54 protein-coding genes and 1 pseudogene (1 of these 55 cut by a window edge) are annotated in these 56,628 nt (G+C 67.5%); 14 read left to right on the top strand and 41 right to left on the bottom strand.

Annotated elements, in window-relative coordinates; translation table 11 throughout:
* From AC1DVU_RS12585 to glpX, 8 genes are all read right to left on the bottom strand, one after another.
* Positions 1–400, bottom strand: partial view of a maleylpyruvate isomerase N-terminal domain-containing protein gene (locus AC1DVU_RS12585; protein WP_476922781.1) — the 5' portion only. It extends 242 nt beyond the left edge of the window; the window shows 400 of its 642 coding nt (coding positions 1–400); its start codon is at positions 398–400; the stop codon falls past the left edge of the window.
* A gap of 10 nt (positions 401–410) precedes the next feature.
* Positions 411–1,049: a polyamine aminopropyltransferase gene (locus AC1DVU_RS12580; RefSeq protein ID WP_476922780.1), complete on the bottom strand. Its 639-nt coding sequence runs from the start codon at positions 1,047–1,049 to the stop codon at positions 411–413.
* Between the two features lie 17 nt (positions 1,050–1,066).
* The gene (locus AC1DVU_RS12575) at positions 1,067–2,110 is read right to left on the bottom strand and encodes a sulfate/molybdate ABC transporter ATP-binding protein (RefSeq protein WP_476922779.1); all 1,044 of its coding nucleotides are present in this window, start codon (positions 2,108–2,110) and stop codon (positions 1,067–1,069) included.
* The gene (locus AC1DVU_RS12570; protein ID WP_476922778.1) at positions 2,107–2,898 is read right to left on the bottom strand and encodes an ABC transporter permease; all 792 of its coding nucleotides are present in this window, start codon (positions 2,896–2,898) and stop codon (positions 2,107–2,109) included. The genes AC1DVU_RS12575 and AC1DVU_RS12570 overlap by 4 nt, the downstream gene beginning before the upstream one ends.
* A gap of 1 nt (position 2,899) precedes the next feature.
* Positions 2,900–3,643, bottom strand: a complete 744-nt coding sequence (gene modA, locus AC1DVU_RS12565) for a molybdate ABC transporter substrate-binding protein (RefSeq protein WP_476922777.1) — start codon at positions 3,641–3,643, stop codon at positions 2,900–2,902.
* Entirely contained in the window at positions 3,640–4,041 is a 402-nt protein-coding gene (locus AC1DVU_RS12560; protein WP_476922776.1) for a TOBE domain-containing protein, read from the bottom strand. Before AC1DVU_RS12560 ends, modA begins: the two co-directional genes overlap by 4 nt.
* A 61-nt stretch (positions 4,042–4,102) precedes the next feature.
* Entirely contained in the window at positions 4,103–5,002 is a 900-nt protein-coding gene (locus AC1DVU_RS12555) for an alpha/beta fold hydrolase (RefSeq protein ID WP_476922775.1), read from the bottom strand.
* A 3-nt stretch (positions 5,003–5,005) separates the two neighbouring features.
* Entirely contained in the window at positions 5,006–6,013 is a 1,008-nt protein-coding gene (gene glpX / locus AC1DVU_RS12550; protein ID WP_476922774.1) for a class II fructose-bisphosphatase, read from the bottom strand.
* Positions 6,014–6,087: 74 nt separating this feature from the next.
* On the opposite strand from glpX, the gene AC1DVU_RS12545 reads away from it, so the two are divergent.
* The gene (locus AC1DVU_RS12545) at positions 6,088–6,612 is read left to right on the top strand and encodes a DUF4245 domain-containing protein (protein ID WP_476922773.1); all 525 of its coding nucleotides are present in this window, start codon (positions 6,088–6,090) and stop codon (positions 6,610–6,612) included.
* Here AC1DVU_RS12545 and AC1DVU_RS12540 read toward each other — a convergent pair.
* From AC1DVU_RS12540 to xseA, 3 genes are read right to left on the bottom strand one after another with little or no spacing between them, the layout of a single operon-like run.
* Entirely contained in the window at positions 6,609–8,234 is a 1,626-nt protein-coding gene (locus tag AC1DVU_RS12540; RefSeq protein WP_476922772.1) for a PD-(D/E)XK nuclease family protein, read from the bottom strand. The two genes, AC1DVU_RS12545 and AC1DVU_RS12540, sit on opposite strands and share 4 nt — an antisense overlap.
* Before the next feature lie 59 nt (positions 8,235–8,293).
* Positions 8,294–8,521: an exodeoxyribonuclease VII small subunit gene (locus AC1DVU_RS12535; RefSeq protein WP_476922771.1), complete on the bottom strand. Its 228-nt coding sequence runs from the start codon at positions 8,519–8,521 to the stop codon at positions 8,294–8,296.
* The gene (gene xseA / locus AC1DVU_RS12530) at positions 8,514–9,737 is read right to left on the bottom strand and encodes an exodeoxyribonuclease VII large subunit (protein ID WP_476922770.1); all 1,224 of its coding nucleotides are present in this window, start codon (positions 9,735–9,737) and stop codon (positions 8,514–8,516) included. Before xseA ends, AC1DVU_RS12535 begins: the two co-directional genes overlap by 8 nt.
* 45 nt (positions 9,738–9,782) lie before the next feature.
* Here xseA and AC1DVU_RS12525 point away from each other — a divergent pair, with 45 nt between their 5' ends.
* Complete coding sequence (locus AC1DVU_RS12525; protein ID WP_476922769.1) at positions 9,783–10,775, top strand: 4-hydroxy-3-methylbut-2-enyl diphosphate reductase; 993 nt, start codon at positions 9,783–9,785, stop codon at positions 10,773–10,775.
* A gap of 72 nt (positions 10,776–10,847) precedes the next feature.
* Here AC1DVU_RS12525 and ggt read toward each other — a convergent pair whose 3' ends face one another.
* Positions 10,848–12,677 carry a gamma-glutamyltransferase gene (gene ggt, locus AC1DVU_RS12520; protein WP_476922768.1) on the bottom strand — a complete coding sequence of 610 codons (1,830 nt, stop codon included), beginning with the start codon at positions 12,675–12,677 and terminating at the stop codon, positions 10,848–10,850.
* Between the two features lie 103 nt (positions 12,678–12,780).
* Here ggt and AC1DVU_RS12515 point away from each other — a divergent pair, with 103 nt between their 5' ends.
* On the top strand, positions 12,781–14,664 hold the full coding sequence (locus tag AC1DVU_RS12515; protein ID WP_476922767.1) for a Na+/H+ antiporter: 1,884 nt from the start codon (positions 12,781–12,783) through the stop codon (positions 14,662–14,664).
* Positions 14,665–14,718: 54 nt separating this feature from the next.
* Here the strand turns inward: AC1DVU_RS12515 and AC1DVU_RS12510 are convergent, their stop codons facing one another.
* The 3 genes from AC1DVU_RS12510 to AC1DVU_RS12500 all read right to left on the bottom strand — a co-directional run bounded on the left by AC1DVU_RS12510 (position 14,719) and on the right by AC1DVU_RS12500 (position 17,317).
* The gene (locus tag AC1DVU_RS12510) at positions 14,719–15,141 is read right to left on the bottom strand and encodes a DUF6542 domain-containing protein (RefSeq protein WP_476922766.1); all 423 of its coding nucleotides are present in this window, start codon (positions 15,139–15,141) and stop codon (positions 14,719–14,721) included.
* A gap of 65 nt (positions 15,142–15,206) precedes the next feature.
* Positions 15,207–17,012, bottom strand: coding sequence for a BTAD domain-containing putative transcriptional regulator (locus AC1DVU_RS12505; RefSeq protein WP_476922765.1), 1,806 nt, complete (start codon positions 17,010–17,012; stop codon positions 15,207–15,209).
* A 53-nt stretch (positions 17,013–17,065) separates the two neighbouring features.
* Positions 17,066–17,317 (bottom strand): DUF4242 domain-containing protein, encoded by a 252-nt coding sequence (locus AC1DVU_RS12500; protein WP_476922764.1) that lies wholly within the window; start codon positions 17,315–17,317, stop codon positions 17,066–17,068.
* A 110-nt stretch (positions 17,318–17,427) separates the two neighbouring features.
* Between AC1DVU_RS12500 and AC1DVU_RS12495 the strand changes: the two genes are divergently transcribed.
* Positions 17,428–17,955: a GNAT family N-acetyltransferase gene (locus tag AC1DVU_RS12495; protein WP_476922763.1), complete on the top strand. Its 528-nt coding sequence runs from the start codon at positions 17,428–17,430 to the stop codon at positions 17,953–17,955.
* A gap of 19 nt (positions 17,956–17,974) precedes the next feature.
* Positions 17,975–19,063: a redox-regulated ATPase YchF gene (gene ychF / locus AC1DVU_RS12490; RefSeq protein ID WP_476922762.1), complete on the top strand. Its 1,089-nt coding sequence runs from the start codon at positions 17,975–17,977 to the stop codon at positions 19,061–19,063.
* A gap of 31 nt (positions 19,064–19,094) precedes the next feature.
* On the opposite strand, the gene AC1DVU_RS12485 is transcribed toward ychF, so the two are convergent.
* From AC1DVU_RS12485 to AC1DVU_RS12475, 3 genes are all read right to left on the bottom strand, one after another.
* Positions 19,095–20,084, bottom strand: coding sequence for a helix-turn-helix transcriptional regulator (locus AC1DVU_RS12485; RefSeq protein ID WP_476922761.1), 990 nt, complete (start codon positions 20,082–20,084; stop codon positions 19,095–19,097).
* 73 nt (positions 20,085–20,157) lie between these two features.
* Positions 20,158–22,455: a N,N-dimethylformamidase beta subunit family domain-containing protein gene (locus tag AC1DVU_RS12480; protein ID WP_476922760.1), complete on the bottom strand. Its 2,298-nt coding sequence runs from the start codon at positions 22,453–22,455 to the stop codon at positions 20,158–20,160.
* Positions 22,445–22,828: a N,N-dimethylformamidase alpha subunit family protein gene (locus AC1DVU_RS12475; protein WP_476922759.1), complete on the bottom strand. Its 384-nt coding sequence runs from the start codon at positions 22,826–22,828 to the stop codon at positions 22,445–22,447. The genes AC1DVU_RS12480 and AC1DVU_RS12475 overlap by 11 nt, the downstream gene beginning before the upstream one ends.
* Before the next feature lie 193 nt (positions 22,829–23,021).
* Here AC1DVU_RS12475 and AC1DVU_RS12470 point away from each other — a divergent pair, with 193 nt between their 5' ends.
* A complete protein-coding gene (locus AC1DVU_RS12470; protein ID WP_476922758.1) occupies positions 23,022–24,413 on the top strand; it encodes an APC family permease in 1,392 nt (463 codons plus the stop codon).
* Between the two features lie 65 nt (positions 24,414–24,478).
* Here the strand turns inward: AC1DVU_RS12470 and AC1DVU_RS12465 are convergent, their stop codons facing one another.
* From AC1DVU_RS12465 to AC1DVU_RS12450, 4 genes are all read right to left on the bottom strand, one after another.
* Complete coding sequence (locus AC1DVU_RS12465) at positions 24,479–26,431, bottom strand: fatty acid desaturase (protein WP_476922757.1); 1,953 nt, start codon at positions 26,429–26,431, stop codon at positions 24,479–24,481.
* Positions 26,432–26,578: 147 nt separating this feature from the next.
* Positions 26,579–27,160 carry a hypothetical protein gene (locus tag AC1DVU_RS12460; protein WP_476922756.1) on the bottom strand — a complete coding sequence of 194 codons (582 nt, stop codon included), beginning with the start codon at positions 27,158–27,160 and terminating at the stop codon, positions 26,579–26,581.
* 162 nt (positions 27,161–27,322) lie between these two features.
* Positions 27,323–27,952 (bottom strand): CoA transferase subunit B, encoded by a 630-nt coding sequence (locus AC1DVU_RS12455; protein WP_476922755.1) that lies wholly within the window; start codon positions 27,950–27,952, stop codon positions 27,323–27,325.
* Entirely contained in the window at positions 27,949–28,677 is a 729-nt protein-coding gene (locus AC1DVU_RS12450; RefSeq protein ID WP_476922754.1) for a CoA transferase subunit A, read from the bottom strand. Before AC1DVU_RS12450 ends, AC1DVU_RS12455 begins: the two co-directional genes overlap by 4 nt.
* 112 nt (positions 28,678–28,789) lie before the next feature.
* Between AC1DVU_RS12450 and AC1DVU_RS12445 the strand changes: the two genes are divergently transcribed.
* Positions 28,790–29,581 carry an IclR family transcriptional regulator gene (locus AC1DVU_RS12445; RefSeq protein ID WP_476922753.1) on the top strand — a complete coding sequence of 264 codons (792 nt, stop codon included), beginning with the start codon at positions 28,790–28,792 and terminating at the stop codon, positions 29,579–29,581.
* Here the strand turns inward: AC1DVU_RS12445 and AC1DVU_RS12440 are convergent.
* From AC1DVU_RS12440 to AC1DVU_RS12430, 3 genes and pseudogenes are all read right to left on the bottom strand, one after another.
* Positions 29,578–30,354: a thermonuclease family protein gene (locus AC1DVU_RS12440; protein WP_476922927.1), complete on the bottom strand. Its 777-nt coding sequence runs from the start codon at positions 30,352–30,354 to the stop codon at positions 29,578–29,580. The genes AC1DVU_RS12445 and AC1DVU_RS12440 overlap by 4 nt on opposite strands.
* A 54-nt stretch (positions 30,355–30,408) precedes the next feature.
* Positions 30,409–30,498: pseudogene (locus AC1DVU_RS12435) on the bottom strand (DUF2510 domain-containing protein); the annotation flags it as partial.
* A gap of 87 nt (positions 30,499–30,585) precedes the next feature.
* Positions 30,586–31,566 carry an aldo/keto reductase gene (locus AC1DVU_RS12430; RefSeq protein WP_476922752.1) on the bottom strand — a complete coding sequence of 327 codons (981 nt, stop codon included), beginning with the start codon at positions 31,564–31,566 and terminating at the stop codon, positions 30,586–30,588.
* A 297-nt stretch (positions 31,567–31,863) separates the two neighbouring features.
* Here AC1DVU_RS12430 and AC1DVU_RS12425 point away from each other — a divergent pair, with 297 nt between their 5' ends.
* Positions 31,864–32,403, top strand: a complete 540-nt coding sequence (locus AC1DVU_RS12425) for an NAD(P)H-dependent oxidoreductase (protein ID WP_476922751.1) — start codon at positions 31,864–31,866, stop codon at positions 32,401–32,403.
* A 47-nt stretch (positions 32,404–32,450) separates the two neighbouring features.
* Here AC1DVU_RS12425 and AC1DVU_RS12420 read toward each other — a convergent pair whose 3' ends face one another.
* The 4 genes from AC1DVU_RS12420 to AC1DVU_RS12405 form a co-directional block, all read right to left on the bottom strand.
* Entirely contained in the window at positions 32,451–33,389 is a 939-nt protein-coding gene (locus AC1DVU_RS12420) for a helix-turn-helix transcriptional regulator (RefSeq protein ID WP_476922750.1), read from the bottom strand.
* A gap of 54 nt (positions 33,390–33,443) precedes the next feature.
* Complete coding sequence (locus tag AC1DVU_RS12415; RefSeq protein WP_476922749.1) at positions 33,444–33,884, bottom strand: ester cyclase; 441 nt, start codon at positions 33,882–33,884, stop codon at positions 33,444–33,446.
* A gap of 89 nt (positions 33,885–33,973) precedes the next feature.
* Positions 33,974–34,927 (bottom strand): hypothetical protein, encoded by a 954-nt coding sequence (locus AC1DVU_RS12410; protein ID WP_476922748.1) that lies wholly within the window; start codon positions 34,925–34,927, stop codon positions 33,974–33,976.
* The gene (locus AC1DVU_RS12405) at positions 34,920–35,960 is read right to left on the bottom strand and encodes a LacI family DNA-binding transcriptional regulator (RefSeq protein ID WP_476922747.1); all 1,041 of its coding nucleotides are present in this window, start codon (positions 35,958–35,960) and stop codon (positions 34,920–34,922) included. Before AC1DVU_RS12405 ends, AC1DVU_RS12410 begins: the two co-directional genes overlap by 8 nt.
* Positions 35,961–36,157: 197 nt before the next feature.
* Here AC1DVU_RS12405 and AC1DVU_RS12400 point away from each other — a divergent pair, with 197 nt between their 5' ends.
* The 4 genes from AC1DVU_RS12400 to AC1DVU_RS12385 all read left to right on the top strand — a co-directional run bounded on the left by AC1DVU_RS12400 (position 36,158) and on the right by AC1DVU_RS12385 (position 41,678).
* Positions 36,158–37,462 carry an ABC transporter substrate-binding protein gene (locus AC1DVU_RS12400; RefSeq protein WP_476922746.1) on the top strand — a complete coding sequence of 435 codons (1,305 nt, stop codon included), beginning with the start codon at positions 36,158–36,160 and terminating at the stop codon, positions 37,460–37,462.
* A 91-nt stretch (positions 37,463–37,553) separates the two neighbouring features.
* Positions 37,554–38,534: a carbohydrate ABC transporter permease gene (locus AC1DVU_RS12395; protein WP_476922745.1), complete on the top strand. Its 981-nt coding sequence runs from the start codon at positions 37,554–37,556 to the stop codon at positions 38,532–38,534.
* Entirely contained in the window at positions 38,531–39,466 is a 936-nt protein-coding gene (locus AC1DVU_RS12390) for a carbohydrate ABC transporter permease (RefSeq protein ID WP_476922744.1), read from the top strand. Before AC1DVU_RS12395 ends, AC1DVU_RS12390 begins: the two co-directional genes overlap by 4 nt.
* Positions 39,467–39,563: 97 nt before the next feature.
* Positions 39,564–41,678, top strand: coding sequence for an alpha-galactosidase (locus tag AC1DVU_RS12385; protein ID WP_476922743.1), 2,115 nt, complete (start codon positions 39,564–39,566; stop codon positions 41,676–41,678).
* Here AC1DVU_RS12385 and AC1DVU_RS12380 read toward each other — a convergent pair.
* From AC1DVU_RS12380 to AC1DVU_RS12340, 9 genes are all read right to left on the bottom strand, one after another.
* Positions 41,644–41,955 (bottom strand): NIPSNAP family protein, encoded by a 312-nt coding sequence (locus AC1DVU_RS12380; protein WP_476922742.1) that lies wholly within the window; start codon positions 41,953–41,955, stop codon positions 41,644–41,646. The two genes, AC1DVU_RS12385 and AC1DVU_RS12380, sit on opposite strands and share 35 nt — an antisense overlap.
* 77 nt (positions 41,956–42,032) lie before the next feature.
* Entirely contained in the window at positions 42,033–45,692 is a 3,660-nt protein-coding gene (locus tag AC1DVU_RS12375; RefSeq protein WP_476922741.1) for a LamG-like jellyroll fold domain-containing protein, read from the bottom strand.
* Positions 45,693–45,708: 16 nt separating this feature from the next.
* Positions 45,709–47,637 (bottom strand): glycoside hydrolase family 127 protein, encoded by a 1,929-nt coding sequence (locus AC1DVU_RS12370; RefSeq protein ID WP_476922740.1) that lies wholly within the window; start codon positions 47,635–47,637, stop codon positions 45,709–45,711.
* Positions 47,634–49,640, bottom strand: a complete 2,007-nt coding sequence (locus tag AC1DVU_RS12365; protein WP_476922739.1) for a glycoside hydrolase family 31 protein — start codon at positions 49,638–49,640, stop codon at positions 47,634–47,636. The genes AC1DVU_RS12370 and AC1DVU_RS12365 overlap by 4 nt, the downstream gene beginning before the upstream one ends.
* Before the next feature lie 31 nt (positions 49,641–49,671).
* Entirely contained in the window at positions 49,672–50,490 is an 819-nt protein-coding gene (locus AC1DVU_RS12360; protein WP_476922738.1) for a carbohydrate ABC transporter permease, read from the bottom strand.
* Positions 50,487–51,437, bottom strand: coding sequence for a carbohydrate ABC transporter permease (locus AC1DVU_RS12355; protein ID WP_476922737.1), 951 nt, complete (start codon positions 51,435–51,437; stop codon positions 50,487–50,489). The genes AC1DVU_RS12360 and AC1DVU_RS12355 overlap by 4 nt, the downstream gene beginning before the upstream one ends.
* A 27-nt stretch (positions 51,438–51,464) precedes the next feature.
* Positions 51,465–52,718, bottom strand: a complete 1,254-nt coding sequence (locus tag AC1DVU_RS12350; RefSeq protein ID WP_476922736.1) for a sugar ABC transporter substrate-binding protein — start codon at positions 52,716–52,718, stop codon at positions 51,465–51,467.
* A gap of 72 nt (positions 52,719–52,790) precedes the next feature.
* Complete coding sequence (locus AC1DVU_RS12345) at positions 52,791–53,795, bottom strand: LacI family DNA-binding transcriptional regulator (RefSeq protein WP_476922735.1); 1,005 nt, start codon at positions 53,793–53,795, stop codon at positions 52,791–52,793.
* Positions 53,796–53,910: 115 nt separating this feature from the next.
* On the bottom strand, positions 53,911–54,468 hold the full coding sequence (locus tag AC1DVU_RS12340) for a YbhB/YbcL family Raf kinase inhibitor-like protein (RefSeq protein ID WP_476922734.1): 558 nt from the start codon (positions 54,466–54,468) through the stop codon (positions 53,911–53,913).
* 42 nt (positions 54,469–54,510) lie between these two features.
* On the opposite strand from AC1DVU_RS12340, the gene AC1DVU_RS12335 reads away from it, so the two are divergent.
* Positions 54,511–55,134, top strand: a complete 624-nt coding sequence (locus tag AC1DVU_RS12335) for a class I SAM-dependent methyltransferase (protein WP_476922733.1) — start codon at positions 54,511–54,513, stop codon at positions 55,132–55,134.
* A 3-nt stretch (positions 55,135–55,137) separates the two neighbouring features.
* On the opposite strand, the gene AC1DVU_RS12330 is transcribed toward AC1DVU_RS12335, so the two are convergent.
* The gene (locus AC1DVU_RS12330; RefSeq protein ID WP_476922732.1) at positions 55,138–55,347 is read right to left on the bottom strand and encodes a hypothetical protein; all 210 of its coding nucleotides are present in this window, start codon (positions 55,345–55,347) and stop codon (positions 55,138–55,140) included.
* Between the two features lie 75 nt (positions 55,348–55,422).
* Positions 55,423–55,776, bottom strand: a complete 354-nt coding sequence (locus tag AC1DVU_RS12325; protein WP_476922731.1) for a hypothetical protein — start codon at positions 55,774–55,776, stop codon at positions 55,423–55,425.
* Between the two features lie 145 nt (positions 55,777–55,921).
* Here AC1DVU_RS12325 and AC1DVU_RS12320 point away from each other — a divergent pair, with 145 nt between their 5' ends.
* Positions 55,922–56,428 carry an OsmC family protein gene (locus AC1DVU_RS12320; protein WP_476922730.1) on the top strand — a complete coding sequence of 169 codons (507 nt, stop codon included), beginning with the start codon at positions 55,922–55,924 and terminating at the stop codon, positions 56,426–56,428.
* Between the two features lie 27 nt (positions 56,429–56,455).
* On the opposite strand, the gene AC1DVU_RS12315 is transcribed toward AC1DVU_RS12320, so the two are convergent.
* Positions 56,456–56,584 carry a hypothetical protein gene (locus AC1DVU_RS12315; protein WP_476922729.1) on the bottom strand — a complete coding sequence of 43 codons (129 nt, stop codon included), beginning with the start codon at positions 56,582–56,584 and terminating at the stop codon, positions 56,456–56,458.
* Positions 56,585–56,628 lie beyond the last annotated feature (44 nt).

Below are 56,628 nucleotides of genomic sequence, written 5' to 3'. Positions count from 1 at the left end.
GGATGAAGATCGTGTCGGGATCGCGCGGCGTGCGCAACAGGTCCGGAAGCTGCCCGATCAAGGGCTCGACCTCGGCCAGCACTGCGGCGCGCCCAGCCTCCGCCGCCGCGTTGCCCTCGTCACGAATCGAGGTGTTGGCCTCGTCCTCGGGCTCTGCGGTCACCCACGCAGCGCCGGCGTAGTGGTCGAGCACGGGGATCGGGTCGTCGGTCGTCGGCGGTTGCGCCAGGAACCGCGCCGCGTGCTTCGCCTGGGCCAGCAGGTGCGCCGTGAGCCCACCGACCGTCATACCGGCGCAGGCGCTCTCCGTGTCCCAGGACTCGGCGACCTCCGGCGAGCTCGCGAGCTCGAAGGCGGTGCGGCAGGCGGTGACGAACTCGATGCGACTCAGCGACTCCATGTCTGGAACGTTAGTCGCCCGCGGCGGCGTCGTCGCGCCGAGTGCCGGAGACGATCCAGTAGCGCTCGTCCCTTCCCTGCAGTCGTACGTCTACGGCTTCGGTCCGTACGTCGGTCAGGTGGTCGCCCATCGCCCGGCGCAGCTGCTCGGAGTCGTTCATGGACCAGACGCACAGGTGTCCGCCGGGCCGGAGCCGGGACCTACACACCTCGACGAAGTCGGTGCCGTACACCGCGGCATTGGCGTCGTGCACGAGGAAATCCGGCCCGTTGTCGACGTCGAGCGCGATCGCGTCGAGTGACGCCGGGGCCTGCGCCGCGACCACATCGCGCACGTCGCCGACCACGATCTGCGTCCGTACGTCGGCCAGCAGGTCGGCGCCGGGGATCGTGCCGTCGCGCATCCAGCCGACGATCTCGGGGTGTAGCTCGGCGACCACGACCTCGGTGACCTGCGGCGATGTCAGGAGAGCGCGAAGCGTGTAGCCGAGTCCCAGGCCACCGATCAGGACGTCCCGCGCGCCGAGGTCGAGGACCGTACGCGCGAGGGCCTGCTCCGACGACGTCTCGACGTCGTCCATCACGAACACGCCGTTGACCCGCAGCTCGAGCGCGCCGTCATCGCGACGCCGCAGGGTCGGCCCGGTCATGGGGACCAGCCTAGGAGTCAGGCGGGGTAGATCGTGACTTCGCTGGCCTTGACGACCAGGAACACGTCCTTGCCCGGCATGAGGCGGAGCTCGGCGACGACCGGCAGGGTGACATCGGCGCTGAGCTCGTCGGTGCGTACGCGCACCTGTGCGCCCCGCGGCTCAAGCTCGCGGATCGTCGACGCGAACACATTGCGAGGGCTGCCTGCCGGCGGTTCGACGTACACGCCGACCGCGCTCGGGTTGAACACCGCGACGGCTTCGCTGCCGTCCGGCACCGGTACGTCCGAGAGGCCGGCGACCGTCGACCCCGACGGCGTACGTACGGCGCCGCCCGCCGAGCGTCCGCGCATCAGGTTGAGTCCGGCGATGCCGGCGCCGAACGTGCTTCGCGGCCGCTCGAGCACCTCTCGGGTCGGACCCTCCTCCACGATCCGCCCACCCTCCATGACGACGACGCGGTCGGCGAGCAGCAGCGCGTCGAGCACGTCGTGCGTCACGATGATCGCGCTACGACCCGCGAGGACCCGCTTGAGCACCTGGCGCATCGCCGGGACGACCGTGACGTCGAGGGCGGCCATCGGCTCGTCGAGCAGCAGGAGGCGGGGCTCGGCGGCCAGTGCTCTGGCGACGGCGATCCGCTGCGCCTGGCCACCCGAGAGCTCAGAGGGCCGGCGGTCTTCGAGCTCCGCAGCGTCGACCGCGTCCAGCCAGGTCGCGGCGTCGGCCCGTGATTGCGACCGCGTACGCCCGGCGCTGCGCGGACCGAACGCGACGTTGTCGACGACGCTGAGGTGCGGGAACAGCAACGGGTCCTGCGCGAGCAGCGCCGTCCTGCGGGCGTACGCAGGTTGCCAGGTGCCGGTGGCGAGGTCGAACAGGACATCGTCATCGAGGGTGGCCCGGCCGGTGTCGGGGCGGAGGACCCCCGCGATGGCGTTGAGCACGGTCGACTTGCCGGCGCCGTTGGGTCCGAGAATCGCCACGACCTCACCCGGCGCGACCTTGAGCGAGACATCGACGTCGCGGTCACGGATCGTTGCATCGATGCGGAGGCTCACAGTGCGTTGCTCCTCGAACCACGCACCAGCCCGATGACCAGGACGGCTACGACCACCAGGACCAAGGACAGCGCGACCGCAGCATCCGGGTCGGACTCACGCTGCAGGTAGATCTCGAGGGGGAGCGTCCGGGTCACCCCTTCGAGGCTGCCGGCGAACGTGATCGTCGCGCCGAACTCGCCCAGCGCCCGCGCGAACGACAGCACGGCTCCAGCCGCCAGCCCCGGCAGCACGAGCGGGAGGGTGACCCGTCGCAGGACCGTCGTGGGACGCGCGCCGAGCGTCGCGGCCACCACCTCGTACCGCTCACCGGCCGTTCGCAGCGTGCCTTCGAGGCTCACGACCATGAACGGCAACGCGACGAACGTCTGCGCGATGACGACCGCCGTGGTCGAGAACGCGATCTGCAGCCCGAGCACGTCGATCGTCTCGCCGAGCAGTCCCTTGCGCCCGAACGTGTAGAGCAGCGCGATGCCTCCGACGACGGGCGGCAGCACGAGCGGCAGAAGCACGACCGATCGCAGCAGCGACTGTCCCCGGAAGGTCGTGCGCGCGAGGGTCAGCGCCATCGGCACGCCCAGGAGGAGACACAGCAGCGTGCTCGCGGCGGACGTACGCAGGCTCAGCCACAGCGCCGCGCGCGACGAGTCCGACGTGATCAGCGAGAAGAAGTCACCCCACTCGACCCGCGTCGCCAGCGCGACGAGGGGGAGCACGATGAACGCGGCACCGACCGTCGCTGGCAGGAAGACCCACCGGGGTACGCCGGACTGCTGCGTCGTCGTCATGTCAGCGCTTGCCGAACCCGGCGGCGCCGAGGATGGACTGTCCCCTCATGCCGGTGACGAAGTCCATGAAGTCACCCGCGGTGGCCTGATGCGTGCTGTGCGACAAGACGGCGATCGGATAGCTGTTGACCGCCTTGGCGGACTCGGGGAACGGCACGCCGTGGACCTGGTCACCGGCAGCCTTGACGTCGGTGACGTAGACCAGGCCCGCATCGGCTTCGCCCGAGATGACCTTGCCGAGCACGTCGGTCACCGACTGCTCCTCGCTGACCGGCTTGATGACGACGCCGGCGGCCTTCTCGACCTGACGGGCCGCCGCGCCGCACGGCACCTCCGGCGCGCACACGACGACCTTAAGGTCGGGATCGGCCAGATCGGCGAGCGAGTCGACGTGTGCCGGGTTGCCCGGCGGCGTCGCGATCTCGAGCGTGTTGGTCCCCAGCTTGTCCAGCACCGCGACCAGATCGTCGTCGGTGGCCTTCTTCATCGTGGCGTCGTCCGCGGTGGCGAGCACATCGGCGCTCGCACCTTGCTGGAGCTGCGCCACGAGGTCGGAGGAGCCGGCGAAGTTGAACTTCACACTGACCCCGTCGTGCTCGGCCTCGTACTCCTTGCCGATCTCGGTGAATGCGCCCTTGAGCGAGGCCGCCGCGAACACCGTGATCGTGGCCTTGTCGGATGAAGCATCCGAGCCGCAGGCCGAGAGGGTCGACAGCAACAGCGCCAGCACCGCCAGCCGCCTCACGGGGCACTCTCCAGCGACTCGATGATGACGTTGGTCGACTTGATGACCGCGACCGCAACAGACCCAGGCTCCAGCCCGAGCTCGTCGACCGCCTCGCTGCTCATCAGCGACACGACGCGGAACGGCCCGCACTGCATCTCCACCTGGGCCATCACGGTGTCGGCCTTGACCGCAGTGACCAGCCCGACGAACCGGTTGCGCGCCGAGCTCGCCGATCCGGTCTCGTGGGCGGCGCCCGCCTGCTCCTTCGCGAACTTCGCGAGCTCGCGGCCCTCGATCGCCATGCGGCCGGCCGCGTCCGTCACAGACGTCAAGCTGCCGGCGCTGACCCATCGGCGGACCGTGTCATCGCTGACACCGARGAATCGGGCAGCATCGGAGATCCGTACGTGCGACATGCCTCGCACTCTAGAGCATCAACTGCGGCAACGCAGAGCGAAAAGAGCCGCAAGTGCGGAGTCAGTGCGAGACGGAGCGTTCGGCCGTACGCACGATCGCGTCGACGTACGTGTCATAGAGCTGCACCGGCAGGTCGTGCCCCAGGCCCGCGATCTCGATGTGCTCCGCACCCGGGACGGCGTTGGCCACGGCCTTGCCGCCGGAGCGGTGGACCAGCGGATCGTTGAGCCCGTGGATCACCGTCACCGGCAGGTCGAGCTTTGCCAGGTCCTTGGTGCGGTCGGGCTGCGCCAGCACCGCCAGCATGTGCCGCGTCACCCCGCTCGCCGTCCAACCGCGGTCGTACGTCTCGTACGCCCGCGCCCGTGCCAGCTCCTCGTCGCCCGGGAACGCCGGCGAGCCGAGGATCGCCGACGTGCGCAGCGACCGTTCGACGTACGAGTCTCGGGTCGATCCGGCCGACGAGARCAGCGTCGGGAGGATGCGCGGATGCTGCCACCCGACTCGGCGGTTGCCGGTCGTCGACATGATCGAGGTCATCGACATCGCGCGCTCGGGCCGGGCGATCGCCATGGTCTGCACGATCATGCCGCCCATCGAGACCCCGACGAGGTGCACGCGTTCGACGCCGAGGTGGTCGAGCACGCCGAACGCGTCCTCGGCCAGGTCACCGATGCCGTACGGCGGCTTGCCCCTACCGGCGAACGCGCGTACGAGGTCGAGCTTGCCGACCTTGTGGTGGCGAAGCTTGGTGGAGCGGCCGGTGTCGCGGTTGTCGTAGCGGATGACGAAGTAGCCGCGGCTCGAGAGGCGTTCGCAGAAGTCCTCCGACCACCAGCCCATGGGGCCGCCCAGGCCCATGACGAGCAGGATCGCCGGATGCTCGGGGTTGCCGAACGTCTCGTAGCAGATGTCGATGCCCGACGGCAGCGACGCGAACTGTTCCCCGGACCGGGTCATGCCTCAGGACTCGTAGTCGATGGTGGAGTACGCCTTGAGCTTGGCGAGCTGGTGCTCGCTCGTGATCTTGCGGATCGTGCCGCTGCGCGAGCGCATCACGATCGACTCGGTGTAGGCCTTGCCGGCGCCGTAGCGAACGCCCGCCATCAGCTCGCCGTCGGTGATGCCGGTGGCGACGAAGAAGCAGTCGTCGGCGTCGACCAGGTCGTTCGTGTAGAGCACGCGATCGAGGTCGTGGCCGGCATCGATCGCGCGCTGGCGCTCGTCGTCGTCGATCGGCCACAGCTTGCCCTGGATCGTCCCGCCGATCGCCTTGATGGCGCACGCCGTGATGATGCCCTCGGGGGTGCCGCCGATGCCGACCAGCAGGTCGACGCCGGTGTCTGGCCGGGCTGCGGTGATGCCGCCGGCGACGTCGCCGTCGATGATGAACTTGATCCGAGCGCCCGCGGCGCGGATCTCGTCGACCAGCTCCTGGTGGCGGGGCCGGTCGAGGACGCACACGGTGACGTCGCTGTTGCGGATGCCCTTGGCCTTGGCGACCAACGCGATGTTCTCGGCGACCGGCAGCCGGATGTCGACGACATCGGCGGCCTCGGGGCCGACGATGAGCTTCTCCATGTAGAACACGGCCGACGGGTCGTACATCGCGCCGCGCGGCGCCACGGCCATGACCGAGACGGCGTTGGGGAGGCTCTTGGCGGTCAGCGTCGTGCCGTCGATCGGGTCGACCGCGACATCGCACTCGGGTCCGGTGCCGTCGCCGACCTGCTCGCCGTTGTAGAGCATGGGGGCGTGGTCCTTCTCGCCCTCGCCGATCACGACGACGCCGTTCATCTGCACCGTGTTGATCAGGGTGCGCATCGCGTTGACCGCGACACCGTCGGCGCCGTTCTTGTCGCCGCGGCCCACCCAGCGGCCGGCGGCCATGGCCCCGGCCTCCGTCACCCTGACCAGGTCGAGGGCGAGGTTGCGGTCGGGCGCCTGCGCGGCGGGCTGAAGGCTGTTCACGCGGTCATCGTACCTGCCGGTAGACGTCTGCGGCCGGTCGAGTTTGCGCGGATGTCGCCCCGTAAAGTCGAGGTATGAGCTCGCCAGGATCGACCCGCGGCAATCCGGCGATGGGTGACATCGTCCGGTCGGTCGCTGTGATCGGGCTGATCGTCCTCGGGTTGTACGCCTTCGGGAAGTTCTTCACGCAGGAGCCCGAGAGTCCCACCCCCGCAGTCGACTACGCCACGATCGTCGACCAGGTCAGGCCGGTCGCGGACTTCAAGGTGCTCGCGCCGTCGAGCCTGCCGAAGGGCTGGAAGGCCAACCGGGCGAGCTATGACATCGAGGGGTGGCACCTCGGCGTCCTGACCGATGACGAGGACTACATCGGCCTCGACCAGTCCAAGGTGAGCGTCGGCCGCGCTGTTGAACGGTTCGCGGACGGCAGCAAGGCTGATGGCTCGGCCGACATCGACGGTGAGACCTGGAGCGTGCGCAAGGGGCCTGAGGACCGCACGACGTACGTACGCCGCGACGGCGACGTCACGACGGTGGTCATCGGTACGCCCTCACGTCGCGTGATCGAGGACTACATCACCTCGCTGTCGGCGTCCTAGAACGGCGCCGGCTCGTCGTCGACAGGCGCAGGGGTGCTCTCGGCTGATGCGAGCTCCGCGTTCTCGTAGACCTGACGGTCGGGACACCACTGGCGTACGGGACACCACGCACAGTGCGCGCCGGGTCGGGTGCGCCACTCCGCATCGACGTGCCAGTCACCAGCCGCGGCGGCGACGTCTGCCTTGACCGCGTCGACGAGTCCCGGCTCCTCGAGGTCCCACGCGTGGACCTCGCCGGCGTCGGGCGTCAGCATCTCGACCTCGACCGTCGCGGTGGTGCAGCCGTGCGCCTCGGCGACGCCCGCGGCCAGCATCGACAGCAGGAATGGCACCTGGAGGTTGTCGGCGTAGACCTCGTCGGCGCCGCCGGCCGGCAGGGTGCCGGTGGTCTTGACCTCGCGCGCCACGAGCCGGTCGCCGACGCGGAAGACGAGGTCGGGCTTCGTGACGGCGATGACCTCCGCGTCATGGTCGAAGCCGTGGATCGCGGTCTCGCTGGCGACGTACTCGACACCGTCAGTGGCGAGCGGGCAGCTCGAGACGTGGTGCCGGAGGTACGGATGGGCGACCGCATAGTCCGCGGCGTCCATGACCGTCGCGGCGAGGCCGATGTCGCCACCGGGCTCCGGCAGGTCGTCTTCGCTGCACCCCACGCCTCGGGCGTGCGCCACCTCGAGCCACGTGTGGACCAGGAGACCCCGGGTCTGCGCACCGGAGTACTCGGCGTCGCGTGGCACCTTGGCCTCGGAGGTCAGGAACCACTGCGCCGGGCACCGTTGATAGCGGTCGAGCTCGGACGGTGCGACGGAGCGCGATGCGTAGCCCTTGATCGGCTGACCCAGGACCTCCGGCACAGGGATCAGCGCCTCGCACGCACCGGCGACCTTGCAGCTCGAGCACTCGCGGCCCGGAGCGGGGTGTGCGAGATCGCCGAGGCTGCCGGCCATGTGCTTCGCCTCGGCCGAGAACGCAGCGTCGGCGTCGTCGGGAGATCCGTCGAAGAGCACCGCGATGCTGCCGTCGGCGGCCCCGATCTCGACGACCCTGATGCGTACGGGGGTGTCGCGTGACGCGAAACCGGCAGCGACCTGGGCAGCGGTGTGAGCCCAGAGCAGGTCGTCATGCGTCGGCTCGGGGCGGGCCGCGCCGAGCCGGTAGCGCCGGACCTCGCGGACGCCGTCCTCCGTGCGATAGAGCGGGCCCCACACCGTCAGCGTGCGCTCGACCGTGCCGATCGTCGGGTCGCTCTGGAACAGCTGCAGGGGACCGATGTCGTCCTCGATGTCCCAGTGCGCCTCGAGGATGTTGGTCACCGCGACCGTCGCGTACGGGCGCAGGAGCCGGTGGACACGGCGACGCTCGAGCTCCTGGGCGATCCAGCCGGCGAGGTGCTGCGGGTCATGGGCCCATTCCGACGAGTGCGCTGCGCGTACGAGGTCTGTCACGATGCCGAGGACGAACGTCTTCTCGGAGCCGAACGAGCGGCGCCACCGGCGGGACTTCACGTCGGGGCGGATCTTGAGGGCGAGGTGGCGCGGGCACTGGGCGGCCGAGGCGATGTCGGTGGCGGAGACCTTGAGGATCGACGGGTCACCGAACAGGTCGAGGGCGTCGATCGTCATGCCTGACCCCCTCTTCGCGTGGAGTCATGATGATAGGCCGCGCGACGCCGGCCCGGACGTCACTCGGAGGAGTCGTCCTCCGCGTCGATCCCAGCGGCGGCGGCGAGCCGGCTGCGGGCGCCGTCGAGCCACTGCTGGCAGATGCCGGCGAGCACTTCGCCGCGCTCCCACAGGGCGATGGACTCCTCGAGGCTCGTGCCGCCGACCTCGAGCTTCTGCACGACGGAGATGAGCTCGTCACGGGCCTGCTCGTAGGGGATCTCGGGAGTCTGTGCTGCTTCAGGCATGGGGCATCTCTTCCTTCGTCTGTGTGCGTACGCCGAGGGTGCCGTCGGACACTCGCACCGTGAGCTCGTCGTCGACCGTGACCTGGTCGATCGAGGTGACGACGGTGCCGTCGGGCAGCTGAGCCACTGCATAGCCGCGCTCGAGGGTCGCGAGCGGCGACAGCGCGCGTACGCGGGCCAGGTGGTGGCCGACCTCGTCGTGTGCCCGGTCGAGCCGGTGGCCCAGCGAGCGCCGGGCCCGGTCGCGGGTCTCGTGGATCAGGCTTTGCTCGGCGTCGACCAGGGTCGTGGGCCTGGCCAGGACGGGGCGTGATCGGATCGCGGCGAGGCCCTGGATCTCGCGGCCCAGGATCGCCCGGATCGCGTGCGCCGAGCGCCGGCGCATCGTCGCGAGGCCGGCCAGCTCCTCGCGGACGTCGGGCACGATGCGCTTGGCGGCATCGGTGGGCGTCGAGGCGCGGACGTCGGCCACCAGGTCGAGGATCGGGCTGTCGGGCTCGTGGCCGATCGCGCTGACGACAGGCGTGGTGCACGCGTGGACGGCGCGGATCAGTGCCTCGTCGGAGAACGGCAGCAGGTCCTCGACCGAGCCGCCGCCCCGGGCGATGACGATGACGTCGATCGACGCGTCCGAGTCGAGATTCTTGAGGCAACCCATGACGTCGAGCGCCGAGCCATTGCCCTGCATCAACGCGTGGCGGACCACGAAGCGTACGTCGGGCCAGCGCACCCGGGCGTTCTCGAGGACGTCGCGCTCGGCGGCGGAGTTCTTGCCGGTGATCAGCCCGATGCCGCGGGGGAGTAGCGGCAGGGTCTTCTTGAACCGTGGGTCGAACAGGCGCTCGGCGGCCAACAGCTGCCGGCGGCGCTCGAGCTGGGCCAGCAGCTGGCCCTCGCCCTGCGGCCGGATCTCGCGCAGCTCGAGGGCGAGCTGGCCGCGCGGGAGGTAGAAGGACGGCTTGGCGTGGACGATGACCCGCGAGCCCTCGGTGATCGGTGTGGGGGAGGCGTCGAGGATGCTGGCGTGGCAGGTCGCATCGATCGAGATCTTGGCGACCAGGTCGCGCAGCGTGAGGAAGCAGACACCCTGCCGGCGGGTCAGCTGTGCGATCTCGGCCTCGACCCAGACCGCGCCGAGCCGGCCGATGTAGCCGTCGATGAGCTGGGAGATCTGCCGCAGCGGCGCAGGTGCGTCCGCGGTCGTCTCCAGGGCCATACCGACACCCTAGGGTCTTCGGACGACACCGTTAGACTCGTCCACATGTCTTCCACGATCGAGCTCGGCATGCCCCCCGTCGGAGGCAGCGTGTTGCTGGCCGACCCGCGCGGCTACTGCGCCGGCGTCGACCGCGCCGTGATCACGGTGGAGAAGGCGCTCGACCTCTATGGCGCGCCGGTCTACGTACGCAAGGAGATCGTGCACAACAAGCACGTCGTCAACAACCTGCGCGAGCGCGGCGCGATCTTCGTCGAGGAGCTCGACGAGGTTCCCGAGGGCGCGACCGTGGTCTTCTCCGCGCACGGCGTCTCGCCGATGGTGCACACCGAGGCGGCGGAGCGCAGCCTCAAGACGATCGACGCGACCTGCCCGCTGGTGACCAAGGTGCATCACGAGGCGCGACGCTTCGCCAAGGAGGGCTACCGCATCCTGCTGATCGGGCACGAGGGCCACGAAGAGGTCGAGGGCACTGCCGGCGAGGCGCCCGACCACATCACGCTCGTCCAGACTCCCGACGACGTCGACGATCTCGAGTTCCCCGAGGGCACTCGGCTGTCCTGGCTGTCGCAGACCACGCTCAGCGTGGACGAGACGATGGAGACCGTACGCCGGTTGCGCGAGAAGTTCCCGCAGCTGGAGGACCCGCCCAGCGACGACATCTGCTACGCCACCCAGAACCGCCAGGTGGCGGTCAAGGAGATCGCCAAGAACGCCGATCTGGTGATCGTGGTGGGCTCGGCCAACTCCTCCAACTCCGTACGCCTCGTCGAGGTCGCCCTCGAGGCCGGCGCCAAGGCGTCCTACCGCATCGACGACATCTCCGAGATCGACGAGCGCTGGCTCGACGGCGTCGAGACCGTCGGCGTCACGTCAGGCGCGTCGGTGCCGGACGACCTGGTGCAGGAGGTGCTGGGCTACCTCGCCGAGCGAGGCCACCCGGGCGCCCAGGCCGTACGCACGGCCGACGAGAGCTTGATCTTCGCGCTCCCGCCGGAGCTCCGCCGCGACATGAAGATCGCCGCCGCCCAAGCCTGACGCCCCGAGATTTGGATCGAGTCGCACCACGTACGGCTTCCGGGTGGTGCACCTCGATCCAAATCTCGGCGGTTAGCGTGACGGGCGTACGACCAAGGCTGTGCCGCCGCCGCGGCGCTTGGGCTCCGCTGCCGCCGTGAGCTTGCCGCCGGGGCCGACCTCGATCGCCGCTGCCGCACCGATCTCCGCAGCCGAGGTGAACTGGTCGCCCGATGGCGTGAGCACCTGACCGTAGGGCGCGAGCAGGTCCTTGTACGCCGCGATGAACTCCGGCTCTGCAGGTGTCGCCGCAGCGTTGCGCTGCGAAGCCCGAGGCGCTGCCACGGCTTCGGGCAGCGTCATGCCGAGGTCGACCCGGTTGAGCAGGATCTGCAGCACCGTCGTGATGATCGTCGCGCCGCCGGGCGACCCGACGACGTACTTGACCTTGCCGTCCTTGAGCACGATCGTCGGCGACATCGACGAGCGCGGGCGCTTGCCGGGCTCGATGCGGTTGGGGTCCTTCGGGTCGTACACCGCGCTGAAGTCGGTCAGCTCGTTGTTGAGCAGGAAGCCACGCCCCGGCACGGTCATCGCCGAGCCGCCGGTCTGCTCGATCGTCAGGGTGTACGCCGCCGCGTTGCCCCACCTGTCCACGACCGAGAGGTGCGTCGTCGAGACGTTCTCCGTGTCACCAGGGTCGGTCTGTTCGGACGTTTGGCAACTGGTCGCCGCCAACGCGCCCGGGCTCACTGGCTTGGGTGTCGCGTGATCCGGGTCGATCGTGCAGGCCCGCGAGTCGGCGAACGACTGGCTGAGCAGCGTCTTCGTCGGCACGTCGACGTACGCGGGATCACCGACGTATGCGCCGCGATCAGCGAACGCCCGCGCCGATGCCTCGAGGTAGAGGTGCAGGCTCTGCGCGAGCCTGGGCCCACTGCCGAGGTCGTAGTTCTCTAGGATGTTGAGCGCTTCGGCGACGGACGTGCCACCCGATGACGACGGTGCCATGCCGTAGACATCGAGGCCGCGATAGGACACCTTCGTCGGGTCCTGCATCCTGACGCGGTACGCCGCAAGGTCCGCCGTGGTCATCGACCCGGCCGGTGCGGGCAGTGCCGAGGCGGGGTCCTTGGCCGGGTGCTGCACGACGTCGGCGATCTCGGCGGCGAGCGGCCCTTGGTAGAACGCCTGGGGGCCCCGCGCAGCGATCCGGCTCAGCGTGTCGGCGAGCTCGGGGTTGCGGAACGTCGTGCCCACCTGTGGGGCGTCACCGCCGGGGAGGAACAGCTTGGCGGTGTCGGGGAACGCGGCGAACCGCGCCTTGTTGTCGAGCGTCTGGTTGCGGAACGTGTCGTCGACGACGAACCCCTTGCGCGCCAGCTCGATCGATGGTGCGAGCGTACGTGCGAGGGACCGCGTGCCGAACCGCTTGAGCGCCGAGTCCCAGGTCGCCAGCGTGCCCGGCACGCCGACCGCGACGCCGGACGAGACGAGCTCGGGCGTGAACCGGTATGGCTTGCCGGTCGCCGGGTCGATGAACGCGTCGTGCGCGATGCCGGCCGGCGCCGTCTCGCGGCCGTCGATCGTGCTGACCTTGTGGCTGCGCGCGTCGTAGTAGACGAAGTAGCCGCCTCCGCCGATGCCGGCGCTGTAGGGCTCGGACACGCCGAGGGCCGAGGCTGTGGCGACCGCGGCATCGGCGGCGTTGCCACCCTTGCGGAGCACCTCGAGCCCGATCTTGCTGGCATTCGCGTCGACGGACGACACGGCGCCGCCATAGCCGTACGACGTCGATTGCGTAGCGCTCGCGCTGCTCGGCGGGCTCGACGAGACCGCGAGCAGGGTGCCGGCGGTCAGCGCGGCGGCGAGACCCGCAGCGATGCGGCGACGTGGACGGACGTGTGCGACAAGCTCGTGCATGGGCTTCCCCCCGGAAGTCGTTGACGTGCCTTCACGGTATGCCCGGCCCGTGGGTGCGGCAACGCAGGGACCAGCCGCTGGACCGGACTGGGAGAATGGACGCGTGCACACAGCCCTGACGCTCGTGACCCTGCTGGCCATCGTCGTCGCGGTCAGCGCCGCGGCCGGCCGGATGAAGCTGTCGGCGCCGCTGGTGCTGATCGTCGTGGGCATCGTCGGGTCCTATCTCGAGTTCGTGCCGGACTTCGAGCTGACGCCCGAGATCGTGCTGATCGGCCTGCTGCCGCCGCTGCTGTATGCCGCGTCGATCCGCACGTCGTTGATCGACTTCCAGACGTACCGGCGACCCATTGCCCTGCTGAGTGTCGGGCTCGTGCTGTTCACGACGGTCGGCGTCGGGCTCGTCGTGTGGGCGATGCTCGACGTGAAGCTCGCGGTGGGCTTCGCGCTCGGTGCCGTCGTGGCGCCGCCGGACGCGGTCGCGGCCACCGCAATCGCGCGCCGGGTCGGCCTGCCGCGCCGCGTCATCACGATCCTCGAGGGCGAGAGCCTGGTCAACGACGCGACCGCGATCGTGACGCTGCGGACCTCGATCGCAGCGATCTCCGGCTCGGTCAGCGTGTGGCAGATCGCTGGCGGGTTCCTCGTCTCGGCGATCGGTGGCGTGCTGATCGGCCTGGCCGTGGCGTTCGTCATCGGGCACATCCGCAAATACATCCAGGACGACGTCACCGACGTCGCGGTCTCCCTGCTCACGCCCTGGATCGCGTACCTCCCGGCCGAGCAGATCCACATCCCCGGCATGGACTCGCAGCCGTCGGGCGTGCTGGCGGTCGTCGTCGCCGGCGTGATCCTCGGGCACAAGTCGCCGCGCATCCAGTCCGCGTCGTCACGGCTGTTCGAGCGCACCAACTGGACCACGATCTCGTACGTCCTGGAGAACGCCGTCTTCCTGCTGATCGGCCTGCAGATCAAGTCGATCGTCAACGATCTGAGCAACAGCGACCTGTCGACGGCACGCATCACCTGGTCCTGCATCGCGGTGCTCGTCGCGGTCATCGTGCTGCGCATCATCTGGGTCTTCCCGGCGACCTACCTCCCGCGGATGATCCCGAGGATCGCCGAGGCCGAGGCGAGGCCAACCCCGCAGGCGGCGTTCCTCGTCGCGTGGACTGGCATGCGCGGCGTCGTCACGCTCGCCGCGGTGTTCCTGCTGCCGGAGGACACCCCCGAGCGCGAGGTGCTGGTGCTGATGGCGTTCGTCGTGACCGTCGGCACCCTGCTGATCCAGGGCCTGACCATCCCGGCATTCGTGCGCTGGCTCAAGGTGCCAGGCCCGGACGTCCAGGAGGACCACCTCCAGGAAGCCACGGTGCTGCAGTCGGTCACCGACGCCGGCATGGCCTACCTCGACACCGAGGTCCACGACGGCGTGTCCGACGCCGTCATGCACCGGCTGCGGGAGCGGGCCATCGATCGTACGAACGCCGTGTGGGAGCGACTCGGCGGGGCGGAGACGCCGAGCGCGCAGTACTCCCGCATCCGCGGCGAGATGATCAAGCGCGAGCGGGAGGAGCTCCTGCGCATACGCAAGCTGGGGACCGTGGACCAGGTCGTGCTCGCGCAGGTCATGAACGCCCTCGACGTGGAGGAGTCGATCCTCGACGTGGCGTACGAGGACGACACGACGGCGAACCGCGAGGAGGACCTGCGACCGACAGACACCGGTGCGGCGTGTGAGCACCTTGCCAACGCCTGCGCCCTGCCCAACCCGACGACGCCGACGGGGTGCGAGGAGTGCCTCGAGGAGGGCGGCGACTGGGTCCACCTGCGGCTCTGCATGGCCTGTGGCCACGTGGGCTGCTGCGACTCGTCAGTGGGCAAGCACGCGACGAAGCACTATCAGGACACCAACCACCCGGTGGTCCGGAGCTTCGAGCCGGGCGAGGCGTGGCGCTGGTGCTTCATCGACCAGGCCAACGGCTGACGTAGGGCCGCTGGTTGAGGTGCGCAGGCCGCCCGCGGCCGTGGCCTCGGCGGGTCAGCGGTCGCGGTCGGCCAGGATGCGCAGTGCGATGATGCCGAGTGCGAGGCCGTGGCCGATCACCAGGATCAGACCATGGTCGATCACGGTCGCGATGAAGCGGCCGATCAGGCCGACGTCCTTGGCGAGACCGTCGACCTGGATCGCCGACGAGGCGAACATGCAGACCAGCAGGAGGCTGCCGATCAGCAGCGCCGGTGGCAGGACGCCTGCGGGGAACAGGGAGCGTACGTCGACCGCCAGCGGCACCGTCACGGAGATCAGGATGAAGCCGACCGAGAACAGCACTCCGATGTGGCCGTCCGTGAGGTCGAGGCCGGTCACCACGGCCATCGACAGGCAGGCGACGACGATCGCCTGGCGGGCGCTCGGATCGCGCCGGGCCATGGCTGCGGGTGTGCGGGACACCGCCTGCGACATGTCTATGACGGTAGTTGACCCACTGGCCTGTTCGTCGTCATTGCGGTAGGTGTCGAGCCGGCTGGTTACGAACGTACGAGGTCTAGCAGCTGCGTCAGCGCTGGGTTGTCGAGGTCAGCAGCGAGCAGTCTCGCCGCGGCGAGATCGCCGTCGTTGCCGAGAGCCGCGCCGTGCAGAAGTGACCTCACGCCCAGCTCACGCATGTTGGTCCGTGCCGTCAGCTTCTGCATCGCCTCGACCCACTGCGGAGTGTCCGCGTGGCTGTGCTCGACGCCAAGCCTGCACCGCACGTCGAGGATGTATCCGCCCAGCCAGATGTATGGGTCGGCCAGCCGGTCGCTGCGGGACAGCGCGTCGGCCAGGATGTCGAAGGCGTGACCGGTGTCGCCGGTCGCATGCGCGACGAGGGCAAGACCGCGTGCAGCGATGCCTTCCCAGCACGGGTTGCCGAGCTGACAGGCTCGGGCGAAAGCCTGGTCGAGCAGGGCCGCGGCGTCGCCGACATCACCACGGCACACCAGCACCTCTCCGAGCAGGGCCTGGGGCCACGGCAGGAATGCCAGCCAATGATCGCGTTCGGCGAGGCGAATCGAGGCGTCGAGGCTCTTGGCCGCGAGATCGAGCTCTCCTCGCAGAAGATGGACGCGGCCGTGCATCGAGAGCGCGAACGCGCCCATCCGAGGCGTCCCGGCCGACTTCGACAGCACGACGGCATCGTCGAGCAGACGCAGGGAGCTGCGATAGCTGGCCCGGTCGGACTCGACGCAGCCGAGATAGGTCGTGGCCTTCGCGGTCACGGCGGGGGAGCCGTCCGCGTACTCCAATGCCTCGGTGAGCCAGACTTCTGCACGGTCGTAGCGTGCGCGAAGGTAGTCGACGTAGCCGAGCTCGGCCCGCGCCTGCGCGATCGCGTCGTCCAGGCCGTGGTCGATCGCGATCTCGTTGGCCTCGTGGAGCATCGCGACGCCTTCCTCGTCGAGTCCGCCGAGCGAGTGGATGAGCGTCTCGCCGAGGACCTGGCGGGAGCTCACGCTGAGTCGTCCAGCGCCCGCCGCGTCGGCGAAGCGGGCGGCCGTACGCAGGGACTGCACGCCGGCCATGACGGCTCCGGCGGCCACTGCGGCGGCGCCGGCCTCGACGAGCGCGTCGATCGTCGTGTCGCTGGCGACGGTCTCGTTGCCGGGCAAGGCCTCACGCATCGCCTGCTCGACGGCGAGGCTGGGCTCCACGCCGAGCTCGCGCTGGAACGTCTCGCGGCAGGCGGCGTACTGGCGGGTGGCGCGTTCGTCGTCGCCGGACAGGCGGTAGAGGCGGATCAGCAACACCTGGTGGTTCTCGTCGTACGGGCTCATGGCGGCGGCGCGCGCGGCGTAGTCGATCGCGACGTCTAGGTCGCCCCTAGACATGCAGCTCAGGGCCGCCTCGTGGAGGATCGCCTCTGAAGCGGCGGCCACATGGCGCTGCTTGGAGAGCAGCCAGGTCTCGAACGCCGCAGCGCCACGCATCGTCATGCCCTCGAGCAGCTCCGCGCCCAGGCCAGCCAGGCTCACGGCGTCGGGCCACGACCCGCGGGCCACGACCTCGACATCGACGATCGCGCCGGGCGGCAGCTCGAGCACCACGGGGTCACCGTCGACCGAACCGCCCTCACCCAGCCCGCGGCGTACCTCCGCGAGGCTCCACCTAAGTGCCCGCGTGGGATCGTCGGCCTGGTCGAACAGCAGCGCCGCGAGCTGGCTGCGGCTCGGCGGCTGGTCGCTGAGGATCAGGTAGGCCAGGATCGCCCAGCTCTTGCGGCTGCGGAACTGGTAGGAGTCACCCGACGGCAGCGTGATGCTGGGCCGGCCCAGGAGGTGGACGACGGTGCTCATGTCACTTGCGATCCTGTCACGCACCGCCGTCCTCCGGGAGTTTTTCCCTGTGATCAGGAGAATTCTCCGACCGGGTAGATCTCGTCGGCGACGAGTCCATGAGCCTCACGGTGGACCGTGTGCGCGGTCTCGGCGTCGGGCGACTCGACGAGGCAGAAGATCTTGCCCGCCTCCTCGTCGACCCAGTAGCGGAGGTAGTTGACCCCGTACGCGCCTTGGGTCGCGAGATCCGCCTGGTGGGCGCCGGCCACGTCGGTGGCCGACACACCGCCCTCGATGTTGTGGACGTCCATGAAGAGCGCCATTGGTGTTTCCTTTCATCATGAGCCGACGCTTTGCCGGCTCCCTGACAGCCATCGAACGCCTGAGGTGTTTGACGGGACGTTTGACTTTCCGGGCCTGATACAAACGATGAGTGCCCGCGACGATCGAGACTCCTCGCCTGACGCTGCGTCCCTTCATCGCTGACGATGCCGACTTCCTGTTCGACCTGTTCCGCCGGCCCGAGGTCGCGAGGTGGAGCGGCCAGGGCGTACCCATGGCGCATCGCGACGAGGCCGTCGCGCGCATCGCCAGCTACCCCCAGCGCGCAGGCGATCACCCGGTCGCGGGCATGTTCGCGGCCGTGCCAGACGGTGCTGAGACCCCCGTGGGCATGGCCTTGCTCGTGCCGATCCCGAGCAGCGCGGGGGTCGATCGCGACGACATGGAGATCGGCTGGCACTTCCACCCCGATGCGTGGGGCAACGGCTATGCCACCGAGGCGGCGCGCGCCCTCGTCGACCGCGCCTTTGCGTCGGACATACCTGAGCTGTATGCCGTGACGCACCGCGACAACGTCCCGTCGCAGGCGGTCTGCCGGCGCCTGGGCATGACCGATCTGGGCCTCAGGTCCGACTGGTACGACCGGGAGCTACGGGCGTTTCGCCTCGACTGCCCCTGAACCCGTAGGCTTGTCGATCGTGGCTCTCAGCATCGGCATCGTCGGACTCCCCAACGCGGGCAAGTCGACCCTTTTCAACGCACTGACCAAGAACGACGTCCTCGCGGCGAACTACCCGTTCGCGACGATCGAGCCCAACGTCGGCGTGGTGGGCGTGCCCGACCACCGGCTCGGCAAGCTCGCCGAGATCTTCGGCTCGGAGCGTCAGCTTCCCGCGACGGTCCAGTTCGTCGACATCGCCGGCATCGTCCGCGGCGCCTCGGAGGGGGAGGGGCTCGGCAACAAGTTCCTCTCGCACATCCGTGAGTCCGACGCGATCTGCCAGGTCACCCGCGTGTTCCGCGACGAGGACGTGACGCACGTCGACGGCAAGGTGTCGCCCGCCGACGACATCGAGACGATCTCGACCGAGCTGATCCTCGCCGACCTGCAGACCCTCGAGAACGCGCTGCCGCGCCTCGACAAGGAGTCGCGCAAGGACAAGTCACTCGTCCCCGCGTTCGAGGCCGCCAAGGAAGCCCAGGCCGTGCTCGAGGGTGGCAAGGGTGCGTTCCAGGCCGGTCTCGACCTCGACGCGATCCGCGACCTGCACCTACTGAGCGCCAAGCGCCAGCTGTTCGTCTTCAACTGCGACACCGACGAGCTCAACGACGAGGACCTCAAGGCCCGTATGCGCGAGATCGTCGCGCCGGCCGAGGCGATCTTCCTCGACGCCAAGTCCGAGGCCGAGCTGGTCGAGCTCGGTGACGACGAAGAAGCCGAGGCGATGCGCGCCGAGATGCTCGCCGACATGGGCGTTGACGAGCCCGGCCTCGACGCACTGGCACGGGTCGGCTTCGACACCCTCGGCCTGCAGACGTACCTCACCGCCGGCCCCAAGGAGTCACGCGCGTGGACGATCCCCAAGGGTGCGACCGCCCCGCAGGCSGCCGGCGTCATCCACACCGACTTCGAGCGTGGCTTCATCAAGGCCGAGATCGTGTCCTTCGACGATCTCGTCGCGGCCGGCACGATGGCGGCGGCCAAGTCCGCCGGCAAGGTGCGCATGGAGGGCAAGGACTACGTCATGGCCGACGGCGACGTCGTCGAGTTCCGCTTCAACGTCTGAGGCGGCGCCGCCGAACGCGCCGCACCAGCGATTACGAGCCCTCGCCGCCGAACCGAAGTAGGCCGAGCCGTGAAGCTGCCGAAACGGCACCCGCGCGCGATCGCTGGTCCATCTTTTCGAGGATGTGCTCGACGTGCGTCGTGACGGTGCGTGGGGAGATCCAACGGTCTTCGGCGATTTGATGGTTGCTATGACCCATTGCCATCCCGTGCAGGATGTCCAGCTCTCGCGGCGAGAGTCCCATGAGATGGTCTGCTGGCCGTTCGCGAATCATCGCAGCTGACTTCGTCCGATCGAACGGATGATGTGCGCGGGTCAGGTCGACGCTGACCCAGTGATTGCCCACAGGCCAGACGCCCTGGGTGCTCGACAGCCGGGACCGAAGGAAGTTGTCCAGCACGCCGTCGAAGCCGTCTGACTCTGCGACACGTGAGGGTTCACAGTCCTCGATCTGCCACACGCGCCCGGAGTCGTCCATGAGACTCGCGCGCATGGACGAGGGTGCTGCGAGGATCACGTGCCGAGGTGCCACTGCGTTGCACAGGTGCGACACGATCGGTCGGAGGGTGTTGATGAGCTCTGCCGATTCGTCGCCGAACGTGTTCGGCGCGGCAGCCGACATGTGAAGCATGCCCACGTACTCATGGGCTGCGGAGAACAGGAACACGGACATGCCATCTCCGAATCCCGCCGAGCCGGCCACCCGGTAGTAGATCTCTGAGTCCATATAGTCGCTGGGCATGTCGATGATGCGGGTGGCTCGACCGCTCCGGCGAAGGGAGGCGTGTGCCACGGACTCTGCATAGGCATCCCCGAGCGTCTTGAGGGTCTCGTTGTCGTATCCGCTGGCGGCGATCGCGATGTGGGTGTGGGTTGACTCGTCCCACATCATCAAGCTGCTGGCCTCATCGCGGATCGCCGGACGAAGGATCGAGAGCACGGACTCCGCCGCGTCAACCGGGTCAGATGAGCCAGCGGCAAACGCTGCCTCCACCAGCACACGACTGTGGGGAGTGTCCAAGACAGCCACCTCTGGGTCGCGATGAGAGAGCACCAACTCTACTCCCGGCCCGCTGATGCGTTGCGAAACGAGTTCAAACGACGTTGTCGATCGGTTCCTTGCGGAGAAAGCGGTGGAGGACGTTGCCGGTCATACGAGCCACGTTGTTCTCGTAGCTGTCGTGCGAGAGAGATCCCGAGAAGGCGATGGATCCAACGGAGAAGTACGCACCTCCGCCCTCGATGGGGCACAGGACGATATCTGCACGAACGCGCGGATTCTCGGTCCCGCCAAGCCCGGGCAACGTCTCGTACACCTCTTCCGCAGCGAGCAGATACCCGTCGGAGAAGGGGCCGGACGTCGCCAGGAGCAGCGCCCCGGGTGCTGTGCCCAGGGACGGGTCATAGCAGTCGATCTCGGCGCCCGCTGCCCCGCCGCCCATGATCCCGAAGCCGCCGATGAGTTCCTCGGACTCGATCCCGTCGAAAACGAAAGCCGCCATCGGGTCGTGGCTGTCCTGAAGGCGTTCATAGTGGGTGGAGCGATCGAATCCCTGCGCGGCGAAGCCGACTCCGACCAGCTTTTGCGGCGGCAGGCCCTTGTTGCGCCACAAGCCGGCCTTCTCGCCAGACGTCGTGTGGCGCGCGTCGCCAAATGGTGACTGGTGGGGACGGGTTCCGCCGTCTGCGCGCCTCAGCTCCATGACGTGCGGATGGTCGGGGTCGAAGGAGACGGTGGCGAAGAATCCGTTGCCTCCGAGGTACATCAGGCGGCCACCTGTCGCCAGGTATTTATCGATCGATTCGATCTCGGATCTGGTGACGTACTCAGGATGGGCGCCGGTGATGACGACCTCGTAGCCCTCGAGCAGCGAATAGCCCTCGCGGTCCAGGTCCTGGTCTGTGATGGCATCGAAGGGGACCGACTCGTGTTCCAGCCAGTGAGAGATGCAGAGGTCGGCAGGCAGGCCCCAGGCGCCGCCGTGCTGGAACCACGCGCGGTGAGTCGGCTGCATTGTGAGGATCGGACGACGAGAGCTTCCGAACACGACGCCGGAGCCGTCGTTGTGGATCTCGTAGCAGGACCGACCGAACTCGGGGTGGTCCTGAAGCGCCAGATCGAGAGCATCGACGATCGGGGTGTGGCTGACGATGATCTCAGCCTGGTCAGCCTCGAAGGCAATGCGATCGTTCGAGTACGCCAGGTAGGTCGCGGTGCTGAAGAGGACGGCCACGCGGTTCTTGCGCTCGGACGGCAGAACGAAGAACGGCATGTATTGCTCCGCTCCCGGAGCGCTGACCTTTGCCGCGTACACACCACTGGGGAGGCTGTCGGGGATCTCGAAGGAGAAAGAGGCCGGCCAGTCTGCATCGGTGATGTCGTCGTCGTGGAAGTGAATGGCGTCGTACTCGTCCGGCACCCGACGGAAGTCGGTCACGAAGCCCTGGAACAGCGGTCCCGTCACGCCTCGGGTGGGCGTATTGACGCACGTCCCGTGGAAGGCGTTGGAAGAGCGGTCGACCACGATGTCGAGCAGGAGGCCGTCGGCTCGCGGACTGACGCCGAAGTGCCAGGCGCCCAACGTTTTCTGATCGGACTCCGGTCCCAACCGATCGATCCGTACTCCGCCGATCTTGCCGTTGAACGTCTCGTGCGCGAGGAGACGGTTTCCCGCCCGGCGCGCAGAGGAGCCGATCCTGAGATCGCCGACTCGCGGTTCGAAATCGGTTGCGCTGCTTCTCGCGAAGTCGATGTCGAGTCCGGCAGTCGCTTCCGCGTTGCAGTTCATGATGTTGGCGATGGGGGAGGCGGACAGCGTGACGGCACCTCCCGCTGCGGAGGCCGTCACCTCGAGCAGGTACCACTGGTGGTCCTGCAGATGGTGATTCAGCTTGAGGGTCTGGAAGGCCCCATCCGTGAACCAGGAAAACGTCGGGATCCCGTCGTCGAGGGCCAGCGAGTAGCCCCCGATCTCACCAGCGGCCGTGGTGCTCAGGACCGTCTGGAGCTGGCTGTCGCTGACCATCGAGTTCTGAGAGACGTGGTAGGCGCCGAACTCCCCGGATCGTTCGCTGCGAGGCAGGGTGGGATAGACGTACGCCCGGATCGAGGTCTCGGTGCAGTCGGCGAGCTTGCCATCATGTTTGACCTCGACGTACGAACCGGGCTGGCAGGTCTGGACCTGCCCGACGTACTCGCCGTCGATCGAGCTGGGGACTGGTTCCTCGAGAAATCCCGGCCCGGCCGAGCCGGTGAATCCGTGGCGCAGACGTACGAGCTCGGCGCGGTATCGTTCGACGTTTTCGGCGCTGACGTGGAATGAGAGGGTCTCGCCGGCGCGGCCGGACAGCGTATTGCTGTAGCCGAAGAGGCCAGCAGTGTCAGTTCTCATGGGATGTTCCTTCCGTGCCGACCGGGTCGGCAAACTGTGCAGCGCGATTCGCGAAGATGACGCGCATGGCGTCCTCGTAGCTGTGGTGGTCGTCGGTATCGACGACCAGGTTGCCCGGGGCTCCTACGGTGACAACGCCGATCGCCCACGGCCCGTCGGGGCCCAGGGACAAGATGAGCTGCTTGCCGGTGATCGCCATGCTGCCCAGGGCGCGCCTGACTCGCGACGCCTTGTCGGTGTGCGGACCGAGAGGATTGCGGTGCAGCTCGTCGAGGACTTCGCTCGTCAGGTCAGCCCTGACTCGTGCGTTGAACCGGCGGTTGAACACCGTGTCCAGCTCGGCTACCCGCTCCGTGGTTGTGCGCTGCGCCATCATCTGACTCCTCTTGACCGATTCCTGTCACAGTAGGAATGTGAGGGGATGTGCACCATCGGTCGACATACGTAGTTCTCCGGCGGCGTAGACGCGATTACGCACATCTGCGTATGGGATTCGAGTGGGCCGAAATTTACGGTGATGGGAACTTCGGCTCCTTCGTGGGCCGCTTCTCAGAATCGAGCACACTATGTCCACCGAGCTAGGACGCGCAGCTGATGGGCCAGGCCACGAGGCCGAGGACACCCTTCACGCGCTTGGTTACGAACAAGAGCTCAAGCGATCGATGTCGCTGGCTGATGTCGTGATCTACGGCCTCATCTACATGGTTCCCCTCGCACCGGTCGCGGTCTTCGGGATCGTCTACAACTTCTCATCGGGCGCTGTCGTCCTGGTGTATGTGGTCGCGGCCATTGCGATGTTCTTCAGCGCGGTGAGCTACAGGGAAATGGCGACAGAGTTCCCCATCGCCGGCTCTGTCTACTCATACGTCCGCAACGGCATCGGCGACTTCGTCGGCTTCATCAGCGGCTGGGCGATTCTCCTGGACTACCTGTTGTTGCCCGCCCTGCTCTGTGTGTTCGCGGCGAGTGCCATGACAACACTGGTGGACGGCATACCTGGCGAGGTGTGGGTTGTCTTCTTCGTCCTTGCGTCCGTCACGATCAACATTCTCGGCATTGACTTCACTGCCAGGATGAACCGAATCTTTCTCTACATCCAGATGGTGACTCTGGCCGTGTTCATCGGGTGGTCCATCGTGGCGATCTCGCAAGGACAGGGCTCGTTCTCATTTGCGCCGATCTTCAACCCGGACGACTTCTCGTGGCACCTGATTTTCGGTGCGATCCCGATCGCTGCGCTCAGCTATGTCGGGTTCGACGGGATCGCCACCCTCAACGAGGAGGCGGTCGAAGGTGGCAAGACCACCGCGCGCGCAACGATGATCGTGCTCTGGGCCGTCACCGTGATGTTCGTCGTTCAGGTCTACTTCGCCGCGGCGTTCGTGCCGAAGGGCACGGAGTTCGCCGAGGGCGACGCTGTCAACAACGCGTTCTACAACATCACCGGTGACATCATGGCGGACTGGTTCAAGGTCGTCCTGACGTTGGTCGCGGCCATGATCGCGCTGTTCGCCAACACCGTCGCCTCGAACGGGATCTCGTCCCGTCTGCTCTTCAGCATGGCGCGTGACAAGCAGCTCCCGAAGTTCCTGTCGAAGGTCACGTCTCGGCAGGTGCCGACGAATGCAATGCTGTTCATTGCTGCCCTCTCGATCGTCATCGGAATTTTCGGTGTCGAGCACATCGCACTGCTGACCAGCCTGGTGACATTCGGTGCTCTGACGGCCTACGTCCTTCTGCACGTGAGTGTGCTGAGGCACTTCATCGTCCGCAACAAGTCTCGAAAGTACTTCGCGCACTTGGTGTCGCCGGTGATCGGAGGGGCTGTCTTGCTGTACGCCCTGTGGAACGCGAGCAGCAACGCGAAGACCGTCGGCCTCATCTGGCTCGCCGTCGGATGCGTCGTCGCACTCGGCCTCAAGATGAAGGGACGAGCGCTGGCTCAGTCGGACCTGTGAGCCCAGGCAGCTGACCGCCGCGCGCCATGCACGCGGCGGTCAGCTGACATTTCCAGGCCGCCGGACTACGCGTCGTAGTCGATCCGGAGCTCCTCGCTTACCGGGTGCGCCTGGCAGGTGAGGATGTATCCGGTTTCGATCTCCTCGTCGCTGAGCACGTGGTTCTGGTCCATGACGGCCCGGCCGAGCAGGACTTTGGCGCGGCAGGTGCCGCACGCGCCGCCGGCGCAGGAGTAGGGCGGGTCGATGCCTTGCTGCATCGCCGCGTCCAGGATGGTGTCGCCGGTCGATCGCAGGGCGAACGTCGTCTCCATCCCATCGACCGCGATGGTCACCTGGCTCTCCACGTCCAGCCCGACGGAGCTGATCGCGGGCTCCGTGTGGAACACCTCGGTCAAGACACGGGTCTCTCGCGAGCTCAGTGACGCCTCCATCGCGTCGACCAGGTCTTGCGGTCCGCAGAGGAACCAGGCGTCGATGGGATGCGGGACCAGTTCGTCAACGAGCTCGGGTGTGACGCGACCGCGCAATGGGGCGCCGGCTTCGCGCGACAGCACGTGGTGGACGGTCAGCCGGTCGCCCATGGCCCCCAGCTCTGGCCCGAACATCGTGGACTCCGACGTCTTGTTGCCGTACACGAGCGTGAAGGTGCTGTCCGGCTCGGCCTCGAGCGTGGTGGCGATGATCGACATGAGCGGCGTGATGCCGGAACCTGCGGCCACGGCGGCGTACGACCGGGAGGTGCTCGGATCGAGTGCGGTGTGGAAGCGCCCCGTCGGCGTCATGACGTCGAGGATGTCGCCGGCCTCGAGCTCGTGGTTCACGTACGTCGAGAAGACCCCGTCGGGCAGGTGCTTGACGGCGATCCGCAAGCTGCCGTCGGACACCGGTGCCACGATCGAGTAGCTGCGACGGACGTCCTGTCCGTCGATCATGGCGCGCAGGGTGATGTGCTGCCCCTGGACGTAGCGGTACTCGTGGGCGAGGTCGGCGGGGAAGTCGAACGTGATGGCACGGCTGTCGGCCGTGAGGCGCTCGACCGACTGGACCCGCAGCGGGTGAAAGACCGGCCGCTGCGCCGACGCGCGGTCAGGCGTCTGCGTCTGGCCGATGTCGTCCGTCAGTCGCCGCCAGGTGCGGTACTCCGCCGTCGTGAGTGACCGGCCGAAGACGGTCGAGATGGCGGCGTTGCGATCGAGGTATGCCTGCTCGTTGCGGCGCCACGCACGGACATACCGGTAGAACGGGACGCTGGGGTGGAGATGGTGGACCAAGTGGTAGTTCTGGTAGACGAACAGCGGCGTCGCCCACCACTCGCCACCCACGCGCACACGCGTGGCGCGGTACTTGTCCTGCCGCTGGGTGAACGGCAAGCCATGGTGTGGCAGGTAGTCGAACCACCACGCGAGGATGCCCATGCCAATGCGCTGCGGGATCAGGAAGGCGACCACCAGCTCGGCGCCATACCCAGCCACGACCAGCCCGGCGAATGCAGCCAGGACGCCCACGGCCGTCGCGACGGTACCGATGACCTCCCCGCGCGGTCGTTGCGAGATCCGGCGCACGTAGAAGACGAAGTACCAGCCCTCGATGGTCATCCACCGGAAGGGAAGCTGCCACCACGGCCCCTCACTCGTCCACGCGTCGGGATCGACGGACTTGGGCTCGTTGGTGTTGCGGTGGTGCTCGATGTGGATGAACTTGAGCAACCGGTACGACGCGTAGGGCGCGACGAACGGCACCGAGATGTAGCCGAAGGTGTTGTTCAGACGGGTGTCCGTGCTGATCGCGTGATGCGTTGATTCGTGCAGGACGCTGAACATCAAGAAGGTGACCGCGGCGCCGATCGGCACGGTGATCCACGGCGACCATCCGTCTGCCAGCGCGCCGTACATCTCCACCGCGAACAATCCCAGGGTCCCCACGTAGAGAGCGACGGTCGGCCAAGCGACGAGGGGGACGCGCTCGCCGGGGTCCGGTAGGCCAAGGACGGGTTGCTGCTGGGTGGTCGTCGCCACGGGAATCTCGCTCTCGTCGACTGCGTATAATCTGGTTATACTTGACATCTGCACGGTATATGTAAAGCAGTGACTCGGCAAGAGGTTCGCAGGAACGGAGTCCGGCCCTCGACAAGCGTCGAGGGCCGGGGCTTTCGATGAGGAGTGTCAGTCCTGTCCTTCCCCGCCGTGACCGCCGAGACCGCCGCCGAAGCCGCCGATGAGCTCGGCGTCGAACGCCTTCAGCACAGAGGTCTTGTCGGCCTCGGTCAGGGTGCCCGCCTTGACGGCGGCATCAAGCCGGGTCACCAAGTCGGCCCGCGCGTCCGTGCGATGCTCCTGGCGGTCAGCGTCTGCCTGCTTGTTCGCGACCGTCAGCGCGGCCTCGACCTTGGCCTCGGAGACTCCGAGCTCCTTCGCCAGAGCCTTGGCGAGTGCCGCCTGATGCGCGGTGCGCTCCGCCGCAGTCGGGGGAGCGGGCCTGCTGCCGTCCGTTGGCTTGTCGGGGCGGAGCTCGTCGCGTACGTCGTCCAACGCCTTCTGAACCGCGTCCTTCTTCAGACCCAGCTCCTCGGCGAGGACCTCGGCGATCTGGCCGCGGTCACCCCGGGGGCCGCCGGGGTGGGCTTGCGTGCTTGTCGGTGCGTCGGCCGTGCTCTCAGCTGAAGCCATCGCGATGCATCCGGCCGCCAGTCCTGCGCCTGCCACTGCGCCGGCGATGCCGAGGCGTGCAGCTGTTGATCTGTCCATGTCTGTTCCTCCTGGGTGCTGTTCTCTGACTCGACGGTCACTCGCAACCCTGTGGTGAGGCTGTGATCGCGCCCAGTTTTCGCTGCGTCCAGGAAACGGGAAGGCCCCCGACCAGTGGAGGAACTGGTCAGGGGCGTTGAGCCTAGACAGGGAAGCTGGTCGTCATGACCTGACGTCGGCGTCGGTGATCTGCTGCAGGGACTCAAGCGTCTCTCCCGGCGCGAGCTGTCGCAGCACCAGCCCGTCCGGCGTGACGTCCATGACCGCACGGTCGGTGATGATGCGGTCAACCACGCCGAGCCCGGTGAGGGGCAGCGTGCATGCGCTCACGATCTTGGGACTGCCATCCTTTGCGACGTGGTCGGTCAGCACGACAATGCGGCGCGTGCCGGCCACGAGGTCCATGGCTCCGCCCATTCCCTTGACGAGCGCTCCGGGCACAGCCCAGTTGGCGAGGTCACCGTTGGCCGCCACCTGCAACGCGCCGAGAACCGCGATGTCGACCTTCCCGCCGCGAATCATCGCGAAGGACTCGGCCGAGTCGAAGTAGCTGCCGCCTTCGTTGAGCGTGACGGTCTGCTTGCCGGCGTTGATGAGGTCGGCATCTTCGTCGCCCGCATAGGGGAACGGGCCCATCCCGAGCAGGCCGTTCTCCGACTGCAGCGTCACCGAGACGCCTTCGGGCACGTGGTTCGCCACGAGCGTCGGGATGCCGATGCCGAGGTTGACGTAGTCGCCGTCCTTCAGCTCGCGCGCTGCGATCGCTGCCATCTCGTCCCTGCTCCACGTCATGCCGGGGCTCCTTCGGTCTGGCGGGCACGAGTCGTGCGCTGCTCGATGGGCTTGTCCTGAGGTTTCGCCTGGACGACGCGAGAGACGTAGACACCCGGCGTGTTGACCCGCTCCGGGTCGACGGCGTCCACGAGATGTTCGACCTCGGCCACGGTCGTACGGCCTGACGTCGCGACGACCGGGTTGAAGTTCCGCGCCGCGAGCCTGTACGTCAGGTTGCCGTGGCGGTCGCCGGTGTGGGCGTGCACGAGGGAGAGGTCGGCGGCAATCGCGCGCTCCTGGACGTACGTGATGCCGTCGAACTCGGCAGTGGGCTTGCCCTCGGCGACCTGCGTGCCGACACCCGTACGGGTGTAGAAGGCGGGTATGCCGGCACCGCCTGCGCGCAACCTTTCGGCGAGCGTGCCCTGGGGGTTGAACTCGACGTCGAGCGTTCCCTCGAGGTACTGGCGGGCGAAGAGCTTGTTCTCGCCGACGTATGACGCGATGACCTTGCTCACCTGCTGGTTCTCCAGGAGCAGGCCGAGTCCAAGGCCGTCGACACCCATGTTGTTCGAGACGATCGTCAGGTCTGTCACGCCGGAGTCGCGTACCGCTTCGATCAGGTCGAACGGCACCCCGCACAGGCCGAATCCGCCGACAGCGATCGTCATGCCGTCGTGGAGGAGCCCGTCGAGGGACTCCGCGGTCGTGTACGCCGTCTCACCGTTCTGCTTGCCGTTCATTCGACGAACGCTCGCATGACGACGTTCTCAGGGTCAATGTGACGGGTCAGACTGCTCGCCGCGCGAACATTTGCTCACATGGTGTTCGGTGAGTGGACGCTATGGTGGAGGCGTGTCGAAGAGTACTCAAGGGCCCGAGGTCGTGTCGCGGGTCGGTGATCTGTTGCGAGGCGTGGCCGCGCATGAGCCCCACGGCGTGTCCACCACCGACGTGGCTCGCGACATCGCGATGGCCAGGCCCACGGCTCACCGCCTGCTCACCTCCTTGGCCCGGGAGGGCCTGGTCGATCGTGACAACGGGACGGGCGCATGGCACCTGGGCCCGGAGCTCTATCTCCTCGGCGCGACGGCATCGCCGCGCTACGACGTCAGGGACCCCGCCCGTGAGGTCGTCCACGACCTGGCGGCGGGCACCGGCGAGAGTGCGTTCTTCTCCGCCCGGCGGGGCGACGAGACCGTGTGCCTGCTGCGGGAGGACGGGAGCTTTCCGTTGCGCTCGCACGTCCTGCACGAAGGCATCCGATTCCCCCTCGGGGTCGCGTCCGCAGGGCTCGTGATCCTGGCGCACCTCCCGGAGCGTGAGCAGGAGGCCTACCTGGCGAGGGCCGATCTCACATCGACGTGGGGAGAGCTTCACAGCGCGGACGGCCTCCGAGACCGGGTCGCGGAGACGCGTCGGGTTGGCTACGCGACCAACCCCGGGCTGATCGTCGAGGGCAGCTGGGGCATGGCCGCTGCGGTGTTCGACGCCACCGGCACACCGGCGTGGGCGTTGAGCCTCACGGGTGTCGAGTCACGGTTCCGTGAGGATCGCCGCCCTGAGCTCGGTCGCCTTCTGCTCGATCAGGCGCATCGCCTGACGCGAAGTCTGCAGGCCTCCGGCCCGCAGCGGACAGACCGCTAGTCGCAGCCGATCCCATCGCCGTCCCGATCCAAGCGGTATGGATCGTTTCYTGTGACGGTGACCGAGTGGCCGATCTCTCCGCAGTCGAGATCGGCGACGACGGGGAGACACGGGTCGTAACCGGTCATGCAATTGGCAGCAGGCTTCGGAGCCTTGGGCTTGCTGACGAGCGGGACTGGTGCCACGACCTTCTTGCAATCGGCGGCGGCGGCTGACGCGAGCGCGTCATCGAGGCGCCCCGCCAGGTCTGGGTTCTCGTGCCTGAACTCGTCGAGATATCGGTCGTCTCCGAGCCCGCTCTTCGCGAGCGCCACATTGAGCGACTTGCCGGTCTTGTCGAACACTTCGGCGACGCTGCGCCCGTAGCTGTCGGTCGCGTAGGCATCGACCGCAAATCCGTCCTCGAGGAACCGACGCGTGAACGCAGTTGCCTCGGCGCCGCATTGCTCGTTTCGTTCCGGCGTGTTGATGAGGCCGAGCCGATACTCCGTGCCATCTGATGCCTCCCAGGAATCGCCGTCCTTCTGATCCGTGATGAAGAGCAGCGGCGTGGGCGGGTCTGTTGGTTCAGCGGTGGCCGTCGGTTCGCTGGATGCCTCAACTGGATCCGCCTTGTGAGCTGACAGGCCGGGCGAATCATCGGTGGGTTCCGGAGTCGTGGCATTTCCGATCGCGCCGATGCCGAGCAAGAGCGCGACGACGACGACCAACCAAAATTGCCACCTACGAGCCCATGGCTTCTTGGTCATGGCTTGCACGACCGGCGTGGCCATGACCGGACTGATGGATTCCCCTCGCTCACGCGCATCCGTGTAGTTGCTGGCGGTATGCCCGGTCCACGCCTGGCCGTCCCAGTAGCGCATCTCTCCCTGTGCATCCAGATACCAACCGGCGACGGCGCTTGGGGTCTCGGTCATCCGACGATCGTGACACGGTCAGACTGCCGATATCGCTGAATCGTCGAGTTGCTGTCCGGGGCTCGGCCGCATGCGCCGGTGCTCTCGTCAGGCGTCGATCGAGGCCATGTTGGTCTCGTTGTGGCGCTCGCCGGCGGCCGGTTCGAGCTCGTCGAGCCGCTTCACCTGCTCAGGGGTGAGCCGGATGCTGTCGGCGGCGGTGTTCTCCTCGACGCGGGAGACCCGACGCGTGCCGGGGATCGGCGCGATGTCGTCGCCTCGGGTGAGGATCCAGGCGAGGGCGGTCTGAGCCGGGGTGGCGGCGATCTCGGCGCCGATGGCCCTGACTTCATCGACGATGCGGAGGTTGCGCTGAAAGTTCTCGTCGCTGAACCGCGGGTTGCTCTTGCGCCAGTCGTCGTCGGGGAAGTCGTCGACGCTCCGGATCTGCCCGGTCAGCAGACCGTGGCCGAGCGGCGAGTAAGGGACGAACCCGATGCCCAGCTCGCGCAGGAGGGGGAGGATCTCGTCTTCGACGTCCCGGGTCCACAGAGAGTACTCGGTCTGGAGAGCGCTCACCGGCTGCACGGCGTGCGCACGCCGGATGGTGGCAGGTCCGGCTTCGGAGAGTCCGAAGTGGAGGACCTTGCCTTCCCCAATGAGGTCGGCAACGGCTCCTGCGGTCTCTTCGATGGGTGTGTTCTGGTCGACCCGGTGCTGGTAGTAGAGGTCGATGTGGTCCGTGCCGAGCCGCTTCAGGGAGCCCTCGACGGCGGTCTTCACGTTCGCGGCGCTGCTGTCGATGACGCCCGGTCCGCCGCCTGCGTGGGAGATGAGGCCGAACTTCGTGGCGATCTTGACCTCGTCGCGGCGGCCCTTGATCGCCTCACCGACGATCTCTTCGCTGAGGTACGGGCCGTAGATCTCTGCCGTGTCGATGTGCGTGACGCCCAGCTCGAGAGCGCGCTGAATCGTACGGATCGACTCTCCGTGGTCGAGAGCCCCCTCCGACGTGTAGACGCCGGCCATCGTCATGGCGCCAAGGCCGATACGAGAAACGGCGAGTGCTCCGAGTTGTGCATCCTTCATGCCTGCTCCTTCATCGCGTGGGGGTTCGATTCCACTGAAACAGGAGCCGGACGACGCAGGGAGTCCTGCTCGTTGGGGTCACCGTCAGTGGCTCCCTCAACAGGGACTCCCGCGCCCGCGGGACAACTGGTTCTGTTGTCGGTGCCCCGCCCAAGGGCGCGTGAACTGGGGGCAGCCTGGCGTACGCCGCGTCATCGCCTGAGCAGGACGCAACCGAAGAGGACGGCGTCGCCGTGCCTTCGGACCTGCATGCCCTCAACCAATCTCACCCATCACCCACCACTGAAAAGGCTTCTCATGCCCAAGGTTCTCCTCATCGTCGGTCACCCTGATCTCTCCCAGTCGAAGGCCAACGCGGCACTCGTCGACGCGGTCCGCGACCTGGCCCACGTCACCGTGCACGACCTCTACGCGACCTACCCGGACTTCCAGATCGATGTCGCCGCCGAGCAGGCGCTGCTGGCCGAGCACGACGTGATCGTCTTCCAGCACCCGGTGTTCTGGTACAACACCACCCCGCTGTTCAAGAAGTGGCAGGACGAGGTCTTCACCCTGGGCTGGGCATTCACGGTCGACCGCTCGTCGTCGCAGCTGTCCGGCAAGAAGGCGATCGTCGCCGTCACCGCCGGCGTACCCGCCGAGCACTACACCCTCGAGGGCCCGAACCAGGCCTCGCTCGAGAGCCTCCTCAGCAACTGGGAAGCAACCCTGCGGCTGTGCCAGTTCGACATCCAGCCGATGGTCACGTTGTACGGAACCGCGTTCGGTATCTCCGACGAGGACCTGGCCCTGGCCGCCAAGCAGCACCACGAGCTGCTCGCTTCGTACGCCGCCTGACCTGACCAGCTGACAGCGGCCGCCATCGACGATGGCGGCCGCTGTGGCTATGTGGACTGTGAGTCGGGACTGTCCACCTGGGCAGGCCGCGCAGCGCTGGTGTCGCTTGCAGCCCAGCTGGCGAGCAGCGCCAAGGCGTCCTGCGAGGCCGAGTCAGGCTCCGCGGTGTACGCGACAAAGCCTGAGCTGGTGTCGATCCCGAGGGGGAGCGTGTCATACGTGAGCTCAAGGTCTCCCACGACTGGATGGTGGAACCGCTTGACGCCGGCTGAGTGGACGCGAACGTCGTGCGCGGCCCAGCGGACGCGAAAATCGTCACTGCGCGTGGAGAGCTGCCCGACCAGGTCAGAGACGTCACGGTCATGGGGGTCTCGTCCAGCCTCGGCCCGCAAGATGGCGACCGTGTCGTTGGCAACGGTGTCCCAGTCGCGGAAGAGCGCCTTGGCGTCGGGACTGAAGAACACGAAGAGCGCTGTGTTCGGGACGCCTGGCTGATCGGCGAAGACGGGTGAGAAGAGCGCGCGTCCGAGGGTGTTGGAAGCGAGGATGTCGAGACGACCGCTCATCACCATGGCGGGCGTGTTGTGCATCGAGTCCAGGACCCGCTGGATGCTGGGCCGCACCTGCTTCGGCACAGCGGACTTCCGTCGCCGCGCCCGGCGAGGTGTGTTCGCCGTCCGGAGGAGGTCGAGCAGGTGAGTGCGCTCGGTGTCGTTGAGCTGCAGGGCGTGAGTGACACCATCGATGATGCTGTCGGAGATGCCAGTGGCGTCACCCCGCTCGAGGCGGATGTAGTACTGCGGCGAGACGCCGGCGAGCACCGCGACCTCTTCTCGCCGCAGGCCAGCTACGCGCCGACGGTCCCCGCCGTACGCGGGGAGCCCGGCCTGCTCCGGTGTGATCCGAGCGCGGCGGGTGGAGAGGAACTCGCGGATCTGCGCGCGGACCTCATCCCGAGCATCGAGGGGTGGTTCGTTCGCTGCCATCTCAACAGCGTACGAGTCCCCGAGGGACGCCGGGAGTCACTGAGAGTGACCCTCTCAGGCCCCCGCTGGCTGATCGGGCGCAGGGACCACGCCGAGCTGCTGCATCAGCGACAGCGAGTCGACCTCGCCCCAGTGCTCGGTGAGCAAGCCGTCGGTCACGCGGTAGACCGAGGTCGCCGTGACATCCATGGCACCACCGTTCGCCGGGATCGGGCCCATGTCCTCGGCGAACTGACCCTGGGCGCGAATGCGCGTCACCACCAGATCCCCCTCGGCCACCTGGTCGAGCACCTCATGCGTCCCGGGGGTGGATCGCCAGAACACCTCGAAGGCGACCTTGAGCCCGTCTCTGCCGGGCGGCAGGCCCGGGATCGGAGGCGGGTCGTGGTCGACGAAGTCGGGGGAGACCAGCTCGTCCATCGCCTCGAGGTTGCCGGCGTCAAGCTCGGCGTAGAAGCGTTTCACCAGTGCTTTGTTGTCTGCCAGCGTGTCCACCGGGATCACCACTCTCTGGGCTTCCCACTATGTGCGCCCGACGAGAGTCTGACCAGCGTCCACCCGAGCTCGTCAGCTCACGTCGAGCCTCAGCCACTCGACGCGGAGGCCGGCTGACTCTCGACGAGGCGCAACCCGGACCCATCCGAGAGCCACTCGACAGGCAACGGGTCGGTGACTCCGCCGAGGAACTCTCCGGTGCTGTCGAGATTGCGGAATGCCAGGAACCGGCTTGACCCGTCGCGGAGGGTGATCAGCTTGCCGACGTAGAGCTCCTCGTCGGTGACCCGCGTGGCGAGGTCCAGGTTGACCGGGGCTCCCGGCCCGTCGACCGGTACGGCCCACACGCCGCCGGCACCCGGCGGGTCATGCGGCATGTGCTCGGYCAGGCACGAGAACAGCATCACCCAGCGTCCGTCGAGCTGGTGCAGCCTGATCACCTCGGCCCAGGCGAAGCGCTCGCTCGGGGCACTGAGTGGCGGCTTCACCGTCCACGCCTGCAGATCGTCGGAGACCGCGTGCGCCACGACGGCCTGGGTGGTCCCGGCGGCTCGCGCCGTCGCGTAGAGGTGCCAGGTGCCGGACTCGTCACGGCAGACCCACGGGTCGCGCCAGTGGGTCTCGTCGGCGCCGTTGTCCCGGGTCGCGTACCACCGGCCGTCGGCTTCGACGAGCGGGCGCGGGTCACGCTGCCAGGCCATCAGGTCTGTCGACGTCGAGACGCCGATCCGCTGGACCATGCCTCCCTCAGTGCCCGACAGTCCGGTCGTGAACATCCGCCAGGTGCCGTCGTCGGCCCGCACCACACAACCCGTCCAGGTCGCCAGGTCGTCGAAGGCCGGAGCCGGCTGGGGATCGAGTGCATCCGCGACCCGGGTCCAGGAGGTGAGGTCGGCCGACACGGCATGGCCCACCGACGCGCTGCGGTGGCGCAGCTCGGGGTCGCCCAGTGATCGCGGTGCCTTGAGGAAGAACAAGTGGTACGACGCGCCGTCGTCGGCCACCCAGAAGTCCCACACCCAGTCGTCGGCCAGGTCAAACATGAGGCTGCTCTTTCGTCGGAGGGAAGGCCAGGACCGAACCGCCTGGCATCAACGGCATCGGGAGCCGGACCACTCCCGGGGCGAAGTCGCCGGGATCGAGCAGTGCGTGCACCGCCTGCGTCCCGAGCTCGAGGAATGGCAGGGCCACCGAGATCACCTGAGGTCGCAGCCAGGTGGCCAGCTCGGAGCCGTCGAACGACACCACCGAGACGTCATTCGGAACGTCGAGGCCATGCTCGGCCAACGCCTCGTAGACGCCCATCGCTACACGGTCGTTGAGGCAGATGAGACCACCCGGTCTGGCCCCCGTGGACAACCACGCGTGCGTGGCTTCGTACGCTGCCGCCACGTCCCACGGACACGGCACGACACCCGCCACGGCACGACCCACATCCGCGAGGCGGTCGTTGATGCCGGCGAGTCGCTCGGGCCCCGCGAACGTGTCTGGAGGGATCTCGCCCACCACGTGGATGTCGCCGGTCACGCCGGCGTCCAGCAGGACGCCCGCGGCGGTGTGTCCGCCGCCGAACTCGTCGGGCACGAATGCCGGCAGGGGGGAGTGCGGGTCGAAGCAGTTGAGGAGGACCGTGCGGGTCCCGGCCAGCTTTTCCGGCACCTGGATCTCGAGGCCGGTCCGCGTGACGTAGACGATGCCGTCGACCTGCCGGTCGATCATCTCCTCGATCAGCATCCGTTCGACCTCGGCATCGCCGCCGGTCTCCCCGATCACCAGCAGGTGATCGCGCTGCAGTGCCGCCTCTGAGGCGCCCGCGAGCATCTGGCTGGAGAAGTGTCCGCTCGCGACGAAGTCCGAGATCACACCGACGGTGCTGGTCTTGGCCGTGCGGAGGTTCTGGGCACTGCGGTTGGGGCGGTAGCCGAGGTCGAGAACGGCTTGGCGTACGCGCTGCTCGGTCGTCTCGGAGATCCTCATCTCCGCCGAACGGCCGGTGAGGACATATGAGGCTGTCGTCGCGGAGACGCCGGCGCGGGTCGCGACGTCGCTCAGCTTGACCTTGCTGCGAGGAGACACACCCACCACCTTTCCCGAGAGACGACCTCGACGGGTCAATTCTGCGCCTTCGGAATTGTTTTCCTTGACAGTGACGCAGGACACAGACATGATCATGCTGATTCGATTCAGCATGTGTACCACAAAACGCATCGAGTCCGTCCGCCAGACATAGCGCTACCCAGAAATAGCGCGACAACCGCGAGGAGATCCCCAAGATGCGAACCCACGTGCGAGGACGCACAGCCCTGTTGACGTGCCTGGTGCTCGGCGCCACGGGCCTCTCCGCCTGTGGTGGCGGAGGCGACAGCAAGGCCGACAGCACCACCGTCACCATCTGGTCGAGCATTGACCAGCCGGTCCAGGACGGCTTGAAGAAGTCGCTGGTGGCGAAGCTGTCCGCGGACGGCTCCGACATCAAGATCAACTGGCAGAAGGTCGAGAACATCAACCAGCTGATCGTCACGAAGATCCAGGCCGGCGACACACCCGACATCGCACTCGTGCCGCAGCCAGGTGTCGTCCAGCAGATGAACAAGCTCGGCGCGATCAAGCCGCTCGACGAGACGCTCGACATGACCACGCTGAAGGCGAGCATGGTGCCGGGCTCACTCGACGCGGGCACCGTCGACGGCAAGCTCATGGGCCTGCTCGTCAGCGCCAACGTCAAGGGCCTGGTCTTCTACCCGAAGAAGGCTTTCGACGCGGCGGGCTACAAGGCGCCCACCGACATCGCCGGACTCGAGCAGCTGACCGAACAGATCAAGTCCGACGGCGGAACGCCGTGGTGCATGGGCATCGAGTCGGACACCGCCACCGGCTGGCCGGCCACCGACTGGTTCGAGACGTTGATGATGAAGTACCACGGCGTTGAGGGCTACAACAAGTGGGTCAAGCACGACATCCTGTTCGACTCGGACGAGGTCAAGCAGGCCGCAGACGAGTTCTCCAAGCTGCTCTTCACCGAGGGCAACACGCTCGGCGGCCAGAAGGCGATCGCCAGCACCAACTTCGGCACCGCCGGCAACCCGATGTTCGACGCGAAGGGCCCGAAGTGCTGGCTCTACAACCAGGGCTCGTTCATCACGGGCTTCTTCCCGAAGGCGGTGGCAGCGGATCTTGACGCCAACGTCGGCCTCTTCGGATTCCCGGCGGCGACGGCCGGCGGCGACAACCCGGTCGAGGGCGGCGGTGACATGTTGACGATGTTGAACGACAGCGACAACGTGAAGACGGTCGTCAAGGCCCTGGCCACGACCGACATCGGCAACGATGCAGCGGAGGGCAGCTCGTTCATCTCACCGCACAAGGACTTCGACGTCTCGCACTACCCCAACGCGATCACGAAGCAGGTCGCCGCGGTGGCGTACGACGCCACAGCCTTCCTGTTCGACGGCTCTGACCAGATGCCGGCCGAGGTCGGAACGGGGTCGTTCTGGAAGGAGCTGACCGCGTGGACCAGTGGCCAGGAGGACATTGACAAGGCCCTGAAGAACATCGACCAGAGCTGGCCGAGCAAGTAGTTCGGCATCTCCACGCTCGGGGCGCGGGCGGCCGTCGCCCGCGCCCCGACCCTCACCCTTACGACAAAGCTGATGTGAAAGAGGCCGGCCCATGGGATTCAAAGCACTGAGCGCCCTGCTCACCGTGATCGCAGGAGTCGGTGGAGCCGTGGTCCTCTTCTGGCTCCTCAACAAGCTCGCCGAGCTGCTGCCAGACAAGCTGGAGCACCGGGTCAAGCCGTATCTGTTCATCCTTCCGGCGTTCCTGGCGATCGTCGTGTACCTGGTCTATCCGGCGATCCTCACGATCAACAACAGCTTCAAGGACAATCTCTCCCTCAAGTACGTGGGCTTCCGCAACTACACGGATCTCTTCAGCTCCCATGAGTTCATCCAGACGCTCATCAACACGCTGCTGTGGATCATCATCGTGCCGACGGCGACAGTGATCGTCGGGCTCATGGTCGCGGTCCTCTCGGACCGGCTGAGGCCGGGGAGCGAGAAGCTGACCAAGACGATCATCTTCCTGCCGGTGGCGATCAGCAGCATCGGTGCAGCAACCATCTGGCGCTTCATCTACGCCGCCGAACCTGCGGGCCAGCCGCAGATCGGTCTCCAGAACGCCCTCATCGGTGTCTTCGACTGGGGCCCCGTCGCGTGGCTGCAGCAGACGGATTTCCACTTCAACAGCCTGCTCCTGATGCTGATCCTCATGTGGGCCCAGGTGGGCTTTGCCATGGTCCTGCTCTCTGCCGCGGTCAAGGGCGTCCCAGCCGACACGGTGGAAGCAGCTCGCATCGACGGCGCCAGCGAGCGGCAGATCTTCGTACGGATTGTCGTGCCGCAGATCAAGGGCACGCTCATCACGGTCTTCATCACCGTGACGATCGGTGTGATGAAGGTGTTCGACATCGTCTACGTCAACACCAACGGTGACTTCAACACCAACGTGTTGGGCAACCTCTTCTACAACAACATCAGCACCTTCCTCAACTACGGCGCCGCCTCGGCCATCGTCGTGATCCTCATGATCGCCGTCATACCGGTCATGTGGTACCAGGTTCGTCACTTCAAGGCCGAGGAGGCAGCATGACCGTCACGACCAAGACACCAGCAAAGCCAGTAGTCCCGTCAAGGGCGGGTCAGCGAAGGCTCAGCAAGGCGGCGAAGTTCGACCCCAACCCGTCCAAGGCCGGTTGGGCGACCAAGATCGTCCTGATCGTGCTCTGCGCCGCGTGGATCGTGCCACTGCTCGGCACGTTCGTCACGTCGTTCAGATCGCTGGATGACGTCAACAACAGCGGCTGGTGGACGGTCTTCACGCACCCGTCGACCCTCACCAGCCTCACGTTGGACAACTACGACAAGGCACTCACGGGCAACGCCCACATGGGGCGGGCCTTCATCAACAGCCTTGCCATCTCCCTGCCGGCGACGATCATCCCGATCCTGATCGCAGCCTTCGCGGCGTACGCCTTCACGTTCATGGAGTTCAAGGGCCGAGATGTCCTGTTCCTGACCGTCGTGAGCCTGCTGGTCGTGCCCAACTACGTCGCGTTCGTGCCGATCCTGAAGCTCTACCGCGAGCTCGGGCTGAACGGCACGTTCGCGTCCGTCTGGTTGGCGCACATCGGCTTCGGCATGTCCTTGGCGATCTACATCCTGCGCAACTACATGGCGACCTTGCCACGGTCGGTGATCGAGTCAGCGAAGATCGACGGCGCCAGCCACTACCAGACGTTCTTCCGGCTGATCCTGCCCATGTCCGTGCCGGCTCTCGCGTCGTTCGCCATCTTCCAGTTCCTATGGGTATGGAACGACCTGCTGGTCGCGCTGGTGTTCATCGGGCCGGGCGACAATGAACCGGTCACCGTGGGCCTGACCCACCTCAAGACCCAGCTCGGGCAGGGCTGGGAGCTCACGACGGCAGGTGGATTCATCACGATGATCCTGCCGATCCTGGTGTTCCTCGGCCTGCAGCGGTTCTTCATTCGCGGGCTGACGGCCGGCGCCGTCAAGGGCTGAGCACAGCCACCCTCGACGAGTGCCCGGACTGCCTTGGCGGTCCGGGCACTCTCACCCATCCATCACAGGAGTCAGCTTCCCCATGCTCTTCCCACCCATGACCCGGACCGGACCCTGCACCCGGATCGAGCTCGCCACCCGGGACGACGGTTTCCCCGTGGTGTTCTGGACCGGTCTGCACGGCGGTGATGACGCCTCTGGCAACGTGTTCCCCCTTCTGCCGAACGGGCCGGGTATGCCGCTGCTCGGTGAGCACGCACACCGCCTCTACACGCGGCCGCATCTTCGCGGTCATCGCCTGGTGGCTGGTGCCGATGGCGTGGCGACCGGGCAGGGATGGTCGACGCGGTTCGTCCAGGACTCCCTCGACATGAGCGACACCCGGCTCACCATGACAGCGTCTGATGCCGATGCCGGGCTGACGCTCCTGGCCGAGTTCGAGTCAGTGGCCGGGGGAGCGCTGCGCGGTCGCTACACCGTCAGCAACACCGCCCCTGGGTCCTACCTGGTGACAGGGCTCGAGGTCGTTCTTCCGCTCGCCGACAACCACGTCGAGGCGCTCGACTTCACCGGCCGCCACGAGCGTGAGCGCACGCCCCAACGCCACAGCGTCACCGACGGGCTATGGCTGCGCGAGAGTCGCGGCGGCCGGCCGGGGCTCGGCGCCGCGACGATGGTCGTGCTCGGGACTCCGCACTTCTCACCGACCCAGGGGGAGTTGCTGGGCGTCCACGTTGCCTGGAGCGGCGACTCGACACTGCGGGTCGAGCGGGACGCCGCCACCGCCGCCACGATCGGCGGCGGTGAGCTCCTGCAGCCGGGCGAGGTGTGCCTGGAGCAGGGCGAGAGCTATGCGACCCCGTGGGTGTTCTTCGCGGCCGCCGACGACGGGCTCGACGGGCTGGCCGCGGTCTGGCACGCGTACCAACGCTCCCTCGACGCCCATCCGGGCACGCAACCCGTCGTGCTCAACGTGTGGGAGGCGGTGTACTTCGACCACGACCTGGATCGCCTCCGGGGCATCGCCGACCGTGCCGCCCGCGTCGGCGTCGAGCGTTTCGTCCTCGACGACGGTTGGTTCCGCCACCGCCGCGACGACACGGCCGGGCTGGGGGACTGGTGGGTCGACGAGGAGGTGTGGCCCGACGGCCTCACGCCGTTGGTGGACCACGTGCGCGGCCTGGGGCTCGAGTTCGGGCTCTGGTTCGAGCCGGAGATGGTCAATCCTGACTCCGACCTCTACCGAAGCCATCCCGACTGGATCCTGTCGAGTGGTCGGCGAGTTCCCCTTCTGCAGCGCCACCAGCTCGTGCTGGACCTGTCCCGTCCGGAGGTGCGCGAGTACCTCTTCGAGCGGGTGAACGCCATCCTTTCCGCGCATCCGGTCGACTACGTCAAGTGGGACCACAACCGCGATCTACTGGAGGCCGGAACGGCCCGCCGGGCCGGTGCGCCCGCCGTGCACGAACAGACCGTCGGCTTCTACTGCTTGCTCGACGCGCTGCGGGCTGCGCACCCCAACATCGCCTGGGAGTCATGTGCCTCCGGAGGCGGGCGGGTGGACCTCGGGGTGCTGGAGCGCGTCCAGCGGGTGTGGGCCTCTGACATGACCGACGCGTTGGCTCGCCAGCAGATCCAGCGCTGGACCACGCAGCTCCTGGCACCGGAGTACGTCGGGGCGCACGTCTCCTCGCCCACGTCGCACACCACGGGCCGGACGCTGCCCCTGGATTTCCGCGCCGCGACCGCGCTGTTCGGGTCCTTCGGGATCGAGTGGGACCTGATGACCGCCGGCGACGAGGAGCTCGACCGGCTCGCTGACTGGGTGGCTCGCTACCGTCGCTTCCGGGGCCTGCTGCACTCGGGGCGGGTCGTCCGCCCGGACTCGTCGGACCCTGCCGTGCAGCTGCACGGCGTGGTGGCTGCCGATCGCGGGGAGGCGCTGGTCGCACACGTGCAGCTTGACGAGTCAGCGCACAACCGAGGGGTGGCAGTGCGCGTACCAGGCCTCGATCCCGTGGCGACGTATCGACTGACCTGGGAGGGGCCGATGGAACCCTCGCCCGTGAGCGCGTCCTCGCCGCTGGCTCTCGATGGCCCGACCGAGGGGCGCGAGGTGACCGGGCAGTCGCTGGCCACGCAAGGCTTCTGGATGCCGAGGCGGCGCCCGGAGACGGTCACCTTGGTGCACCTGGAGTCGCGGCGGCGTTGACCATGTCCAAGGTCGCACTCGCCACGAAGTCGGAGGGGTCGGGGTTGAGGGAGAGTCGTTCGGGCAGATCGTGGTATCTCTGCTCCGCTGCCTCGAACCCGTCAGCGCCGGCATAGCCGACCACCCACACGAATCGGTCGTGCGGACGATCGACCCACGCACCGACGATCTCGAAGCCCGCCTGCTCTCGTAGCGGCACGATGCCCCGCTCCCAGCCGGCGATCCAGTCGTCCAGGTGACCGGGCTTGATCCGATAGTCCCGCAGCTGAAGCTCCATGGTTCTGAGTATCCGCGCCAAACGGCGGTGTTGCAGGGGCCGGCGGTTGGAGGAGAACCGCCGGCCCCAGCTCGGGCTCAGCGTGAAGTCAGGGACTTCTTGTCGCTGAGCGGCGTGATGCTGATGCGGTCGATGTTCGGTGCGAACTTCGACCTCAACAGCTCGTCATATTGATCCGACGCGTACGTCTTGCCGTCGAAGTTCGGCAGCTCCTCGGACGCGAAACGGATCGTGTTCTCTCCCTCGACCAACGTCACCGGGAACGAGAGCTCCCAGAAGTTGTTCTCGTGGAAGCTGTGCGGGAACCACACACGCTTCGCTTCGCCGCCGTTGATCGACACATCGGCGTGCCGGGCGAGCGGGTCGGGGTTGTAATGAGTGGCCGGGGACTGCTCCGGGTTGGAGTAGCGCACCGTGACCATGTCGACGCCGGCCTTGGCCGCCGTGACCTTGAAGGTGAGCGTGTTCCCGTTGCCGGGCGCACCGCCGATGCCGGTCACGGCCTTGTTGCCGCTGGCCAAGGAGTACGTCTTGGCCGTGGCGTCACCCGCGACCGTGGCGTCCTCCGCCTCGTACGACTTCGTGGGCAGCGCCCCTGTCGAGTCCTCGACGCCCAGGCTGTCCACGGCGAGCGATCCGCCCAGACCGGTCAGGACGACCTTGTTGACGCCTCCGCGCAGGAACACCTTGGCCGCCGGGACGTTCCCGGTGACTGTCGCGATCGGCTGGTCGTTGACGGTCAGCCTGGCTGCGCCGATGCCGGCCGCCTTCACGTCGAGCGTCGCCTCGCCGTCCTTGGCCGAGTAGACCCAGAACGTCGCCGAGCCCTTGGCGCCCAACGGGACGGTGCCGGACCCGGACACGGGCTTGCGGTCGTAGACCGGCTTCGCGCCCTTGAGCACGGCGTTCTCCGCCTCGTAGATCGACTCCGCCGCTGCCGGATTGGCCAGCGAGAGGTCCATCTTGTCGATGATCGCGTCGCCCTTGGTGGACTTGCTGCCGTCGAGGCTCTTGGCCGCCAGCGAGATCGTGTGGTCACCGGCGGTCAGCTTGACCTTGGCGTCCGCGTGGTCCCAGACGACCCACTTGTAGCCCAGCGGGAGGAACATCTCCTGCTCGGCCGCTCCGTCGACGTTGAGGAACACGTTGGTGGGGCCTTGGTCGGCGACGAAGGAGTAGGTGTTCAGCGAGTTGGCGAAGACGCTCAGGTCGTACGTGCCGTCCTTCGGCACCGAGACCTTGAAGCTGAGCACCCCGTCGGAGCCTGTGCGGAGGCCGCCGACGTCGTATCCGCCGGAGGTGTAGAACTTGCTCACGTCATTCGGTGAACCCTCCGGACCGTTCTTGGTGTAGCCCCCGCCCTTGTAGCTGGCGTCCTCCGCCTCGTACGTCTTCTGCCACAGCTTCGGGGCCTTGGACGGCGAGGTGGTGTCCTTGCCCGGCGTCAGGATGACCTGGTACGCCGACGACTCCTTGAGCACGGGCAGATCGCCCTCGCCGAAGTCCAGAGCGACGCTGCCGTTGGTCACCGCGGCGTCGTACTCGGCGACCGTTGCCGGTTGTGGCGAGTCGCCCACCTGCCCGGTCCACGGGATCTCCTGGACCAGGACGTGCGCGTTGCTCCCGAACTTCGAGGTGTCGACGTGGTCGAACTGGACAGCGCTCTTGCCAGCAGCGCCGCCGATGATCGCACGTGCCTGGCTCTTCGCCGGGTCGTACGTCGCGACGCCTTGCAGCGTGTAGTTGGCGTTGGGCTTCGGCGGCGTGACCGAGACCGTRTGGCCGGTCATGTTGCCGTACGCATTGAGCAGCCACCACTGGCCGTTGCCGCGGTTGGCCTGCACAGCGGAGTCGCTGAGGTTGCCGTCGATGTTCCAGTACGCGATGTCCGCGTCGATCTTGGAGTCCTCGATCGCGGAGACCCACTGGATCATCTGTCCGGGCACGGAGGTGTGGTAGTTGAAGGCGTACTCGTTGACGTTGATCGGCAGCTTCTTGCCGTCGTACGCCGTGCCGTCGAACGCGGTCTTCTCCCACGTGCGGTACTTCGCCACGTTGGTGCGGATGCTGGCCGGGTTGCTGAGCTCGTGCCACGTCATGACGTCCGGGACGGTCTTGGCCTCGACGACGTGCTTGAGGTAGCCCTGGATCTGCGTGTAGAGGATGCTCGTGTTCGGACCGGCGATGCGGGCGTCGGGCATCTTGCCCTTGATCAGCGCGTAGACGTCGTCCCAGGCCTTGAAGTAGTCCTTGGGGTTGTCGAGCCAGCTGACCTTGTTGTAGCTCCACTGTCCGGTGCCGAACATGTTGCCCTCGGGCTCGTTGAACGGCACGAACACGACGTGCTTCTGGTACGTCTCCGGCAGCGACAGGACCTGGTCGACCTGCGTCGCGATCTTCTTCTTGAAGTCGTCGAGCTTCGCCTCGGGGGTGTCGCCGGGCCACTGGTAGGGGAACCCGCGATAGATGTCGGTCATGTAGATGTAGGTGTCGCCGCCGGTGCTGTCGGCGAGCGGCTTCACGACCTCGAGCGCGTCGGCGCCGGGGTGCTGCGGGCCGTCCTGGGCCTTGGTCGACACGGTGCGCAGCTTCATGCCTTCCAGCAGGTTGCTGGTGGGCACGCCGTCGCCGTAGACGCCGTAGAGGGTGCCGGAGGCGCCGCCGTGGAAGTCGCCGGTGTCCTTGGCCAGGTCGATCGTCACCTGGTTGGGCTTGGTGACGGTCACCTCAGCGGTGATCGCCTGACCGCCCGCGGTGCCGTTGACCGTGAACTGGCCGAGGGACGCGTACTTCGACGGGTCGATGCTGTCCCACGTCGCCGGCACGTTCCGGTCGAATCCATCGCTGTACGTCGCGCGGATCGTCGCCGGCAGGCTCGGGGCCTCACCGATGTTGGTGCGGACGTCGAACGAGGTGTCGGCGAGCTTGGTCAGCGTCGGGACGCTGTCGACCAGCTGGGCGACCTGGTCGGCCGACAGCGACGAGCTGTAGACCTGGAAGTCGTCCAGGACCCCGCTGAACAGCGGATCGGCGCTGAACTGCGACTTGCCGATGTAGCCCGCGCGGGTCGCGGAGCTGTTGAGCAGCTGCGCGGCCGTGACGTCGGTCGTCGCCTGGTCGACGTACGCGCCGTCGAGGTAGAGCGAGATCCGGTGCTTGGCGGTGTCGAGGGTGACCGTCACGGTCTTCCACGAGCTGGCAGGCAGTCCGGCGTACCCGGTCGTGTACGCCTCGTTGTTCGGGGGAGCGGCCTTGACCGCGGCGCGGAGGTTGCCGTCGCCGTTCGTCGGAGCCGCGAACAGGTAGTGGTTGGTGTCCTGGCCGATGTCGAAGATCCGCTGCCAGGAGCCGCCCGAGCCGTCCCACTTGACGCGCGCCGAGACCGTGAGGTCGGTCGCTCCGGCCAGCAGGCTCTTGGGCAGGTCGACGTACGCACCGGTCGAGGTCTGCGCGCCGCCCGGCAGGTCGAGCGCCGAGTCGTCCGCCTGCGCGCCGGGGACGACCGTCGCCGTCGCCTTGTTGACGATCGTGGCGTCGAGGCCGTGTCCGGTGCGGTCGACGACCTTGCCGTCTGCCAACGGATCGCCGTCGAAGTCGTAGTGGGCGACCAGATGATCCGGGTCCGGGATGGCCGACGCCAACGAGGCGTGGGCCGGGTTCGAGACCAGGGTCATCGCGGCCAGCGCCGTCGCGGCTGTCACCGCAATTCCCCTGACCCCCCGATTGAGCTGTTTCATCGTGACTCCATTTCCCTTAACTGTTGGTGGAACGTGGTCGGTCGTCGGCGAGAGCCGGCGTCCAGACGCGCATGGTGGACGGACCTCGGTTGGCCCACTGGTAGTACGGCCGGAACCTCACGACCGAGGGATCGTCGAGCCGCTTCTGGTCGACCGGGAACTCGGCGCCGAACGGGAGGGTGCCCTCGGCGCCGACCACCTCGGTCAGCAACGCAGACACGTCTGCGCCGCCGCCCTCCGCCGGACGTACGTCTGCGGGGTCGATCGTGATGTCGTTGACCGTGATCCCGTCGGGGAGGTCGATGTCCTCGACCGCGAGCACGAAGGGACCCCGCTCGATCGCCACCTGACCGCGAACCGCGTCGATGCGCGGATCGGGCTGGGTGACACGGGGCGGCATCGGCAGCTGGAGCACGAACGGGCTGCCCGCCGGTCGTGGCCCACTGATGACGACGGTCTCACCGGACGCCGCGACCCGTTCGAGGCCGTCGGACAGCACCGCGGTGCCGCGCGCCCAGGCCGGCACGCGGAGCGTCACGGCAGATTGCGCGTCGAGGTCGTCCAGCAGCGTCAGGGACACGGACTGCTCGTACGGATAGCCGGTCCGCACCTCGATGCCCACCTGCGAACCGCTGCCCAGCTGCGCGCGGATCGTCACGTCGCCGTACTGGTGGATGTGCAGCGCGCGCTCCGATGCGCTCGCGAAGTACATTCCGACGTTGGCCAGCGTGCGGGCCACGTTGGTCGGGCAGCAGGAGACCTCGAACCACGGTGCCCGCAGGCTGGCGAGGGCTCGCGCGCTGTGGTGGTCCTCGTCCGGCACGGTTCCGGCGACTCGCTGGTGGAGCGTGTTGACGTAGAAGAACGCCTTGCCGTCCGCCCGCGGCGAGCTGATGACGTTGTTCAGGAGCGTGCGCTCGATCAGGTCGGCGTGCCGCGCGTCGCCGGTGGCGAGGAGCAGCCGCCAGCTGAGCATGACCGACGCGATGCCGGCGCAGGTCTCGGCGTACGCACGGTCCGGCGGCAGCTCGTAGTCGTCGCCGAACGCCTCGTCCTGGTGGTGTGCGCCCATGCCGCCGGTCAGGTAGGTCCGCCGGGCCACGGCGTGCTCCCACTGCCGGCTGACGGCCTCGAGCAGCTCGTCGTCGCCGCGCTCGACCGCGACATCGACCGCTCCCGCAGCGAGGTACAGCGACCGTACGGCGTGCCCGCGCAAGCTGTCGGCGTCGCGGATCGGGACGTCGTCCTGGAAGTACGCCGCGCCGAACTCGATCTCGCCGAGCGTGCCGTGGCCGCGTCGCTCGACGAAGCACTCGGCGAGCTCGAGCAGCTTGCCGGTTGAGCCTGTCGAAGCCCCACCAGTCGCCCGGTAGAGCTCGACGAGCGCCAGCTCGATCTCCGGGTGGCCGCACACCGCGTTGCGGCCACCCGGGCCGAACTCGGCGTAGACATGGTCGGCGAGCACCTCGGCCACACGGGGGAGGTCGCTGTCGATCCCGGCTCGGATCGCGGCGGCGGCGGCCTGGAACAGGTGCCCGAAGCAGTAGAGCTCGTGACCCCACTCCAGGTCGGAGTAGCGAGGACGCTGGCCCGGGTGGCCGAACGCCGTGTGGAGGTAGCCGTCGTCCTCCTGCGCCGCCGCGACCCGGGCGACCAGGTCCTTGTACTGCGTCATCAGGCCGGCAGCCGGCTCCCGCCTGAGCTCCCAGGCCATGGCCTCGAGCAGCTTGTAGACCTCGGAGTCGACGAACTCGACGCCCGCGTGGGTGAACGCTCCGCCAGCCGCGGCAGCGTCGAAGTTCCCGACCCAGCCGATGCGCTCGACCCAGTGCAGGCAGTGCTGGATGATCGACCGCTCGTTGAGCTGCTGGTAGTCGCCCCAGAACCCCCCGTCGATCGTCAGCTCTGAGGGCGTGAGCGGACGCAGCGGCGTCGTGATGGTCACATGCTCTCCAGCACGGCGGACCCGTCGATGACGAAGACCGGGATCGAGGTGATGGGTGCGTCGGCGACGTGGGTCGAGCCACCGTCGAAGACCTCGCGCGTACGTACGTCGACCCAGCGGTGACCCGCCGGCAGGTAGACCTCGCGCGACGTCGCTCCTGGCTCGGTGACGGGCGCGACGAGGATCGAGTCGCCGAACATGAACTCGTCCTCGACCTGCCACGCCTGGGCGTCCTGCGGGTGGTCGACGAACAGCGGCCGCATCGGCGGGAGGCCCGTCGCAGAGGCGATCTCCATGTGCTGGTGGATGTAGGGGCGCAGGCGCTCCCTCAGGTGCAGCAGGTCGGAGATGATCTCGTACGCTTCGTCGCCGAAGGACCAGACCTCGTTGGGTCCGCCGGTCTGGGCGTAGCTGGTCGGCGTACGCGGGTCGCGGTCGCCGTGCAGCCGGAAGAGCGGGCAGAAGACGCCGAACTGGAACCAGCGGACCATCAGCTCCTGGTACGCGGGGTCGCTCGCGTCGCCGCCGTGGAACCCGCCGATGTCGGTCGTCCACCACGGGATGCCCGAGATCGCGATGTTGAGTCCTGCCCTGACCTGCTGGGTCAGCGACAGCCACGTGGCGGGGATGTCGCCGGACCACACGGCCGCGCCGTAGCGCTGCGAGCCGGCCCACGCCGAACGGCACAACAGCACCGTCGGCTCCTGCCCGGCCGCCGCCATGCCCTCGGCGAACATCCGGGCGTTGTCGCGCGGGTAGATGTTGGCCACCTCGGCGCCCGGCCCGGCGTGCAGCACCAGGTTGGCGGGGTGGGCAGGGTTGAGCTCGGGCTCGCAGGCGTCGAGCCAGAACACGCCGATGCCCAGGTCGAGGTAGTTCTGCTTGACCAGGCCCCAGACGTACTCCCTGGTCTCGGGGTTGGTGGGGTCGTAGAACGCCAGCGGCAGGGGAGTCGGCATGCCCTTGTCCTGGATCGTCTGGTGGAACTCGACGCCCTGGTCGGAGCCCACGAGGAGGCCGCCGTCGCGGTAGTCGGCGAAGTTCTCCGACAGTGGCGAGACCGTCGGCCAGATCGACACCATCAGCTCGATGCCCATGCCGGCCAGCTCGTCGACCATCGCCTGCGGATCGGGCCACTCGGCCTCGTCGAACCGGTAATCGCCCATGGCGGACCAGTGGAAGTAGTCGGTGACGATGACCGACATCGGGAGCCCGCGACGACGGTGCTCGCGGGCGACGCCCATGAGCTCGTCCTGGTCGAGATAGCGCAGCTTGCTCTGCCAGAAGCCGCTGGCCCACTCGGGCAGGTCCGGCACGTGGCCGGTGGCGTCCGCGTAGCTGCCGAGGATGTCGGCCGGCGTCGGCGCTGCGCTGAACCAGTAGTCGAGGCCGCGGGCCTGCGTTGCGGTCCACCGGGTGATGTCGTCGTTGAACTCCGCGCGGCCGATGCCGGGCATGTTCCACAGCAGGCCGTAACCGCGGCTCGACAGCACGAACGGGATGTTGACCTCGGCGTTGCGCTGCACCAGGTCGAGGGACAGGCCCTTGAGGTTCAGCCGCCCGTGGGTGCGCTGGCCCATGCCGTAGAGGCGCTCGTCGGGATAGGCGTGGAACTGCTGGTGGATCTCGTACGCCCCGGCGCGGTTGCCCTGGAACACCCGCGAGCCCGGCATCCAGAAGTGCTCACGGCTCTCGGCCAGCAGCTCCTCGCCGGTGCTGGTGCGCAGGAACCTGATGAGCGGTTCGGGGTATGCCTGGTGCCTCGGGAACGTGACCTCGACGGTCGCCTCGCCGTGGATGAGCAGGGCGATGTCGTCCTCGATCTTGATGATCGGGTCCTGCGTGCCTTCCGGTACGTCGTCGAGCGCGCCGACCGAGGACGTGGGGATCGCGAACTGCGCCGCGCGTACGCGGACAGAGTCCTTCCCCCAAGCCTCGATGCGCAGGCGCTCGTGACGGTGACGGACCTCGAGGGCGGAGCCGTCGGTGCGGAACATGTTCATACGGGTGGAACTCCTGTGCTGGTGGGTTGGGTCAGTCCTTGACGGCGCCTGCGGTGACGCCGGCTGCGACGTACCGCTGGGCGACGACGAGGAGGAAGGCTGCAGGAACCGAGGCCACGACGGCGGTCGCCATGATCGAGTTCCACTCCTGGTTGTTGTTGCCGATGTACTTGTAGATGCCGAGCGTGATCGGCTGCATCGTTCCGCCGCTGTTGAGCGTGCTGGCGAAGATGAAGTCGGACCACGCCCAGAGGAACGCGAACAGCGAGACCGTCACGACGGGATTGCGGCTCACCGGCAGCACGATCGAGACGAACGTGCGCCAGCTGCCGGCGCCGTCGAGCTTCGCCGCCTGGATGAGCTCGTCGGGGATGCCTGACATGAACGCCGTGAAGATCAGGACGCCGAAGGGGACGGCGAGCGTCGAGTCGGCGATGACCAGGCCCCACCAGGTGTTGATGATCCCGACGTTCAGGAAGATCGAGTAGAACCCCATCGCCATGATGATCCCGGGGATCATCTGCGCCATGAGCAGGATGAACGTGAGCGGCCGGCCACCGAGCGGGCGGAGCTTCGCCAGCGAGTACGCCGCGGGTGCTGACACGGCCAGCGTCAGGGCCACCGTGCCGATGCCGATGGCCAGGCTCGTGGCGAGGTAGGGCAGCTGGTCGTTGAGCACGGCCTGATAGCCGCTGAAAGTCGGGTGCAGCGGCACCAGGTAGGGCGGATCGCGGCGCATGTCGGACGAGTGCATGAGCGAGACGTTCAGCATCCAGTAGACGGGGAACAGCATGAGTGCCGTCAGCAGGATCCCGATCAAGGTCTTCGCAGTGCTTCTGGTGGTGGTCATTGCGCAGCCTCCCTCTGGAAGCGGATGTAGAGCAGCCCGAAGAGCAGCGCCACGATGATGAGGAGGTTGCCGACGGCTGCGCCGGGACCGAAGTGGGGGACCAGCGAGCCGAAGCCGAGCTGGTACGACCAGGTGGACATGGTCGTCGACGACGTTCCCGGCCCGCCACGGGTCATGATCCAGATGATGTCGAAGACCTTGAGGGTGTAGACGAAGCCCAGCAGCAAGGTGATCGCCGAGACGGGCCTGAGCAGCGGCAACGTCACGTGCCGGAAGGTCTGCCAGCTGCTGGCGCCGTCGAGCGCTGCGGCCTCGAAGAGGTTGTCGGGGATGTTCTGCAGGCCGCTGTAGAGGATCACGAGGTTGAACGGGATGCCGATCCAGATGTTCGCGAGGATGACCGCGACGAGGGACCAGGTCGGCGACGTGAGCCAGTTGATCTCCGGGAGGCCGAACGCGCCGAGGGCGGTGTTGACCACGCCCGAGTCGCTGTTGAGCATCCATGACCACGTGGAGGCCGAGACGATCATCGGCAGCAGCCACGGCACGAGGAACAGCGCACGAAGCGTCGACGAGAGCCGGAAGTTGTTGTTGAAGAACACGGCGAGCGCGAGCCCGATCACGTACTGGAAGGCGATCGACACGAACGTGAAGATCGCGGTGTGGATCACGGCCGGGCCGAACGTCGGGTCCGCGAAGACCTCGCGGAAGTTGTCGAGCCCGATGAACGGGGCATCGCCGGAGACGAACGACCGTACGGTGTAGTCGCGCAGGCTGAGCTCGAGGTTGCGGTACAGCGGATAGGCGTAGAACGCGATCAGGTAGATCACGACCGGCGCCAGGTAGGCCCAGCCGAGGAGACGGGGGAGGCGAGGGGCCCGGCGCCCCCGCGCCGAGACCTGAGTCTCGACGCGGGGCGCCCGGATGGCGGCCCTGGTGTTGCTCATGATGAAGCTCCAGTCCGAGGGTTGGTGTTACTTGACCTTCGAGGCGGCAGCCTTTTGGGCCGTCTCCATCGCCGACTGCGGTGAATCAGATCCGCTCATCGCGTTCTGGAAGGCAGCCCACATCTGCTCGGAGATGATCGGGTAGTTCGTGCCGAGGTTGTCGCTCGTACGACCCTTGGCATCGCCCACCGCCTTGACCCATGGCACCAGCTTGGGATCCTTGCTCTCCTGCTCCTTCTGCACGTCGGCGATCGGCGCGATGTACGAGAGCGTCGTGTCGGTCGTCAGCAGGTTGGCCGGGTCCGTGAGGCAGTTGATGATCTTCGTCGTCTTGGCGTAGCGCGCCGTGTCCTTCTGGACCGGTGCGGCGACGAACTCGCCACCTGTCGGCACCGGAGCGCCGCCGCCGTCCTTGGCGGGGATGGAGATGATGCCGTACTTGAAGCCCAGCTTCTCGGCGTTGCCCATCTGCCAGGTGCCGTTCTCGACGAAGCCGAACTTGCCGGTCTCGAACTCCTGCCACGCGGTCGTCTGCGTGTTGTTGATGACCGAGTTGGGCGCGTAGCCCTTGGCGAGCCAGTCGTCCCACAGCTTGACGGCCGAGACCGCCTCCGGCGAGGCGAGGTCCTTGAGGTTGGCGCCGGAGCCCCAGAACCACGGCAGGAACTGGAACGAGCCCTCTTCGGTGCCGATGCCGGAGAACGTGATGCCCTTGGCGCCCTCGTCCTTGATCTTGGCGAGCGCCGCATTCAGCGAGGCCCAGTCCGTGACCGAGGCCGGGTCGACGCCGGCCTTCTGCAGCAGGTCCGCGTTGTAGTAGAGCGCGAGGGTGTTGGCGCCGATCGGCACGCCGTACGCCTTGTCGTCGAGGATGCCCGGTGCGGCGATGTTCTCGGCGAACGGTGCCGTGTCGAGCTTGAGCTCATCGGCGGAGGCCAGCACGCCGGCGTCGGCGAGGGTCGAGATCACCGGGTTGTCGATGACGATGACGTCGGGCGATGCGCCCTGCTGGCCGGCAAGGAGCGCCTTGCTGGTCAGGTCCGACGTGTCGTAGCCGGTGCGCTTGATCGTGACGCCTGCCTCGTCGCCACACGACTTGACGAGCTTGACCCAGTCGGAGGAGTTGTCGAACTGCGGGTAGGGGTCCCAGAACGCGAACTGCTTGGCGCTGGAGCCGCCGGAGCCCTCCGAGTCGCCGCCGTTGGAACAGCCGGCGACCGTCCCGGCGAGAGCCAGGCCGGCGAGGGCCAGGCCGAGGGGCCGAAGTCGAGAGTGGGTCATGAGTGGAACCTTTCGTTGTGTCGAACCGGTTCGACGATGGGCGTCGAGAAACGGCGGAGGGTGAGGGTTCTGTTAGCGGGTGCTGCCTCGGTCCACGAGCTCAGCGGCGATGAAACGGACCTCGGGGAGGTCAGTCGTGCCGGGGTTCTGGATGCGTCGCGTGAGCTGCTCGACGGCCAGACGGCCCAGCTTGTCCGGAGAGGACTCGACCGCGGTGTAAGGCAGCGAGAAGCTCCGGGCAAAATCTTTGGAATAGAGGCTGACCACCGAGAGATCGTCGGGGACGCGAACGCCTCTGCTGTGCAGGACAGCGGGCAGGACCGCGACCGACGCGTCGTTGTGCACGATCAGTCCGGTTGCGTTGGGCACGCTGTCGAGGATGCGGTTGAGGCTCTCGTCGATCGCCGGCTGGCGTGACTCGCCGTAGTGAGCCGAGAACTTCATGCCGTGCTTGGTGGCCTGCTCGAGGGCGGCGTCGCGGAACCGCCAGGCGTACGCACCGCCGCGGTCGTAGACATGACGCGGAGGAGTGATCAGGCAGATCTCCTCGTGACCGAGGCCGTGCAGGTGGTCCACGAGGGTGCGCGCCGCGTCGGGGAAGTCGAGGTCGAACACGTCGAGGCCGTCGGTGTCGCCCGGGAGGCCGACGAGCACCCCTGGCTGCCGGGCGGCGCGGAGGGCGGTGAGGCGGGGGTCGTCGTGGGAGACGTCGAGCAGGATCAGGCCGTCGACCATGCCGGACTGGGCGACCCGCGTGAGGGCGGCTGCGCCATCGCTCTCGGTCATCATCAAGATGTCGTAGCCGAGGGTGCGGGCGGACTCGGTGATCGGCAGCAGGTACTGCAGCATGGCGGGCGCGAACTCGTCCTCGTGGAACTGCAGCAGCAGCCCCAGGACCATCGTCTGGGAGGTCTTGAGTGCCCGAGCCCCGGCGTTCGGAGTGAAGTTCAACGACTTGATCGCGTCGTCGATCCGACGCCGGGTCTCGAGCGATATCGTGCGCTTGCCGGACAGGGCGTACGAGACGGTGCTGCGCGACACACCTGCCGCTTTTGCCACGTCTTCGATGGTTGCCACCGGATACACCCTTTCGTAATCGAACCGGTTCGACGAACCGGTTCGATGACTGTAAGGGAGGTCACACCGATGTGGCAAGGGTCACTTCCGAACTTTCTGCATTCGTGCTGGTCAGTCACCCAGAGCGCTCGTATGTACCGACCAGCCGCCCCTGTGCTGTGGCTGCCGACTTGATCGCGGCGAGCGCCTGAGTCGTGTCCGCGTCGTCGCTCAGCCCGGTCAGCCGCGACAACGCATAGACCGTGAACCTGTAGCGATGTGTCCCGCTCGGCGGGCACGGACCGGCGTACGACGCCTTGCCTGCGGAGTTCTTCGCCTGGGTGGCGCCGGAGGGCACGGCGCCCGCCTCCAACCCCGCGGTCTGGGCGGGTATGTCCAGCACGATCCAATGTACGAACGTCCCATTGGGGGCATCGGGGTCGTCGACGACGAGGGCAAGGGCGGCCGCATCCGTCGGGACGTCGGCCCAGGCCAGCGGCGGAGCCTCGCCGTCACCGTCGCACGTGAATCGGGCAGGAATCGGTTGCCGATCCTGGAAGGCGCTGCTGCTCACGGTGATCATGTCGGGTGCCTCCGGGACGGCCTTCTCCTTGGTCGAGGAATCTCCTCCACCGCACGCCACGACGCTCGCCGCCATGGCGAGCAGCCAGATCCTCCTCACGCGAGAAGACACATGTCCAGCGTCCCACCGCAGCGACGCGCCTACCATCGGGAGATGGCCCTCTGGAGCGATCGAATCCTGCCGCACCTCGTCGACCGGGCGTTGTCCACGGGCGATGTCATGAAGGAGCGCGAGCGGGTGTGCGCTGCGCTCGACGGCCGAGTCATCGAGCTGGGCTTCGGCTCTGGGCTCAACATCGACAAGTACCCCGAGGTTGTCGAGTCGGTGGCCGCGGTCGAGCCATCGGACGTCGCCTGGAAGATGTCGGCTGATCGACGCTCCGAATCGCGTACGCCGATCACTCGGTCAGGCCTCGACGGGCAGTCGCTCGACGAGCCGGACGGCTCCTTCGACGCGGCGCTGTCGACGTTCACGCTGTGCACGATTCCCGACGTCGAGCTGGCGCTGCGCGAGGTCCATCGCGTGCTGCGCCGTGGCGGCACGTTCGCGTTCCTCGAGCACGGCCTTGCGCCCGAAGCGGGGGTTGAGCGCTGGCAGCACCGGATGGAGCCCATGCAGAAGGCGGTCGCCGGAGGGTGCCACCTCTCGCGGGACATCGCCGGCCTCGTCAGCTCGGCCGGGTTCGAGATCACCGCGCTGGAGCAGCACTACCTGCCCGGGCCGAAGGTCTCGCGGCCGTGGGGCTACGTCAGCAACGGAACCGCCGTGCGGCGGTGAGCGTCAGGATGCCTTGCGTTCGGACGACGACTCTTCGACGGGCTCTTCGCGTTGCCTGATCAGGCTCAGCACGGGGGCCGGCAGGTTGCCTTCGCGGATCTGGGCGATCCACGCGCGGGCGTGCCGGATGACGGTCGGGAGGGACAAGAAGAGGGCCACGAACACGGCGCACAACAGGAGTCCGGCCAATGGGCGGATGACAAGGTCGATCATGGAACCATTCCTCGGGCAGGGGGAAGCAGGAGACGATCGGCGGACGACCGGACCAGCTGCTTGAGGCGAACGTACCTATCCACATGTACCCGGGTGCCTGCCGAGACTCAAGCCGACATGCCCCAATGCGAGATGTATCTCAGAACAGTCGGCGAAGCCGCTCGGCGTCACCGGTGCTTCCTGCCGGCGCGTGGTCTCGGTACGCACGGCCAGCACGTCGAGGGCCATCACAACTCTGCGCGACCGGATCTCGTCCGCGGCTGACGCGCACTCGATGACGATCACGCACTCGGCGGCGCGGGTCGTGCCGAGGGCCTTGATGCTCGGATGGTCGAGCCGCTTGATGGCGCGCAGGATGCGCTGCTGTCGCGTTTGGGAGGAGAGCTGGTACGTCGACGTCCACGCGGCGTGCGGCGGTGTGGACGGCATCCGGATGTCCTCTCGTGCGACCCCATCGGTGGTGGTACGAGCCTAGGAGCGAACCCCGGTGGGATTGCCTGTTTGCTGCGTACGCCGCGTGAACTTTGGATGCCGGATTCGTGAACGGGATCGACCGGACTGGTTAGGGTCAGGCATGACCGACACGACGCTGAAGGCTGTGCAAGGTTCCCTCAAGCAGCAGTACCGCGAGGATCCCGAATCGGCCGTCGTCACCTTGAGCTCGACCGGGCACCTCGGTGACGGCGTGAGCTGCTCGCTCGACACGGGTCGAGCCATGGCAGCCGCCGGCCTGCACCCGGCTGCGGGTGGCGACGGTACGCAGCTGTGCTCGGGCGACATGCTGCTTGGCGCGCTCGCCGCGTGTGCGGGAGTGACGCTGAGTGCCGTCGCGTCCTCACTCGGGATCGACGTGCGGGGCGGGACGATCACCGCCGAGGGCGATCTCGACTTCCGTGGAACGCTCGCGGTCGACAAGGATGCGCCGGTCGGTTTCAGGGAGATCCGACTGAGCTTCGAGCTCGACACGGACGCCGATGCCGAACAGCTGTCGACGCTCGAGCGGCTGACCGAGCGCTACTGCGTCGTGCTGCAGACCATCAAGACGACGCCGCGGCTCAGCGTGGTGACGACGACCAGCTGAGACAGGCGTCGGGCTGTCCGTGAGCGCTCAGTGGTGGTGACTCGCCTCGAATGCCATGACGGCCAGCTCCGTGGCGATGGCTCGTCGCAGATCGAGCAGGGGGTCGAACGGAGCCGCTGATCCCAGCGGGGTCAGCAGACGAAGAGCCGAGGTCATCGACTGATCTGCCGTTCGATCCCGCACTTCGAGTCCCCGTGTCG

Source organism: Aeromicrobium sp. P2_G6, assembly GCF_056403535.1.
Note: the sequence above shows the minus strand (reverse complement) of the source record. Positions and strands in the feature narration are given on the sequence as shown.

Bases quoted from the DNA above. Each gene is read 5' to 3' on its own strand.
- AC1DVU_RS12470 (WP_476922758.1), top strand. From the start codon at position 23,022: ATGTCCACCGAGCTAGGACGCGCAGCTGATGGGCCAGGCCACGAGGCC.
- AC1DVU_RS12330 (WP_476922732.1), bottom strand. From the start codon at position 55,347: ATGATCGACCTTGTCATCCGCCCATTGGCCGGACTCCTGTTGTGCGCC.
- AC1DVU_RS12535 (WP_476922771.1), bottom strand. From the start codon at position 8,521: ATGCCTGAAGCAGCACAGACTCCCGAGATCCCCTACGAGCAGGCCCGT.
- AC1DVU_RS12475 (WP_476922759.1), bottom strand. From the start codon at position 22,828: ATGGCGCAGCGCACAACCACGGAGCGGGTAGCCGAGCTGGACACGGTG.
- AC1DVU_RS12480 (WP_476922760.1), bottom strand. From the start codon at position 22,455: ATGAGAACTGACACTGCTGGCCTCTTCGGCTACAGCAATACGCTGTCC.
- AC1DVU_RS12385 (WP_476922743.1), top strand. From the start codon at position 39,564: ATGACCCGGACCGGACCCTGCACCCGGATCGAGCTCGCCACCCGGGAC.
- AC1DVU_RS12420 (WP_476922750.1), bottom strand. From the start codon at position 33,389: ATGGCAGCGAACGAACCACCCCTCGATGCTCGGGATGAGGTCCGCGCG.
- AC1DVU_RS12450 (WP_476922754.1), bottom strand. From the start codon at position 28,677: ATGAACGGCAAGCAGAACGGTGAGACGGCGTACACGACCGCGGAGTCC.
- AC1DVU_RS12425 (WP_476922751.1), top strand. From the start codon at position 31,864: ATGCCCAAGGTTCTCCTCATCGTCGGTCACCCTGATCTCTCCCAGTCG.
- AC1DVU_RS12500 (WP_476922764.1), bottom strand. From the start codon at position 17,317: ATGGCGCTCTTCATGGACGTCCACAACATCGAGGGCGGTGTGTCGGCC.
- AC1DVU_RS12380 (WP_476922742.1), bottom strand. From the start codon at position 41,955: ATGGAGCTTCAGCTGCGGGACTATCGGATCAAGCCCGGTCACCTGGAC.
- AC1DVU_RS12580 (WP_476922780.1), bottom strand. From the start codon at position 1,049: ATGACCGGGCCGACCCTGCGGCGTCGCGATGACGGCGCGCTCGAGCTG.
- AC1DVU_RS12545 (WP_476922773.1), top strand. From the start codon at position 6,088: ATGAGCTCGCCAGGATCGACCCGCGGCAATCCGGCGATGGGTGACATC.
- AC1DVU_RS12315 (WP_476922729.1), bottom strand. From the start codon at position 56,584: ATGACCTCGGCTCTTCGTCTGCTGACCCCGCTGGGATCAGCGGCTCCG.
- AC1DVU_RS12400 (WP_476922746.1), top strand. From the start codon at position 36,158: ATGCGAACCCACGTGCGAGGACGCACAGCCCTGTTGACGTGCCTGGTG.
- AC1DVU_RS12540 (WP_476922772.1), bottom strand. From the start codon at position 8,234: ATGACGATCGACGCCCTCGACCTGTTCGGTGACCCGTCGATCCTCAAG.
- AC1DVU_RS12570 (WP_476922778.1), bottom strand. From the start codon at position 2,898: ATGACGACGACGCAGCAGTCCGGCGTACCCCGGTGGGTCTTCCTGCCA.
- AC1DVU_RS12455 (WP_476922755.1), bottom strand. From the start codon at position 27,952: ATGACGTGGAGCAGGGACGAGATGGCAGCGATCGCAGCGCGCGAGCTG.
- AC1DVU_RS12350 (WP_476922736.1), bottom strand. From the start codon at position 52,718: ATGACCCACTCTCGACTTCGGCCCCTCGGCCTGGCCCTCGCCGGCCTG.
- AC1DVU_RS12460 (WP_476922756.1), bottom strand. From the start codon at position 27,160: ATGGACAGATCAACAGCTGCACGCCTCGGCATCGCCGGCGCAGTGGCA.
- AC1DVU_RS12335 (WP_476922733.1), top strand. From the start codon at position 54,511: ATGGCCCTCTGGAGCGATCGAATCCTGCCGCACCTCGTCGACCGGGCG.
- AC1DVU_RS12365 (WP_476922739.1), bottom strand. From the start codon at position 49,640: ATGAACATGTTCCGCACCGACGGCTCCGCCCTCGAGGTCCGTCACCGT.
- AC1DVU_RS12360 (WP_476922738.1), bottom strand. From the start codon at position 50,490: ATGACCACCACCAGAAGCACTGCGAAGACCTTGATCGGGATCCTGCTG.
- ggt (WP_476922768.1), bottom strand. From the start codon at position 12,677: ATGCACGAGCTTGTCGCACACGTCCGTCCACGTCGCCGCATCGCTGCG.
- AC1DVU_RS12525 (WP_476922769.1), top strand. From the start codon at position 9,783: ATGTCTTCCACGATCGAGCTCGGCATGCCCCCCGTCGGAGGCAGCGTG.
- AC1DVU_RS12430 (WP_476922752.1), bottom strand. From the start codon at position 31,566: ATGAAGGATGCACAACTCGGAGCACTCGCCGTTTCTCGTATCGGCCTT.
- AC1DVU_RS12325 (WP_476922731.1), bottom strand. From the start codon at position 55,776: ATGCCGTCCACACCGCCGCACGCCGCGTGGACGTCGACGTACCAGCTC.
- AC1DVU_RS12390 (WP_476922744.1), top strand. From the start codon at position 38,531: ATGACCGTCACGACCAAGACACCAGCAAAGCCAGTAGTCCCGTCAAGG.
- AC1DVU_RS12505 (WP_476922765.1), bottom strand. From the start codon at position 17,012: ATGAGCACCGTCGTCCACCTCCTGGGCCGGCCCAGCATCACGCTGCCG.
- AC1DVU_RS12395 (WP_476922745.1), top strand. From the start codon at position 37,554: ATGGGATTCAAAGCACTGAGCGCCCTGCTCACCGTGATCGCAGGAGTC.
- AC1DVU_RS12355 (WP_476922737.1), bottom strand. From the start codon at position 51,437: ATGAGCAACACCAGGGCCGCCATCCGGGCGCCCCGCGTCGAGACTCAG.
- AC1DVU_RS12510 (WP_476922766.1), bottom strand. From the start codon at position 15,141: ATGTCGCAGGCGGTGTCCCGCACACCCGCAGCCATGGCCCGGCGCGAT.
- AC1DVU_RS12320 (WP_476922730.1), top strand. From the start codon at position 55,922: ATGACCGACACGACGCTGAAGGCTGTGCAAGGTTCCCTCAAGCAGCAG.
- xseA (WP_476922770.1), bottom strand. From the start codon at position 9,737: ATGGCCCTGGAGACGACCGCGGACGCACCTGCGCCGCTGCGGCAGATC.